Here is a 57,671-nt window from a genome sequence, read left to right on the forward strand (position 1 = left end):
GCGAGCTGGGTTCAGAACGTCGTGAGACAGTTCGGTCTCTATCTACTGTGGGCGCAAGAAATTTGAGTGGATCTGATTCTAGTACGAGAGGACCGAATTGGACAAACCTCTAGTGTATCTGTTGTCACGCCAGTGGCACCGCAGAGTAGCTACGTTTGGAAGGGATAAGCGCTGAAAGCATATAAGCGCGAAACCCACCACAAGATGAGATTTCTTTTAAGGATCGTGGGAGATGACCACGTTGATAGGCTATAGATGTAAAGGCAGTAATGTCATAGTCGAGTAGTACTAATAATCCGTAAGCTTATGTACACCTTTTCCTCCGGGGTAACCCGGAGGAAGAAACTTTCTAAATAAATACTTTTTTCTTTATCTCAGTATGTTAAGATATTGTGTAATGTTGATCCATAAATAATGGATTACCCATTGCAAAACGACCTTAAGGTGGTTATTGCGGCGGGGCTCACCTCTTCCCATCCCGAACAGAGAAGTTAAGCCCGCCTGCGCAGATGGTACTGCAGTTATGTGGGAGAGTATGTCGTCGCCTTTCTTTAGAAAAGCCTGTCTGAAAAGACAGGCTTTTTTGTTTTTATAGCATCGAAGTGTTTGTCTAAGGGCTCGGTTCGACGTATTTGTTTAATCTGGACCTGTTTTAGATTCTGTAAAACCCTCTATCCAATCGGATAGAGGGTTTTTTTGATTGGAATCATTAAATCTGAAGCTTATTCTGATGTTTTCAAGCAAGTAGGTTTGAAGTTTAATTTGTATTTTTACGACCTATATAAAGTATATTATGAAAAAATTAATTTTATTTTTTGCATTTATTAGTATTGCAAATGTTTATGCGCAAGAGCGCCCTAAATTAGTCATCGGAATTGTTGTGGATCAAATGAAAATGGAATATTTATATCGTTTTTCGGATGATTTTACCAGCAATGGGTTTAAGCGATTGATGAACAACGGCTATACCTTTCAAAATATGCATTATAATTATATGCCTACTTATACTGCGCCGGGACATGCTTCTATTTATACAGGAGCAACTCCTTCGATACATGGAATTGTTGGTAACGAATGGTTCAGCAGGACTTTAGGAAAAGAAGTATATTGTACGGATGACGCTTCGGTAAAAACCATCGGAAACGGAACTAAAGAGGAAGGGGAAATGTCTCCTAAAAATTTACAGAGTACTACAATTACCGATGAATTGCGTTTGGCTACCAATTTTAAAGGAAAAGTTATCGGATTGAGCATTAAGGACCGTGGTGCTATATTGCCGGCAGGACATTTTGCCAATTGGGCTTTTTGGTATAGCAAAACAGGAGATTTTGTTTCCAGTACTTTCTACGGCGAAAAGTTGCCTGATTGGGTTACAAAATTCAATTCTGAAAAGAGATACATGCCTTATATTAATAAAGGGTGGGACTTATATAAATCGAAGGACACTTATAATGAGAGTTTAGCGGATGATAATCCTTATGAAGGCAAATTATACAATAGTGCTGCTCCAGTTTTTCCATATAATTTAAAAGAAATGTATGCTAAAAATGATGCAGGTGTATTGAGATCAACTCCTTTTGGGAATGATCTTGTGGCTGAATTTGCAATGAAAGCTATTGAAATGGAAGAATTAGGTAAAGATAATGTTACAGATTTTTTAGCTGTTAGTTTTTCTTCTACAGATTATATTGGGCACTTATTAGGACCGCGTTCTATGGAATTGCAGGATACTTATTTGAGGCTGGATCAAACCATAGCAGATTTCTTAGTTTATCTTGATAAAAAAGTAGGCAAGGATAATTACCTGCTTTTCCTTACTGCTGATCATGCTGGAGCTGAAAACGTTAATTTTCTAAAAGATAATAAGTATGGTGTGAGAAGTGTGAGTCCAAGAGATATTAGAACAAATTTAAAAGATTTCTCAGTGAAGACTTTTGGAGCTGACTTAATTTTGAATTATTCAAGTTTCAATTTGTTCTTTAATAAAGAGACAATCAAAAATAAGAATCTTGATTTGAGTACTGTTAAAGCGGCTTTTAAAAGCTATTTAATGTCTCAAGATTATGTAAAGAAAGTATATACCGAAGAAGAGATTTTGAATTCTACCGGTAATGATTATTTTTTAAATTTTGTTGTAAAAGGATATGATGTTACTCAAAACGGAGATCTTGTTATTTTAGACAAACCGGGTTATATTGAGTATTCAGGTACGGGAACTTCTCATGGCACACCTTACAGCTATGATACGCATGTGCCTGCTATTTTCTATGGCTGGCATATTAAAAAAGGAGAGTCTTACCATAAAAAGAATATCACAGAAATAGCACCTACACTTGCTCAGAAATTGAAAATCACATTCCCTAATGGAACTGAAGCCAACGTTTTGGAAGAAGTTTTGAAGGACTAAAACATACTAATTTTGATAAAAAAAATCCCGTAAATAATTTTACGGGATTTTTTTGTGTTAGACTGTTGCAGCTGCAATAGGTAATGGAATTTGATTTTTTAATAAATCTTCAAAATTTTCTTGTTTGCGTATCAAGTGACCTTCTCCATTTATCCACAATACTTCTGCGGGTTTGTAACGAGAATTATAATTGGATGCCATAGAAAAACAGTAAGCACCAGCATTTCTAAAGCACAATATATCGCCTTCTTTTATTTCAGAAATTCTTCTGTTATTTGCAAAAGTATCTGTTTCACAAATATATCCTACAACAGAATAAAAACGTTCTTTACCTTTCGGGTGTGAGATGTTTTCAATATGATGTTGGGAACCGTAAAACATTGGTCTGATTAGGTGATTAAATCCACTATCTATACCTGCAAATACTGTTGAAGTAGTTTGTTTTACCACATTTACTTTAGCCAAAAAGAATCCGGCTTCGCTTACCAAGAATTTTCCAGGTTCGAAGATTAATGTTAGATCTTTTCCATATTCAGTACAAAAAGCATTGAATCTTTTGGATAGTTTTTTCCCTAGTTCTTCAATATCAGTTTCGATATCATCTTTTTTATAAGGCACTTTAAATCCGCTTCCGAAGTCTAAAAACTCTAAGTTTTTGAATTTTTTTGCTACATCAAATAAGATTTCGGCTGCATATAAAAATACTTCGATATCCAAAATGTCGGAACCCGTGTGCATGTGGATTCCCACAATATTCATTTTTGTATTTTCGACAATACGAAGTAAATGAGGTAATTGATGTATTGAAATACCAAATTTACTATCAATATGCCCAACAGAAATGTTAGTGTTTCCACCAGCCATCACGTGTGGGTTTATACGGATACAAACGGGAACGGTTGGATGTTTTGTACCAAATTGTTCTAATATAGATAAGTTGTCAATATTGATTTGAACTCCCATGGCATTTACCTCTTCTATTTCTTCTAGGGAAACTCCGTTTGGAGTATAGAATATTTTGTCCGGAGCATAGCCAGCATGAAGTCCTAATAATACTTCCTGAATTGATACCGTGTCAAGACCAGCTCCCATTTCTTTTATTAATTGAAGTATGGCAACATTTGAAAGGGCCTTCATTGCATAATTGATGCGTAACTTATCTACTTTTGAAAAAGCCTTAGTTAATCTATTGTATTGAGATTGTATTTTTTCGGCATCGTAAACATATAAGGGGTTGCCAAATTGTTCTGCTAATTGTAGTAAGTCTTTTGCTTGCATTTTTATTAATTTTTAGCAAATTTATTATTCTTTATTGATTCTGCAATGGAGTTTTTTGAATTCTAACAAATTCTAACAAAGTGTTATAATTTAAACAATTTGTATTTTTGTGCTTAAGTTTCAATTTCTTAAAATGTAGAGAGGCTGTCTAATATATTTATAGACAGCCTCTTTTTGAATTTGAATTCAATGTTATAAACTTGGTAGATCACCATTTCCTTTTGTTGGCAAGTTTGTAGATCCCATTAAAAATAAATCGACTTCTCTTGCAGCTTCGCGACCTTCTGAAATTGCCCAAACAATTAAAGATTGTCCACGACGCATATCACCAGCAGTGAAAATATGAGGGACATTTGTTTGATAATTTGTTGCTTTATAATTGCTTCTAAAATCTACTTCCAATCCCAATTGATCGCTTAACGTTTTTTCAGGACCAGTAAAACCTAAAGCCAGTAAAGCTAAATCGCAAGGCCAAATTTTTTCTGAACCTTCTTTTTCTATCAATTCAGGTCTTTGTCCCGGTGTCATTTTCCAAGCTACTTCAACGGTTTTTAAGCCGACAAGTTTCCCTTTTTCATTAGCAATGAATTCTTTGGTGTTAATTAACCAGTTTCTATTACAGCCTTCTTCATGTGATGAAGATGTTTTTAGTTGCAAAGGCCAAAATGGCCAAGGAGTAGTTTCACTTCTTCCAACGGGTGGTTTTGGTAAAATTTCAAAATTGGTAACTGATTTTGCACCCTGTCTGTTAGAAGTTCCAATACAATCAGAACCAGTATCTCCACCTCCAATAACAATTACATCTTTGCCGGTTGCCATTATTTGATTCTCAATTTTCTCGCCGTATAAGACTTTTGTTTGTTGCGTCAAGAAATCCATCGCCTGAACAACACCTTTGCTTTCAATTCCTGTTGTAGGTAAGCTTCTTCTTTCTGTAGCACCACCACATAAAACTATAGAATCAAATGCATTCAGTTCTTCAATGTTATAATTTACTCCGACATTTACATTCGTTTTAAAAACAATTCCTTCAGCCTCTAAAATAGCTACACGTCTATCGATAATTCCTTTTTCAAGTTTAAAATTCGGAATCCCATAACGCAATAATCCACCAATAGCATTGTCTCTTTCAAAAACTGTAACTGTATGTCCGGCACGGTTTAATTGTTGGGCAGCTGCTAAACCTGCAGGACCAGAACCAATAACTGCAATTGTTTTTCCGGTTTTTTTTACCGGAGGTTGTGGTTTAATCCAACCTTCTGCAAAGCCTCTTTCGATGATATTTTTTTCAATATTCTCGATGGCTACAGGCTCTTTAATAATTCCTAATACGCACGATTTTTCACAAGGTGCAGGACATAAACGACCCGTGAATTCGGGGAAGTTGTTTGTGGATTGCAAAATTTCTAATGCACTTTCCCACTCTTCCTGATGTACCATGTCATTAAAATCAGGAATCAAATTTCCCAATGGACAAGCACTATGGCAGAAAGGAATTCCACAATCCATGCATCTTGAACCTTGTTCTTTAATCTTATTTTTTGCTAATGGAATTGTAAATTCATTGTAGTTTGAAACACGTTCTTTAACTTCTAGATTACTTTCGTCAGTTCTATTATATTCTTTAAATCCACCTATCTTTCCCATGACTATGCTATTAGTTCTTCAATTTGTTTTTCTTCTGTTATTCTTTGCAATGCTTTTTTGTAATCTGTAGGCATTACTTTGATGAAATACCGTTGTTCGTTTTCCCAATTTTCTAAAATACGTTTTGCTAATGGGCTACTTGTATATAAGCTGTGGTTTTTAATCAAACGCCTCAACTTAATAAAATCATCCTCTTCCATTGGGTCAAATGCAATCATTTCCATGTTGCAAGAATTAGAATCGAATTTTTTATCCTTATCGTATATGTAAGCAACGCCACCGCTCATACCCGCTGCGAAGTTTCTTCCGGTTTTTCCTAGGATAACGACAGTTCCGCCAGTCATGTATTCGCAACCATGATCTCCAATTCCTTCAACAACAGCCGTTGCGCCAGAATTTCTTACACAGAAACGCTCACCAGCCATCCCATTAATATAAGCTTCCCCAGTTATGGCTCCATAAAGGGCGACGTTACCAATAATAATATTTTCTTCAGGTTTGAATGTTGCTGTTGGAGGAACTTTGATAATTAATTTTCCTCCAGAAAGCCCTTTTCCTAAGTAATCATTACAGTTACCGTGGATTTTAAAGGACAATCCATTAGTAGCAAATGCGCCGAAACTTTGACCTGCTGAGCCTTCAAAATCAACAAGAATAGTGTCGTCAGGTAATCCTTGTGCGCCATAAATCTTAGAGATTTCATTACTCAAAATAGCACCAACAGAACGGTCTGTATTTTTAATTTTAAAGAAAACTCTTGTTTTTTCTTTTCTATAAATAGAAGGAATAGCTTCTTTGATGATTTCAAAATCAAGAACATTTTCTAGTGCATGGTCTTGAGTTGTTGTGTTGTAATTTGGGACAGTTTTAGCTTTTTCAGGTTTGTATAAAATAGTCGATAAATCTAATCCGTTTGCTTTATAATGTTTAATCGCTTTATTTACATTTAATTTTTGGGATTGTCCAACCATTTCTTTCAAGGTTCTAAATCCTAATTGAGCCATTATTTCTCTCAATTCTTCAGCAATAAAGTACATAAAGTTGATGATGTGCTCTGGAGTTCCTTTAAAATTTTTTCTTAATTCAGGATCTTGGGTAGCAATTCCCACAGGGCAAGTATTCAAATGACAAGCTCTCATCATAATGCATCCAGATGCCACTAAAGGAGCAGTTGCAAAACCAAATTCTTCGGCTCCAAGTAAGGCTGCGATGGCTACATCACGTCCTGTTTTTAACTGTCCGTCACATTCTAAAACCACTCGACTTCTTAAATCATTCAGGATTAATGTTTGTTGTGCTTCCGCCAATCCAAGTTCCCAAGGAATACCGGTGTGTTGTAAGGATGTTAACGGTGCAGCACCGGTTCCTCCATCGTATCCTGAAATCAAAATCACATCTGCTTTTGCTTTGGCAACACCGGCAGCAATTGTTCCAACACCAACTTCGGAAACTAATTTCACATTGATTCTTGCTTCACGGTTGGCATTTTTTAAATCAAATATCAGTTGAGATAAATCCTCAATCGAATAAATATCATGATGTGGAGGAGGAGATATTAGCCCAACATAAGGTGTTGAATTACGTGTTTTAGCTATCCAAGGCACTACTTTTTCAGCAGGTAATTGTCCGCCCTCTCCAGGTTTAGCACCTTGAGCCATTTTAATTTGGATTTCTTTGGCATTGGTCAAATAATTAATTGAAACGCCAAATCTTCCGGATGCAACTTGTTTAATAGCACTATTTCTAGAATCCCCGTTTAGGTCTTTTTGAAAACGCTGCGGATCTTCTCCTCCTTCTCCAGAGTTGCTTTTTCCGCCAATTCTATTCATTGCAATCGCCAAGTTTTCATGAGCTTCCTGGCTGATAGATCCATAAGACATGGCACCTGTTTTGAATTTTTTCACAATCTCTGTCCAAGGTTCTACTTCATCAATAGAAATTGGGTCTAAATTATTGAATTCAAATAATCCTCTGATAGTCATTAAATTTTCACTCTGCTCATTGACCATAGTTGAGTATTCTTTATAACTTTCCGGACTGTTTAGTCTAACAGCTTGTTGCAGTTTAGAAATAGTGGTTGGATTAAACATGTGTTTTTCCCCGTTTCTTCTCCATCTGTAAATACCTCCAATTTCTAATGGTAATAAGTTGGCGATTTTTGAATATGGAAAAGCTTTTTGATATCTTTCTTTAATTTCTTTCTCTAATTCTATCAAACCAATGCCTTCAATTCTGGAAGGAGTATAAGGGAAATATTTAGAAGTGAATTTTTTATTTAATCCTAGAATTTCAAAAATTTGAGCCGCTCTGTACGAGTGTAGGGTTGAAATACCAATTTTATTCATGATCTTCAGAATCCCTTTTGCAATTGCTTTATTGTAATTGACAATTGCATAATCGGCTTTTACGTTTGTAATATGACCTTGGGTTACCTGATTGTAAATAATTTCATTTACTAAATAAGGATTGATTGCGCTTGCACCATAGCCAAATAATAAGGCAAAATGGTGCGGTTCACGCGGCTCAGCAGATTCAATTATAATTCCGAATTTAGAACGTACTTTTAGAATGTTTAAAGAGTGGTGGATGTAAGAACAAGCTAACAACATTGGTATTGGAGCCATTTTTTCGCTCACGCCTCTGTCAGATAATATGATGATGTTGTGTCCTTCTGTAACTGCTTTAAAAGTGGCTTGAACGCATTTTTCTAAAGCTCTTTCCAATCCATTTACTCCTTTTTCTATTTTGTACAAAGTAGAAATAGTTGCTGTTTTAAAATCAGGGTGGTCAATGTTTTTAATTTTATCTAAATCCTCTTTTGAAATAACGGGATTCTGTATTTTTAATTTCTTGCATTGTTTTGATTCGATGTCAAAAATGTTAAAATCTCCACCAACAGCCAAACTGATATCTGTAATAATTTCTTCGCGGATACCATCCAAAGGCGGGTTTGTTACTTGGGCAAATAATTGCTTAAAATAGTTATACAACAATTGAGGTTGTTCAGAAAGCACTGCTAGTGGCGTATCATTCCCCATTGAGCTAATAGCTTCTGCGCCGCTGGAACCCATCGGATTGATGATAGTTTTTACATCTTCGATGGTGTAACCAAACAAGCGAAGTCTAGTTTCGAAATCAGCACTTTCAACAGGATTGGGGTTGTTTAGATAAGGTACTTTGGCTAATGGCAGTAAATTTTCATTTAGCCATTTTCTATAAGGACGTTTCGTTACAATTGCGTTTTTTATTTCATCATCTTCAATGATTCTGCCTTCATTCATATCAACAAGGAACATTTTTCCAGGCTCCAATCTTCCGTGTTGCACCACATCTTCCGGCTTGATGTCAAGTACGCCGATTTCTGATGACATGATTACAAAACCGCTTTTTGTGAGTGTATAACGTGAAGGACGCAATCCATTTCTGTCTAATAAAGCACCAATAACATTACCATCAGTAAAAGGAATTGAGGCCGGACCGTCCCAAGGTTCCATGATGCAAGAGTTGAATTCGTAGAAAGCTTTTTTCTCATCAGACATGGTTTGGTGTTTTTCCCAAGCTTCAGGAACAACCATCATCATTGCTTCGGGTAGCGTTCTTCCTGTCATTAGTAGCAGTTCAATGACCATATCCATAGAAGCTGAATCGGATTTTCCTTCTAATATTATAGGGAATAATTTTTTAATATCATCGCCAAAAATGTCGCTTTGCATTAGCTCTTCACGAGCACGCATTCTGCTTATATTCCCACGAAGTGTATTGATTTCCCCATTGTGACACATATAGCGGAAAGGTTGTGCTAATTCCCATGAAGGAAAGGTGTTTGTCGAGAAACGTTGGTGAACCAATGCAAGTCTTGTTACTAAATCATCATCAGATAAGTCTGTATAATAGCTGCTGATGTCTTCCGGCATCAACAAACCTTTATATATGATTGTTGTTGTTGAAAAACTTGAAAAATAGAACATGTGGCTTTCTGAAATTTTTGAATTTAGAATGGCATGTTCTGCTATTTTTCTGGCAGCAAATAATTTAGCGTTGAATTGTTGTTCGGTTAATTCCAAACCATTTTTACCAACAAACACTTGTTTTACGGTGGGTTCTTTTTCGGCTGCGATTTGTCCTAGATTTGAAACATCAACAGGGACATCTCTCCAGCCTATTATATTCAATTTTTGATCTCGGACGGCAGTTTCAAAAGTTGTTTTACAAAAATCAACCTGGTTTTTCTTTTTGGGTAAAAAAACCATCCCCACTGCATATTCTCTTGTTTCTGGAATTTCAAAATCACATACCTTTTTAAAAAAATCATGAGGAATGTCAAACAATATTCCTGCTCCATCTCCAGTCCTACCATCAGAACTCACAGCTCCTCGATGCTCCAGTTTTATTAAGATATCGAGTGCTTTATGAATAATATCATTAGACTTAATTCCATTTAAATTACAAATAAATCCTGCGCCACAGTTGTCGTGTTCAAATTCCGGCAAATAAAGGCCTTGTTCTTTAACTTTCATGCTTGGTTTTTTTATACAAAAATAAAGGTTTTGTTAAATATAATTTATTAAATATGTGTTTTGGATGTGTTTTTGTGTATGATTTAAAAAAACTGTTCAATAAATGATAATGTTGTTTTTTATGTGTGTCTGAATTGATAAATTAATAATGCTGTTTTTAGCTAAGAGGAAAAAATTGCGACAATCAATCAAATGTGATTAGTTATCCTCCGTAATCTCAAACGATATAGTGTTTTAGAGATGCTTTTAAGTTATTGAAATCACTTAAAAAGAGGGTGGTCGCTAAGGCTTAAAACGGGTTCGTTTTAAGGCTTATATCTAAAGCATTTTAAAATAGCAAAAAGATTTCTCTGTTTAGATGAATTTTGCTATTTTTGCAGCACTTATATTCTGAAATAAATTCAGGATTCAGACAAATTCTATATTATGAACATACACGAATATCAAGGAAAAGAAATTTTAGCTAGCTACGGAGTTCGCATTCAACGCGGAATTGTGGCTAATAGTCCAGTAGAAGCGGTTGCTGCTGCAAAACAATTAACTGCCGAAACGGGAACGAGTTGGTATGTTGTAAAAGCTCAAGTTCATGCAGGTGGACGTGGAAAAGGTGGTGGAGTTAAACTTGCCAAAGGAATCGACAAAGTAGAAGGAATTGCAAGCGAAATCATCGGAATGCAATTGGTAACACCTCAAACTTCAGCCGAAGGTAAAAAAGTTCACAAAGTATTAATTGCTGAAGATGTTTATTATCCTGGCGAAAGCGAAACTTCTGAGTTTTATGTTTCTGTTTTATTGAACAGAGCTACAGGTCGCAATATGATTATGTATTCTACTGAAGGTGGAATGGATATTGAAGAAGTTGCTGAGCACACTCCACATTTAATCTTTACTGAGGAAGTTGATCCTGCTGTTGGATTACAAGGTTTCCAAGCAAGAAGAATTGCTTTTAACTTAGGCCTTTCTGGAAATGCTTTCAAAGAAATGGTTAAATTTATTGGTTCTTTATACAATGCTTACATTGGATCTGATGCTTCAATGTTTGAAATTAACCCTGTTTTAAAAACATCTGATGATAAAATTTTAGCTGTTGATGCTAAAGTTAATATCGATGATAATGCATTATACAGACAAAAAGCGTATGCTGAGATGCGTGATGTTCTTGAAGAAAATCCAATCGAAGTAGAAGCAAAAGAAGTAGGATTGAACTATGTAGATCTTGATGGTTCTGTAGGATGTATGGTAAACGGAGCTGGATTAGCAATGGCAACTATGGATTTAATTAAGTATGCTGGTTTTGAGCCTGCAAACTTCCTTGACGTAGGTGGAACTGCTGATGCAAAACGTGTAGAAACTGCTTTCCGTATTATCTTGAAAGATCCAAACGTAAAAGCAATTTTGATCAACATTTTTGGAGGAATCGTTCGTTGTGACCGTGTTGCTCAAGGAGTTGTTGATGCTTACAAAAATATGGGAGATGCGATTAGAGTGCCAATCATTGTTCGTTTACAAGGAACGAATGCTGCAATTGCAAAAGAATTAATCGATAATTCAGGAATGCCAATTTTATCTGCTGTTGAATTCCAAGAAGCAGCTGATCAAGTAAAAGCGGCTTTATCTTAATGTAAAAATGATGAGACGCGCCGCAGTGCGTCTCTACGATATTATAAAAAAATCCTGTTTGCCGTGGCGAACAGGATTTTTTAGTTTTAAGAAAAATTATTTAATGCCAATTGCTTCGTAGCCTCTTAATAGAATCCTGTTTTTATTATCTAAATTTTTTTTCGTTTTTACCAAGATATTAATTATATCAAATTTGATGTCGCTTTTTCTTAAATTGTAAAAAACATCTGAGTTGGTAACTTCTACGTTTAAAATATAGTTGCGGTCTAATTTTAAAGTTTTAATATTGTCTTTTATAAACTCTCCATTTACCATATAAATGACATCGTTACTTTTGATTTTGGTAAATTCAGATTTTATTTGTTCCAAACTTATAAAATCGTATTTCTTAGGGTTTTTGGAGGTTATAAGAATCTGTCCATGATATAATTTGCCATTTATTATAATATTTTCTTTTTCAACATTTACGGATTCAATTTCTTCCGGATTAAAATAATTGATAGTGTTTTTAGTAACCAAGTTTGAATCTAGAAATATAGCTATTTCTTCAGTTTTATTACTTTGCCCAAAAAATAGTGTAGTGGTGAGTAACAGTGAGATGGTTAGTATTAATTTCATTTTTGGGAGATAAATTATTTTAAAGGAAATTAAATATACAAAAAAAATCCTAAGTCTAAACTTAGGATTTTTTATTCTTTCCGAAATTGTATTTCACTTTTTCAACCACTTGAACTTTTGAATTTCCTTTAGGATATTGTTTTTTCGAAGGTTTCTTAGCGGCTGGCTTCGATTTTGAAGGAGCTTCGTCACCTCTTGATTTTTCCTCGTCTCTTGGTTTTGCTTTAAATTCGGGTCTGTCTTTAGAACCTTCTTTTGCCGGTATTTGAGCCTTGTGTTTTGCCAAAACATCATTTGGATTTTTTGGATTTTCTTTGGTTCCACGTAAGTGAATCACCAATCCGTTCAGGAAGTTACGCAACACTTGGTCGCCGCATTCCATATAATTTTCATGTTTTTCATCACGGAAAAAAGCACCCAATTCTGATTTGGTGATTCTGAAATCTACCAATTCTAATATTTCAACTATTTGATCATCACGCAACATTAAAGCTACACGAAGTTTTTTAAAGATATCGTTGTTAGTCATTTTTATATTTTTTACAAAGGTACGTTTTTAAAGCAATTGGATCGGTATATTTTTTAAGCATCAAATTGGATTGTATCTTTTAGTTCAACTCCTGTGCCGTTGGTTTCAGAATAAATGATTTTTCCATCCACAATTGTTACGCCTGTGGCAATATCTTCTTTCAAGAGCAAGGCTCCGTCCATATCTACATAATCCAAAACCGGCAACAAATGTGCAATGGCTGAGATTCCTACGGATGATTCGGTCATGCAACCCACCATTGTTTTTAATCCTAATTTTTTCGCTTCTTTAATCATTCTCCTTCCGGGAGTGATTCCGCCACATTTCATCAATTTGATGTTTACACCATGAAAATGGCTGTAGCATTTAGCTACATCTTCTTCGATAATACAACTTTCGTCAGCTATGATTGGTAAAACAGAATGTTTAAAAACTTCCTTGTGCGCTTCCCAATCATCAGCTTTTATGGGTTGTTCCAGAAATTCTACGCCTAGTTTTTTTAATTCGATTGCATTATTAATGGTTTCATTAACTCCCCAACCACAATTGGCATCAACTCTAAAAATGGAATTAGAATGTTTGCGTAATTCTTTTACAATAGTAATATCTTCTGCTGTTCCTAGTTTTATTTTATAAATAGGCCAAGGCAGTTCTTTCATTTTTAAAACCATTTCCTCTATCGAGGCAATTCCGATAGTGTAATCAGTCAATGGATTTTTTTCGGTGGTATAGTTCCAAAGTTGGTATAGTTTTTTTTCTTTTTTTCGAGCATACAAATCGTTAAATGCAATGTCCAAAGCGCAAAGCGCAAACATATCGTGCTTTAAATAAGGATATATTTTTGTCCAAAAATCTTCGGGAGTTTCATTGTCTGAAGATTCAATCAAAACCCGAATTTTATCTAAATTCTGTACCATCATTGGTACAGTAATATTGTAATAAGGATTGGAGGTTGCTTCTCCGTATCCTGAGAATTCCCCACTTTTTAATTCTACAATTAATGATGGTTGTGTATCAATTGATTTTCTGGAGATTGTAAAAGTGTGTTTTAGTTTGAGGTCGTATGCTCTTATTATTAATTCCATATTTTATTGTAGGAGTGTGATTTTGGATAAATCAGTTGTGAAATCAGTTGATAAATATAATGAATAAGTTAATATCCTAACCAAAGAATGGCCTTTGTAAATCCATCACTCCATAATTTTTCATTGTGTTGGCCTCCTTTTATAATTTCCTTTTCGGTCAAGTTTAAGCATTTACAGCGCTTTGTGTTTATTAGATTTTCCATTTTATTCAAATCTGAAACCATATCTTCACTTTCATTGTCGCCACACAAGAAATAAATTTTGCTTTTTATACTTTTTGTGTTTTCTGCTAAATCGAATATTTTGTTAGAAAACCAAAAGGAAGGACTGAAAATTCCCGCTTTCCCGAACACTTCTGGGTATTTCAAAACTGCGTAATAGGAAACCAATCCACCAAGGGAACTCCCCATTATTAGAGTATTTTTCTTTTTGGTCTTGGTTCTATATGTACGGTCAATGTGTGGTTTTAAAGTTTTGACAATAAATTCAAGATAGGCATCGGCGTTTCCTCCTCCGTATTTTTCATTTTTGAAGGGTGTCAATTCTTCCATACGTTTATCGTTGCCATGTTCGATCCCAATAACGATTATTTGCGCATTAATACTGTCTAGTTTTTCGTCAACATGCCATTCGCCAGCATACGATGTTTTTGAGTCAAATAAATTCTGTGCGTCATGCATATACATAACAGAATATTTTTTCTTGGAGTTTTCGTAATTTTTTGGGAGATAAACCCATATTTTTTTTGAGGTTTTTAATTGTGGAGCCTCAATACTAAAGGTAGAAACTTGTTTTGAGGCAGTGCTTTCTTGGGCTATTGTATTTGTTAAGGTAAAAAATAATACAAGAAGGAGAAACAGTCGTTTATTCATTAGTAAGGATTTTTATAGAAGCATTTTTTTAGATAAAAATAGGAATTATTTTTATGATTTGATTGTAGGCTCTATTTGCTATTTATCAATACATGAATATTTTTCTTAAAGTTTTTTGTTGTAAGTTTTTGATTATGTGTGATTAAAGGTTTTGTGTTTGCTATTTTTTTTCATTGCATTAATTTTTATTGTTTTTAGAACAATTGATTGGCATAGTTATTGGCTTTGTTGTTATAGATATTAATTAAAATTTTGAAAAGATGAAAAATATAAAATTACTCGCAATACTAGGAATTGCTTTTTTTGCCTCAAATGCTATGAGCGCGCAAGTTTCATTAGGTATAGATATCAGACTGCCATCAGTAGTTGTATCGGGTCAATATGATACCGGATACGAGGTACAAAGGAGAAAAGTTGTATATCACGATGAGCCTGTCGTATATGTAGATCGCAGAGCGCGCGACTATGATAGATGGCATGAGGAAAGAAGATATGAAAGAAGAAAGTGTGAAGAAAAAAGACATTATCACGGGAAGGATTGTTATAAAAAATATAAAGAAAAAGATTATAAAAGATACAACAAAGGTAATAGATATGATGATTAACAGCTGTTACAGATAATTATAAGGAAAGGAGAACAAATTTTGGTTCTCCTTTTTTATTTAAGGGAGCAACATAATTAAGGCAATTGTTCCTGTAGCTTTTTAATCTCATCACGGAATTTTGCAGCTTGCATAAAGTCCAATTCTTTGGCTGCTTTTTCCATTGCTTTGCGTTTTTCCCGAATACGTTTTTCGATTTCCTCTTTCGATAAATATTCTGTCGTCGTTTCGGCAGCGGTATCTAAGCCGTAACCTAATTCATAATCCGCCAAAGGATTTTTGGTAAAAGCACTTTCAATTTTTTTATTCAGAGCTTGAGGCACCAGATTATTTGCGGTATTGTAATTGATTTGTTTGGTTCTGCGGTAATCGGTTTCATCTATCGTTTTTTGCATACTTGCTGTAATTTTATCAGCATACATAATGGCTTTCCCATTTAGGTTTCTCGCGGCTCTACCTATTGTTTGCGTAAGCGAACGATGGCTGCGCAAGAATCCTTCTTTATCGGCATCTAAAATAGCCACAAGCGATACTTCCGGTAAGTCTAATCCTTCACGTAATAGGTTTACTCCAATTAGTACATCAAATAATCCTTTTCTAAGGTCCTGCATGATTTCGATGCGCTCCAAGGTTTCTACGTCCGAATGAATATAACGACAACGGATTGAAACTTTTGTTAAGTATTTTGCCAATTCTTCGGCCATTCTTTTGGTCAAGGTAGTTACCAAAACACGTTCGTCTAGTTCACAACGTTGTTGAATTTCCTCGATTAAATCATCAATTTGGTTCAAACTTGGACGGATTTCTATTATTGGATCCAATAATCCCGTGGGGCGAATCACTTGCTCCACAACAACACCATCTGTTTTTTGCAGTTCATAATCTGCGGGCGTTGCCGAAACATAAATGACCTGATTTTGCATTGCTTCAAATTCTTCGAATTTTAAAGGTCGGTTGTCCATGGCTGCGGGAAGACGGAAACCATATTCTACCAAGTTCTCTTTTCGGCTGCGGTCGCCTCCATACATGGCATGTACCTGGGAAATCGTTACGTGACTTTCATCGACGACCATCAGGTAATCTTTTGGAAAATAATCCAATAAACAGAATGGTCTGGTTCCGGCTTGTCTGCCATCGAGATAACGAGAATAATTTTCGATTCCGGAACAATATCCTAATTCCCGAATCATTTCTAAATCGAAATTGGTTCTTTCTTCGAGACGTTTTGCTTCGAGATGTTTGCCGATTTCTTTGAAATAATCCACTTGTTTGACCAAATCTTGTTGAATTTCCCAAATGGCACCTTGTAATACATCCGGTGAAGTGACAAACATATTGGCGGGATAAATCGTCAATTGGTCAAATTTCTCAAGGACTTTAGAATCTTTGGTGTCGAAACTTTCAATTTCCTCGATTTCGTCACCAAAGAAATGAATTCTGTACGCTTCATCCGCATAACTGGGATATACATCTACGGTATCTCCTTTTATCCTGAAACTTCCGGGATTAAAATCGACTTCTGTTCTGGAATACAAACTTTGCACCAGTTGATGTAATAATTTTGTTCGGGAAATGATTTGCCCTTTCTCAATTGGAATTAAATTTTTCTGAAATTCTACCGGATTTCCAATACCGTACAAACAGGAAACCGATGCAACTACTAAAATATCTCTTCGTCCAGAAAGCAACGAGGCAGTTGTTGACATTCGCATCTTTTCCAGCTCTTCATTGATAGATAAATCTTTTTCAATGAATACGCCCGTAACTGGCATGAAGGCTTCCGGTTGGTAGTAGTCGTAATAGGAAACAAAATATTCTACAGCATTATTCGGGAAAAACTGTTTGAATTCCGAATACAATTGTGCTGCCAAGGTTTTGTTGTGTGCCAAAACCAAAGTAGGTCTTTGTACTTCCTGAATCACATTTGCAACCGTAAATGTTTTACCGGAACCGGTAACTCCTAATAATGTTTGGAATTTATCTCCGTCAATTATGCCTTGGGCTAATTTTTCAATGGCTTGGGGTTGGTCACCTTTCGGTTGGTAATCGGATACTACTTTGAAATTCATTTTATTAGGGCAAAAAATCTATATCGCAAAGGTACAAAGGAATTAACTAGAAAAAAGTATAGAAAAACTTAAAACTTCCATGCTTTTTGTTGCGTTTCGCTCAAAAATGTCCAGGCAACAATGCGGCTGTTTTTTTGTCCTTGAGACATTTCGATAGTTTTTACTTCAACAATATTGACTTTGTTTAATGTCTTATAAATGCTAGAAAGATGCGATTGTTTAGATACTAAAGTAGTGAACCATAAACACTGCATTGGATATTTGGCGCTTTCGTAAATCATTTGGGTAATGAATGCGAGTTCGCCTCCTTCGCACCATAATTCCGCATTATGGCCTCCGAAATTAAGGACTGGTACCGTAGATTTTTTATTCTCTAAATTATTGACTTTTCGCAATGATCCTTTTGTAGACTCTTCCATTGATTTATGAAATGGAGGATTACAAATGGTGAAGGTAAATTTATCTTCAGGTGTAATGATATTTTTAAAAATAAAGCGCGATTCGGTTTGTTGTTGCAAACTAATATTATCAATCAATTTAGGATTGGCTTTAATGATGGCACTGCAATTTTCAATTGCTTTTTCATCGATGTCGGTTCCAACAAAACTCCAGCCATAGGATGAGTTTCCTATTATTGGATAAATACAATTTGCTCCAACGCCAATGTCAAGACCTTGAACCGTGTTTCCTTCGGGAATGATACCGTTGTTGTTTTCCGCAAGTAAATCAGCAATATAATGAATGTAATCTGCTCTTCCCGGAATAGGCGGGCAAAGATAATTTGCAGGAATATCCCAGTTTTGTATGTTGTAATGTGAACGTAATAATGCCTTGTTTAAAGACTTTACGGCATCGGGATTGCTGAAATCTATGGTTTCAATGTGGTGTTCGTTGAATGAAACAAAAGCCTCTAATTCGGGAGAATCTTTGATTAATTGTTTAAAATCATATCCAAATCTATCAAGATTTCTCGGATGTAAATTAGTCTTTTCGGTAATTGTTTTCGGTTTCATTTTTTGAATTTCGATGCAAAGATAGTCAATCTCTTTCTGTAAAGTCCTAAAATAAAGCGCTAAGTGGAAGATTCTATAGATTTATCTTACGATATTAGTCCATGCATTCCATCATTAACAGATCGCCTTGGTCGTGCTCAATTGTGATAATTCCATCATTGGCAACGTGATTGCTACTTCCGGTTCGATATCCAATGGTAAGGCTGTCGTCTTTTAAAGGATAAAACAGATTTTCAGAATGTATGCCGCTTACATGTCCTATTGGTATTAAGGAAATAGGTGTGTTTGCCGGATACCATTTTTCGAATTTTTTTGGTAATAAAAAGACTTTTGAATGGTCATCCAATATGACAATTTTCAATTTCTCTCTATATCGTACAATATTGGTGAGGTTGGTAATGGTATGGTCGGCTCTTCTGCCGGTTGCCCAAACGACATTTACGGCAGGGATTTTTCGGTCTATAAGATAATCGAATGCTTTTTCCAGATCGGTTTTGTCTTGGTCTGGTGTGTGAACAATTTCCAACGGATATTGGGAAGTCTGATAAATTTCGGGATTAAAATCACGGTCAAAATCGCCCAAAAGAACATCTACTTTTATGTCTAATTGCATCACTCTTTCGATAGCCGAATCCAATACGATGACCAAAGGTGACCATTCTAAAAGCTGTCCCAATAATTCGGGATGGCAGGAGGCACCGTTAGCGATAATTAAAGCGGGTTCCTGGTCGTCGCGAACGATATGATGTGATGACATTTTGATTTGAGATTTAAGAATTTAAAATGCAGATTTCAGATGCAAAGATATAAAAAGATTTAGTCGCAGTTTTCAGTTTTGGTAGCTGAATGCTATTTGACGGTGTAGCTTCTTACATCGACTTCGCTCAACGAAAAATAGCCTAAAGGATAATTCGCAAAATCAGTAGTGTTAATAATATTTCCTCTTACGGTTGCCGGCGGAGACTGAAAAGGACCGCCACTATTACTTCCGGCAATGCTTACTAATACTTTCAAGTAATTATAATACGTTTTTGAAACCCCATAATGGGTTATTTCAATTAAATCGCCGCTTTTTATTTCGTCGTTTTGAGATTTACTAAAGAATTCGTTTCCTTGAAATAAAGCATCATCGGCAGCGTAATAATTTGATTTTAGTTGGTCAGAATAAGCATATTTGTAAAAGTAATAGTTCGATTCATTGGCTGGATCGTTAAAATAGGTTTTTATTTCGATGTCCTTTCCGGTAATGCCACCTGCATCGTTTTGCACTATTTTTGTGATAGGCGCAACTGATTTTAGAGTTTCGGTAGCGGTATAAGTATTGCCATTGTGTATAACTGTCAGCTTATAAGTTTCATTTAGCATCGGTAAAAAACTGGAACAAATGTATTCGCCTGTTTTTGGGATTTCTAAAAAAGTAAAGGTTTGGTTAGAGCTGTTTTTGATATAAATTATTGCTCCTGATACTTTTGGGATAATAGGGTTGTAAAAATCAGTTGTGGTTGTCAGTTTTATTTTCTGATTATTTCCTGTTGTTCCTTTTTTCCAATTTATCGAAGCTTCTATGACCAGTTTTGGCGGAGCTGTATCCAAATTTACTTGAACCACTTCTTCGCAGCTGTTCAATAAAAAGGCAATTAGGATTACAAAACAATATGCTATTTTTTTCATCGATTTAAAATTTAAAATTATAACTAACAGCAGGAACAATGCCGAAAATGGAAGTTTTTATCGCTTCATTGTATCCGGTTTCTAAATTTTGTTTGAAATTAATTGAAGCCGCATTTTTTCGACTGTACAGATTGTAAATGCTAAAAACCCATTCGCTTTTCCAGTTTCGCCCCTTGTTAGAGTGAGGCGTCAAAGTCGCCGCAATATCTAAATGATGGTAAGTAGGAAGTCGGTTTTGATTTCTTAGACCATAATTAGGTATGGTAATGCCAAGGTATTCGTACTGACCAACAGGATGGGTTATCGGTTGTCCGCTTTGTAAAGTGAAATTTCCACCAAATGACCATTTTTCGTTTAAATAATAGGAACTTGTTATAGCAATATTGTGTAATTTGTCATACACAGATTTGTACCATTGGCCATTGTTGATTCCTGTTTCGGTGGCAGATCTTCCGGGTGTTTGCTGCTCTGATTTTGATAAAGTATAGGAAATCCATCCATTGAATCGGCCTTCGTTTTTCTTGAACATCATTTCTAATCCATAGGCTCTCATTTGCCCGTTTAAGATTACTTGTTCGATGGCTTTATTGGCGATTAAATCGGCGCCATCTATATAATCTAGTCTATTTTGGATTTTTTTATAATAGGTTTCTACTTCAAGAGAATAGGCTCCGTCGTTGAAATTTTTAAAATAGCCCAAAGCCACTTGGTCAGCAATCTGAGGTTTTATGAAATTATCGCTTGGTGTCCAAACATCGAGCGGAGTAGGTGATGAGGTGTTCGAAATAAGCTGTAAATACTGTACCATTCGGTTGTAGTTGATTTTTACCGATTGGCTTTCATTGAGTTGGTAGGCAAAGGAAAATCGAGGCTCCAGATTGTTAAAGCTTTCGATGACTTTGTTTTTGGCGTAATATTGGGTTGTTATTGGTGTTGCTTTTTCATAAATCTGCATATCCGTATTGAATAATACCGGATTATTGTTTTCGTAAATATTAACCGTAGATGCTCCTAAACGATAAAACATGCTGTATCGAAGTCCGTAAGAAAGGGATATTTTATCGGTTAATTCCTGTTCGGCGTTGATGTAAATTGCTGGTTCAAATGCTGTTTTTTTGTCTAATTGGTCCGCATTGATTCCGGAATTAGGATTGGATGGCTTTATGGTTCCGGGGTTAAAGTTGTAATAAATGGCATTTGTCCCATAATTTAGCTTGAATTTGTCCGAAATATAATTCTTGAAATCGTATCTGATATTGTAATTTTTGATACCGGAATCCCATTTGAAACCTACTAAATCCAAATTTAACCCGTAATAGTAATCGCTGTAAATAAGGGATAAATTAGAAAATAGTTTGTCGGAAAAAAGATGATTCCAACGTAAATTTAAAGTTGAATTGCCGTAGATGTTGGTGAAGCTTTTGCTTAAGCTGAATACATCGCGTCCAAAATAGCCTGACAGATACACACTGTTGTTTGGGTTGAGTTTGTAGCTTAGTTTTGTGTTTAAATCATAGAAGTAAGCGGAATTATCTTTTTGTTCTTCGGATAGTTTCAAGAATAAATGAGCATAGGAACTCCTGCCGCCAATCAAAAAGGAGCCTTTGTCTTTTACTATGGGACCTTCGGCTAAAATCCTACTGGAAATTAATCCAATTCCGCCATTTACATGAAAATCTTTACTGTTTCCATCTTTTTGATAAATATCTAGAACAGAAGAAGCTCTTCCTCCAAAACGGGCTGGAATTCCTCCTTTGTATAGTTTTAAATCTTTGATAGCGTCAGGATTAAAAACAGAGAAAAAGCCAAATACATGCGAAGAATTAAAAATTGTAGCTTCGTCTAATAAGATTAAATTCTGGTCAGCGCCACCTCCGCGAACATTAAATCCCGAAGCACCCTCACCGGCATTGGTAACGCCGGGCAGCAATAAAATAGATTTTAGTATATCTACTTCTCCAAGAACAACTGGCATTTTTTTTATGTTAGAAATAGAGAGTTTGTTGACGCTCATTTCCGGAGTTTTAAGGTCAATTGTCTTTTTATTATTGCTGATTATAACTTCTTGCAAGATGGTTTCGTTCCCCGAAAGTGCAACGTTGTATTTTGTGTTTTGATTTAGATCAATTGTTTTTTCTACGCTAGTATAGCCTAGATATTGGATTTTAATTCTGTAATTTTCTTTAGGCAAAGTAATAGAATAGAATCCGTATTCATTTGTTGTTGCACCTGTTTTTAATTCAGGGATAATGATATTTACACCAATTAAAGTTTCATTGCTTTTTGCATCGGTAATGGTGCCGCTTAGTGTGAATTTTTCCTGAGAAAAAACATTCAGACCAGTTAATAATAGAATAAGTAAAAAACGAATTTTCTTAGTAAGCATTTTTAGGATTTAAATTACAAATTTGACCAAATTACAAATAAACGGCTATAGAACAAGCGTTAAAATAACGTTAATAAAAAAAGACAACCTATTATGGTTGTCTTTTTTTTGCAAAATATAAAATACAGTTATGCTATTTTAGCTAAAATGCTATTGAAAGTTTCGCTAGGGCGCATTGCTTTGCTGGTTAGCTCTGGATTTGGTTGGAAGTAACCACCAATTTCTTGTGCTTTACCTTGTGCTGAAATTAATTCAGTATTGATTTTTGCTTCATTTTCTTTAAGCTCTTTTGCAATAGGAGTGAAGATTGCTTTAAGTTCAGCGTCTTTATCTTGAGCTGCAAGCGCTTCGGCCCAGTACATTGCTAAATAGAAATGAGAACCACGGTTATCAATTCCTCCTATTTTTCTTGCAGGAGATTTGTCATTTTTTAAGAATGCATCATTTGCTTGATCTAATGTTTCAGATAAAACAATTGCTTTTTCATTATTCAATGATTGTCCTAAATGCTCTAAAGAAGCTCCTAATGCTAAAAACTCTCCAAGAGAATCCCAACGTAAGTATCCTTCTTGAGTAAATTGCTCTACGTGTTTTGGAGCTGATCCACCGGCACCGGTTTCAAACAAGCCACCGCCATTCATTAAAGGAACTATAGATAACATTTTTGCAGAAGTTCCAACTTCAAGAATAGGAAATAAATCAGTTAAATAGTCACGTAATACGTTTCCTGTTACTGAGATAGTGTCTAAACCTTTGATGATTCTTTCTAATGTAAATTCGGTTGCAGCAATTGGATTAAGGATGCGAATGTCTAAAGCAGTTGTATCGTAATCTTTTAAGTATTTTTGAACTTTAACGATTAATTCTCTATCGTGTGCTCTGTTTTCGTCCAACCAGAATACGGCAGGAGTATTAGATAAACGAGCTCTGTTTACAGCCAATTTAACCCAGTCTTGAATTGGAGCATCTTTAGCTTGACACATCCTGAAAATGTCATTAGCTTCAACCGCTTGTTCCATCAATACAGTTCCGTTTTGGTCTAGTACGCGAACAACTCCGTCAGCTTTTATTTGGAATGTTTTGTCGTGAGAACCATATTCTTCTGCTTTTTGAGCCATCAAACCTACGTTTGGTACGCTTCCCATTGTTGTTGGGTCAAAAGCACCGTGTTTTTTGCAAAAATCGATAGTTGCAGTATATATTCCAGCATAACAACGGTCTGGAATAACAGCGATAGTGTCTTGTTGTTTTCCTTCTTTGTTGTACATCTGACCCGAAGTACGGATCATAGCCGGCATAGAAGCATCAACAATTACATCAGATGGTACGTGTAGGTTGGTAATTCCTTTATCAGAATTTACCATAGCCAAAGCAGGTCCGTTTTCGATAGCTTGTGTCAAGGCAACTTCTACTTCTGCTTGTTCAGGTTGTCCAGCTATTTTAGCATATACATCTCCTAAACCATTACGAGTATCGACATTTAATTTTTTGAATAAGTCAGCATATTTTGCAAAAACATCTTTGAAAAATACTTCAACGATAGCACCAAAGATGATTGGGTCAGAAACCTTCATCATAGTTGCTTTTAAATGAACTGAAAGTAGAAGATTTTCTTTTTTAGCTTCAGCTATAGTTTCAGTAATGAAACTTTTCAAAGCAGCAATGTTCATTACAGAACTGTCAATGATTTCTCCTGCTTTCAAAGGTGTACTTGCTTTCAAAACAGTAACTGTACCGTCTTTAGCAATGAATTCAATTTTAGCATCATTGGCTTCAGCAACTGTAACTGATTTTTCACTTCCGTAAAAATCCCCATTTGACATTGAAGCTACTTTGGTTTTAGAAGCACTAGACCAAGCCCCCATAGAGTGTGGGTTTGCTTTAGCGAAATTTTTAACTGCTCTTGGAGCTCTACGGTCAGAGTTTCCTTCGCGTAAAACTGGGTTTACGGCAGAGCCTAAAATTTTAGAGTATTTTGCTTTAATTTCCTTCTCGGCATCGTTTTGAGGATCTTCCGGGAAATTTGGGATTTTATAACCATGAGCCTGTAATTCGGCAATTGCTCCCTTTAACTGAGGAACTGATGCTGAAATGTTTGGTAATTTAATGATGTTTGCTTCTGGAGAAGTTGCTAATTTACCAAGTTCAGCTAATGAATCTTTTACTTTTTGGTCAGTGTCCAAAAATTCAGGGAAGTTTGCTAAAATTCTTGCTGCTAACGAGATGTCTTCGGTTTCTATCTCAATTCCTGCAGTTGCGGTAAATGCTTGTACAATTGGTAAAAAAGAATAAGTCGCTAACAAAGGCGCCTCATCAGTCAAGGTGTAAACAATCTTTGATTTTTGTGTCATTTTTTTTATTTTATAATCGTATCCCTAATAATTAGGATGTGAAATGTATGTTTTGCCAAAAATTAGGCGTAGCAAATATATGAAAATCAGACTGAAATTAACTTGGGTTTTGCATAGAAATATAGGAATTATGGGATTGCTACGTTGGTAGTTGTAAATTGTTGATTTCTTCGTTTATTTTAGATAAAATAAGTTGTTTATGGTTTTATTTTAAAAAAAGGCAAAAAAAAATCCCGATCCTGATGATTCGGGATGGGATTTTTATGATAAAGAGATCGTTGACTATCTTCTTTTGTCTTTGATTTTTGCTTTTTTACCAGTAAGTTCTCTGAAGTAGAAAATTCTAGCTCTACGAACTGCACCTTTTTTGTTGATTTCAACTTTTTGTAAAGCTGGCAAGTTTACAGGGAAGATACGCTCAACACCTATTGCACCTGACATTTTACGAATAGTAAAAGTTTCAGTACTTCCTGTACCTCTTCTTTGGATAACTACTCCTTTGAAAAACTGTGTTCTAGTTTTTTCACCCTCTTTAATTTCGTAGTAAACTGTGATTGTATCACCAGCTCCGAATACAGGGAAATCTTTTCTTGTAACAAATTCGCTATTAACGAAATCTACTAAATTTGCCATTTTAAATGCTAATTATGGTTTAAAATCGGATCAACATTCACGGGTATCGCCAGAGGTTAATCAAATGTGGGTGCAAAAATAGTTATAATTTATGAATTTATGAATTATAAATCATGTTTTTTTGTACTGTTTAATACGACTGAACACCGCTAGCTTAACGCTAAACTATTCTTCCAGTAAATCCGGCCTTCTGTTCTTAGTGTGTTCATAAGCCATGTCTTCTCGCCATTTGTCAATTTTGGCAAAATTACCACTGGTTAACACCTCGGGAACTTTCCATCCTTTATAGTCAGCAGGTCTGGTGTATATAGGTGGAGATAATAAATTATCTTGAAAACTATCTGTCAGTGCCGAGGTTTCATCACTCAGAACACCGGGTATCAACCGAATCAAAGCGTCGGATAAAACTAAGGCTCCTAATTCTCCTCCGGATAAAACATAATCACCAATAGATATTTCTTTGGTGATAAAATGGTCGCGTGCTCTTTGATCCACTCCTTTATAGTGCCCACACAAGATGATAATATTCTCATACATAGACATGGTATTGGCCATTTTTTGGTTTAAAGTCTCTCCATCTGGCGACATATAAATGATTTCGTCGTAGTCTCTTTCGTTTTTCAAATGCGTGATACAAGCATCAATAGGCTGAACCGTCATAACCATTCCGGCGCCACCACCATATGGATAGTCATCTACGCTTTTTTGTCTGTTAGTGGTGTAATCCCTTAAATTGTGAAAATGAACTTCTACCAATCCTTTATCGATAGCCCGTTTCATAATCGAAGCCTCAAACGGGCTTCTTAACAATTCAGGTAAAACGGTAACTATATCAATGCGCATAATTTTATTTCTAAGTTTTGAAAGTGCAAATGTACAAAGATTTTTTTCAGGAGTTGACCTTGCTATTGAGTCCTGTTTTTCAGAAGTATGTTCTTTGTTTATGTTTAATAAATGAAAAAGTCCTGCAAGGTTTTACCGAGCAGGACTTTATTTCAAGCATTGATTTTTTTTAAAAATTAGTAATTCGAAAAGATTGCTTTAAGGATTACATTAATTTGCTAAAGAAAATAGCGTTCCAAAGCAATTTCTCTGTACCTAACCAGAATGCTCTGAAATTAGTATTATCAGTAAAAACAATGATTTTTCCTTCGCCTTTTTTTATGGATTGAAAAGGCACGGTTCCTTTTAATAACTCCAAATTTTGTTTCGAAATATAACCACTAATCAATGGGTTTTTTGTGTATTGAATAGGGTTGTTGTAGCTGTTTTTGTTGGGTTCTATAATGATGGATGTGTTTCTGAAAATAGGCATCGTATTTCTAGGCATACCAAAATTGATAGGATGCGATAGATCTAATTTGGTTTCAAATATAGCTCCTGAGATTAATTGTGCGCCCTTGTAATCATCGGCTTGTTCAAAGGAAACTTCTTTTGCTTCGCTTTTTATAGTTTTAAAAGTTAAATCTATGAACTTGGAATCATTTAGCCATTTTATAGCATCTTGGTAAGCAATAAGGGTTCCTCCATTTTGTATCCATTGCTCTATTTTTGTAATTGCTTTCGTTGAAAAACCGGAATAATTTCCATTGGCTAATAGTAAGGTGCTATACCTGCTTAAATCTACGTTTTGTAACTGTTCTATGTTTATTTTGGTCAAAGGCATGGCTGCTTTTTGATCAAATAGATGCCATATTTCTCCTGCATCAGAGGCGTCTACTCCTTGTCCTACCACCATGGCAACTTTTGGTTGTGTTAGGGTTATAAAGTTTGGGTTTCCTAAGTTGATGCCTTCTGTAAATCCGGTTTCGACTCCTGTAATTTCAATAGCATACTGTGAAATTATTTTATTTAAGTAATTAAATATTTCATCGGAATCCATTTCCTGGTTTTGAACAGGGAGGAAAAGACTGCCATAGGAAAAGGTTTTTCCATTGTGTGTGAATGGCTGTTTAGTCGTTCTAATGCGTAAATTTTTGGAAAGAATTTGGTTTAAAAGTTTTGGCGACTCATAGTCGGTCCATTCAATTAAATAGCCAATATTACTTTTTTTGGACACAAAGCCCATTTTTGCGCTAGCTTCGTATTTCGTTCCTGCCTGAGAAAGGGAATTCATTCCTTCAAAATTTAGATTGAAGGCCAAGTCAAAACTCCAAGTGGAAATGTCATAAAACAAACTGTCTTTGAATTTGGTTTGTCTGTCGAAAATTGCATTGATAAGTTTTGTGTTTTGTTGCTCTACAGGGATGATATAGCTCAGGTTCTTGTCGAATTTCTTTTTGTTGATTGTAATATCCTCTTTTAACTTGAACATTTCAATTTTATGTTGGTTTAATATTTTTGCCAATTCATTTACCCTTGTTGCATCTTTTTCATCGCCAAAAACATAGGCTTTAGTCTTGCTTTTTTTGCTGTCATTTTTAGCTTTAATGTAAAAATCTCTTTGATACTCCAGAAGTTCTTTTCGCATTTCGTAAGCTGCTTGCAAGGATGATAAACTGGTAGTGAATTGATTTCTGATGGTAAACGGAAAAGTTAAGATTCCGTTAGTACTTTCTTGTGCATGGCCTCTAGAACTACCTTGCTCAAACAAAATTCCTATTGATCCATTAATGTCTGGATAAGAAGAGCCTTTGCCGTAATAAAAATCATCATAATTCTTTTCTATAAAATAAGAGCTACCTATTTTATCTAAAGCTTTAGCGTGATAACCCGCAATTTTGCGAGTTAGAATTTGATTTAGTTCCGGAGTCAGCGGATTAGTACGGCTAGGTTCTCCAGGCTGGAAAAAATAAGTAGCATTGGTTCCCATTTCGTGAAAATCACATAATAAGTTGGGTAACCATTTTCGGTATGTTCTTATTCTGGCTTGACTTTCTGGAAGTTGTGCCGGAAGCCAATCTCTGTTCATGTCAAACCAGTAGTGATTGAAGCGTCCTTTAGGCCACATTTCATTAAATTCACGGTCATTGGGATCTGTCACTAAATGAGTGCTTTTACTACTGTTTACCCAAGTAGAAAAACGTTGCAATCCATCAGGATTAAAACATGGATCCAATAGAATAATAGTTTTCTCTAATGTTTTTTCGAGTTCTGGACTTTCGGCAGCGGCTAGATAATAGGCCAAAGCAATTGCTGCACCTGTGCCGCTAGACTCATTCCCATGAATTGAATAGCCTAAATAAACGATGATGGGTAAATCAGAAAGGTCACTATTGTCAGCTCCAGGATCTGTTACCGCTTGATGTCTTTTAAGGATGGCATCGATGTTAGCAAGGTTCTTTGGACTCGAAATAGTAAGTAATTGTAGGGGTTTGTTTTCAAAAGTATAACCTGTGGTTTCAATCGAAATTCTGTCGGATGCTTTTGCTACTTCATTCATATAAAGTGCTACTTGTGTATGATCGGTGTGCATTTCTCCCAATTCAAAATGGAATATGCTTTTGGGAGTAGGAATGTTTTTGTTGTAAGTGCTGTTTTGTGGAAGATAATAATCTAATGTAGGCTGTTGCTGGGCATTGGCTAAGCAGCAAAATAAAAGGAAGGTAAAGAAGAATTGTTTCATGAAAGCTTGGTTTGTTAGTTTTTAGATATTGCTGTTATTGTCCAAATTGTTTTAAATGATGATCCAGATGCATGTATTGAAGTCGGTCCCAATCTTCAAAGGACATCTCTCCAAAAAAGGGATGTTTGTTTGATTTTATGGCTTTCTCACCAAGTTCTGAAAACTGCGTGATTTTGAAGATAAGCTCTTTTTTAGATTGCTCAAAGTCTATCGTCTCTTTTCTTATAAATTGAGGAGCTGTAGGGCTGCTTTTTTTGAATTCTCCGGCGCCTAAAATTTTATTTTTAAATAGTTTTCCCAATAGCGCAATTAGAAAGTTAGGTTTCAGTTTTAAATCTCCAAAAGCGACATCTATTGGTCCTTGACAATGAGATAGCATTTGTGCTGCATTCATTTTTCCCCATTGTGCTTGACTTTCAGGTTTTAATTTGTTGATTCTATCAATTAGTTCTAGGTTGTGGGTTTTGTTGTATATACTTTTCATTGCTGAGGTTGTTGCGATTTTTATAGTTTTGGTTTAGCCCTGATGGCAGTGAAAATCCTTTGCTTTTTATAAAAGCAAAAGATTGAAACGAACAGCAGGAAAGATGTTTTTTATGGAATTCTAATAGCTGTGCTCCTAAAAAACAGTCTCAAATTTATTATTTATTTCGTAAATTTGCATCACAATTTAAATATATCAAAATGGAAAATGGAATATATGCTAAATTCAACACCACACAAGGGTCGATTTTAGTAAAATTAGCTCATGATTTGACGCCAGGAACTGTTGGGAATTTCGTGGCATTGGCAGAAGGGAATTTAGAAAATAAAGTAAAACCACAAGGGACAAAATATTATGATGGATTGAAATTTCACAGAGTAATTCCTGATTTTATGATTCAAGGTGGTTGTCCACAAGGAACCGGAACTGGAGATCCAGGCTATAAATTTGACGATGAATTTCACCCAAGTTTGAAGCATGACAGACCAGGAGTTTTGGCTATGGCCAATTCAGGACCTGGAACTAACGGTTCTCAGTTTTACATTACTCACGTGCCAACTTCTTGGTTAGATGGGAAGCATACTGTTTTTGGACATGTTGTTGAAGGACAAGATGTTGTTGATGCTGTGGCTCAAGGAGATGTTTTGGAAACTTTAGAAATCGTAAGAGTTGGTGAAGAGGCTGAGAAATGGAATGCTATTGAGGCTTTTATCACTTTCAAAGGAGCTCGTAACAAACGCGATAATGCTATGAAAGCAGAAGCAGAAGCGGCAATGGAAAAATTAGCTGCTGGTTTTGAAAAAACAGAAAGCGGTTTGCGTTACCAATTCATCCAAAGAGGTGAAGGTAAAAAAGCAGAAAATGGAAAAACAGTTTCTGTTCACTATACAGGACAACTTCCTGACGGAAAGGTTTTTGATAGCTCTTACCCAAGAAAAAAACCAATCGAATTCCCATTAGGAGAAGGAAATGTTATTGAAGGTTGGGATGAAGGTATTGCTTTATTGCGTGTAGGTGATAAAGCTCGTTTCGTGATTCCATCTCATTTAGGTTACGGATCTCGTGGTGCTGGAGGTGTAATTCCACCAAACGCTACTTTGATTTTTGACGTTGAATTAATGGACGTTAAATAATAAGCAGTTATTAGTCAGTTTTCAGGCTGCTAAATGATAAACAGAAAATCCCAAAGTGAAAGCTTTGGGATTTTTTATTTTGGTAGTTTTCGATTCACTAAATTTTCCATTTAATATTACAGCCCATACTCGGTTTTTGATCTGGGTTGATAGTTCGGTTGTAAATTACGCCATCAATTGCACCGCGTAAATCATTTCCGCTTAGAGGAATTCCATTTCCAGGTCGGCTGTCGTCCAATTGTCCTCGATAGACTAATTTATCTTGGTTGTCAAATAAGTAAAAATCGGGAGTACAGGCTGCGTCATACGCTTTGGCAACTTCTTGCTTCTCATCATAAAGATAAGGAAACTCAAAATTATTTTCGAAAGCAAATTCGGTCATGAACTCAGGTGCGTCCTGAGGGTAATTTGCCACGTCATTACTTGAAATAGCAATTACACCTAGTCCTTGCACTCTGTAATCATTGGCGATCATAACAATCTCATTGATTATATGATGCACAAACGGACAATGGTTGCAGATGAATAGTACTAGTGTTCCTTTTTCGCCTTTTAAATCTGCAAAAGAAAAGGATTCGACGGAGTTGGTATCTTTCAAATAAAATTCGGGTGCAGTAGTTCCTAGCGGGATCATTTTTGAAGCAGTTTTTGACATTGAAGTTTTTCTGGTTTAAAGATTCAGCTAAAGTTAAGAAAAAAGGATTGGGTTTTAAATTTAAAAGCTAATTTTTGTCAGAAAAATATTTGATTTGCAATTTTAAACAAAAAAGATAAAAGCTGGATTTTGTTTTGAGAAATTGAATACCATTTATGTTTTCTATTTAGTCAAAATAAAATAAGGTAAAAAAAAACACCTTCATAAAATGAGGTGTTTAAAAGAGTTTGTAATTAGCTGTTTGTAGCGTTGTTTACAGAAATTATTTTTAGGTTTTTGATTCCGGCAGGCAATTGCCATTCCACCTCGTCATTTTCTTTAAAACCAATTATTGCAACGCATAAAGGTGCCAAGATGGAAACTTTTCCTTCTTTGAGATTAGATTGTGAGGGCATCACAATCTGAACATTCATTTGTTTTTTAGTGTTGACATCTTCAATTGTCACGTGAGAATTTATGCGAACGATGCTCTGATCGACAACATCGTCTTTGTTTATGATTGCGCGATCTAACTCTTGCGTAAGCAAAGCGATCTCTCTGATATTAGTACTGTCTTTTGCTTTTTTTGTCAATTCCCGAAGAATGTTGTAATCGGTACTTGTTAAAATAGGTGTTGGCTTCATGTTGATTTAGTTTAAGTTTACTTTTTCAGATTTAGTTATTTTTTCAAAATCGTTAAAAAACAATGTAGCAAAACTCTCGTTGGTTTTGTGATCAATTCTTCTGTAAAATACATTTGGAGTTATCGCTTTTGGACTGTCAAAACCACAAGCTCCTATGAATTCTGCGAAAGCTTTTAGCGTATTGTTGTGGAAATGAGCTACACGAACGCTTTTGTCTGTAATGTCTAATCCTTTATATAATGTTTTATCTTGAGTAGCAATTCCTACTGGACATTTTCCGCTGTCACATTGCAATGCTTGAATACAACCCAATGCAAACATCATTCCTCTTGCACTATAACATGCATCAGCTCCAAGTGACATTGCTTTTGCAATATCAAAACCAGTAATGATTTTTCCAGAAGCCATAATCTTTATTTGGTCTCTAAGGCCGTATTCTTTTAACACTTTGCTAGCAAATATAACTCCATCTGCCATTGCCATTCCCATATAATCAATAAATTCTAGTGGAGCAGCTCCAGTTCCTCCTTCAGCACCATCAATGGTAATAAAGTCAGGAACAATTCCTGTATCCTTCATTGCTTTAATAATATCAATGAACTCATCTTGTCGACCAATACAAATTTTAAATCCAACTGGTTTTCCATTAGAGAGTTTTCTCATCTTTTGCAAAAATTGCAATAATCCAACGCTATTTGAAAACGCTGTATGTCCCGCAGGAGAGTGCACTGCAATATGGGGCTTTATATTTCTAATTTTAGCTATTTCAGGAGTATTTTTTTCTCCTGGCAATAATCCACCGTGTCCGGGTTTAGCTCCTTGCGATAGTTTTAATTCAATCATTTTTACTTGTGGATAATTTGCTTTAACAGCGTATAATTCTTCTGAGAAAGAACCATCGTCGTTTCTACATCCAAAATACCCTGTTCCAATTTGCCAAATTAAATCACCACCTTCTAAGTGGAAATCACTAATTCCACCTTCACCTGTATTGTGTGCAAATCCTCCTATTTGAGCTCCTTTGTTTAAAGAAGAAATGGCAGTTTTACTCAATGCTCCATAACTCATGGCGCTAATGTTATAAATACTTGCGCTATAGGGTTGAAGACATTGTTCATTTCCAACTGTAGTTCTAAAAAACTGTTTGTCCGCTCTTTTTGGGTAAATAGAGTGTGCTGCCCATTCATACCCAATACGGTTAGGATCATCCTGCATACCGAATGAAATAGTTTGTTTTACGTTTTTAGCTCTCTGATATACAATAGAACGTTGTCTGCGATTGAAGGGTTTTCCATCTAATTCGCCTTCAAAAAAATACTGACGCATTTCTGGACGAAAAGATTCCAAGAAATACCTGAATCTACCTACAATAGGATAGTTCTTTTTAATACTATGGCTAGTTTGGAATGTATCCTGAACTAGTAAAATTATTAAAAATAATGGAATTATTAAAAATAAGTAATGGAGATTTCCTTCGTAAACTAATACACAACTGATTACTAAAAATGAAACGATAGCTAACCAAATAATTTGGTGTACTGCTAATTTTTTTAAAAACATATTTTTAAGTTTTTTAAATTAGATTTAGGCTTTAAAAAAGATGTTTTTAAAACCGCAGATTAAATGAATGATGTTAAGTAAAACCTTCGTCTCGAAGTAGTTTGTTTTTATATAGACGAAGGTCTAATTGACAAAGGCTTTTGAATGTGAAAATTTAGCGACAAGCACAAAATCCTCTTCAGAAAAAGAGGTACATGTTGGCGACATATTAGGAAAGGTTTTCATAAAGATTAAATTTCACAATGCAAAAATACACTCATTTTTTCATTTTCAATGGCTTTTTTTCTATTTATGTTAAATTTAGGATTATTTATCAGTCGAATCTTGCCTTTTTGATAAAAATAACTCCTTACATATTTTTTTCGGTTTTGGAATGTGTAGTTTTATACTTCAGAAAAAAATAAAGTAAAATGGAATTGACTTGGCAAGATTTTGAAAAAGTAGCCATGCATGTTGGAACAATCATTAATGTTAATGATTTTTCGGATGCCAGAAAACCCGCTTACCAACTTAGTATCGATTTTGGAGAAGTAATTGGAATTAGAAAAAGCTCTGCGCAAATTACCAAACGATACACTAAAGAAGATTTAATCAATAGACAAATTGTTGCGGTGATTAATTTTCCAAAGAAACAAATTGGCGGATTTATGAGTGAGTGTCTCGTGCTTGGGGCAGTAGGCGAAGAGGGCGATGTTGTTTTGTTAGCACCTGATTTTAAAATAGAAAATGGGCTTAGGATTGGCTAACAACAAGCTTTTGCTTTCTCATTTTTCAATAGGTAAATCTTGTTCTTGTCCCCATTCTGTCCAGGAACCGTCATAGACCGCTTTTGAGTTGTCGGAAATAAGTTCATAGGCAATCAAATCAATACAAGCCGTTACGCCCGAACCACAAGTAAACAGCAGATTTTTGTCCTGTTGAGGTAATATCTTTTTTAGTTCTTCTTTGGGTAAAAATTTACCATCCCTTAAAAGCTGGGTATAGGGAATGTTTATCGATCCGGGAATGTGCCCGCTTCTCAAGCCAACTCTTGGTTCTTCGGTTTCACCATGGAAACGGTCTGTGGAACGAGCATCTATAAGCAAGGCTTCTTTAGATTGGATGTTTTCTAAAATCTGTTCTTTTGTTTTAACTAATTGAGGATGGAAATGAGCCTCAAAATTTCCTTCCTTATAAGATTGTTTCTGTCTTTTTTCGGTAGGATAGGCTTTATTTGTCCAAGCAGGCAGTCCGCCATCAAGAACCCACACCTTTTTATGCCCCATAATTTTAAATAACCACCATGCTCTCGGACTAGAATAAATGCCCTTGGTGTCATAAACCACAATTTTGCTATTGTTGTTGATGCCCAGTTTTCGACAGGCCGATGCAAAGGCTTCAGGGCTTGGTAATGTATTGGGCAAGGGATTATTGGTGTCGCTAAATTTGTTTTTGATGTCAAAAAGTCGAGCATTTTTGATTTGGATATCCTGAGTAGGATTTTCCAAAATGGCATCGAGTATAATTAATTCAGGATCTTCAAGATGTTCGTGGAGCCATTCTACGGATACAATTGGGCTTTTCATGGTTTTTTATTTTAGTTGTGTTTTATTATTTCGTTTATTCCATTTCCAGATTTCAATCCAAAGTACAGAAATTGCACTGATAACCACACAAAATACAATTTGATGAAGTTGTAAAGGAAGTACAGTAAAGAAACGAGCAATAGGATCGATGTATAATATTAAGGCTAAGAAAAGGAATGTTAACGAATTAGCAAATACCATTATGTTGTTTTTGTTTTTCAGCGAAGAAAAAACCGAATAATAGAAGGAACGGTTTACAAGCGATAAAATAATATTCGAAAAAACTAAAGTAGTAAATACCATGGTTCTTGTCAGTTGTTCGTTAGCTCCATTTTGCACCGACCATTGGTAAACAAATAAAACTCCAATTGTGATTGCGATTCCTTGTATAATACTTATTCCCATTTCTTTTAACGATAAGAAAGTGCTGCTTAGCGGTCGGGGTGGTTGTTTCATGCTGTTTTTTTCGGCAGGTTCATTTTCATAAACGATGGAACACATGGGACCCATAACCAATTCTAGGAAAATTATGTGTACCGGAGTGAATATATCGGGGTAAATCCAACCAAAAAATAAGGGTAGAGAAACTGTCAGAATTATAGGGATATGGATGGAAACAATATATTGTACCGCTTTTTTAAGATTGGCATAAATACGCCTTCCGGCGGCTACTGCAACTATCATTTTGGATAAATCGTCATCAATCAGAATCAGATCGGCGGCATTTTTTGCAATTTCGGTGCCTTTTTTTCCCATCGCAACACCAATATTTGATGCTTTCAATGCTGGGCCATCATTTACACCATCACCTACCATTGCCACTACTTGACTGTCTTTTTTAAGGGCATTCACTACTGCGAGTTTGGCTTCGGGGAACATGCGAGTCAAAAGAGTGGTGTCGTGGATGGATTTTAACATTTTAATTTCGTCTAGTTTCATGATTTGGGCACCTTCCATTAGGGAATCAACATTTTTAATTCCCGCTTTTTCGGCAATGGCTTTGGTGGTAAGAGAGTTGTCTCCGGTTATGACTTTGACTTGGATTCCGGCTTCATAAAATTGTTGAATTACATCTTTGATATTCGATTTTGGAGGATCATAAAAAGTCACTAATCCTACAAAATGAAAAGAAATTTCCTGTTGGGTTTTTGGAAAATTGGCGCCTTCAAAATCAGAATAGCCAACGCCAAGAATTCGGTAACCTTGAGTTGATAAAGAATCAATCGTTTTAGATATTTCCTTTTTTTCTTCTGGTTTGAGGTTGCACACTTTTAGAATGGCTTCTGGACCGCCTTTGGCTGCAATAATCCTTTTACCATCTTTATTTTGGAAGATATGAGTCATCATGGGCGGTTTCCCATCGAGCGGATATTCATGAATCATAGAAAACTGCTCTCTGGTGTCGTTACTCACCGTTTTCTTGTATTCGTGATGCAGGGTTTTTTCCATCGGATCAAAAGGTACAGGTTCACTCGCCCACATGGCAGTTTCAATTACTTTTTTGGCTTCGGAATCATTCCAGTTTTCTTTTTCGTACAATTGCTTGGTGCTGAAAGCATAAACCGATTGGAGGCTCATCTTGTTTTTGGTAAGCGTTCCGGTTTTGTCGGTGCAAATTATCGTGGCTCCTCCCAAGGTTTCTACCGTTCTGATTTTTTTTACGATAACGCCTTCTTTCATCAAACGCCAAGATCCTAAAGCCATAAAGGTAGTAAACGCCACAGGGATTTCTTCGGGAAGTATGGACATGGCAAGAGTTAATCCTTTCAATAAACTAAGGAGTATGTCTTGTGTTTTCCAGAAATAAACAGCCCAGACTAATAGAAAAATAGTAATTCCAACGACAGCCATTCCTTTTACGAACTTTTTAATTTGAGTTTGTAAAGGTGTTGGTGTTTCTTTGATGTCTAGTAATGAGCTTCCTAATTTTCCAATTTCGGTATGGTGTCCAATTTTAGTAACCCGATAAATTGCCAGACCCGAAGCTACCAAGGTGCCACTGTATACTGTTTTGATATCTGTTTTCTCTGATTTGAAAACGGCATAGGCTTCACCGGTGAGAGAGGCTTCGTTCACCGAAAAATCATTGCTGTGTACAATTTCGCCATCAGCGTTGATGGTGTTGCCTTCTTCGGCAATGACAAGATCATTGATGACAATATCTTTCGTAGGAATACTTTCTGTTACTCCATTTCGTAAAACGGTACTTAGTGGTTCGTTTAGTTTCTCTAAGGTTTCGAGTGCTATTCGGCTTCTATTGTCTTGGTAAAAGGAAATTCCGGAAACGACAACTAATGCGGCCAACATAAAGTAGGCTTCATTGTTTTGTCCCATTATAAAATAAATAATCGCCACGGCAATCAATAATAACAGCATGGGGTCTTTGAATAAATCGAGAAGGGTCAGCCACCACTTGTATTTTTGCTTATGTATTTGTTCATTGGATCCAAACTGATCTCTTGAAGTTTGTACTTCAGCGTCATTCAGACCGATGATATTTTCGGGAATATTGATTTTTTTGGTCATTTTGATGCGATTGAAAGCTGTTACTCAAATATAAGATTTTTGATTTATTAAATGAATAACGATCTGTTTTGTAATGCTTAACTTCCTTGTTTTCTTTTTTTGGTCATTAAAATGAAATACAGCATAACTAAAAAGCTAGCAACTCCCGTTACTATAAAAGTAGCTTTGGCTCCAAATTGATACCAAATAATACCTGCTAGCGAACTGGCTAACATCGTAAAAATACTTTGAAAGGTAGAATAGGTGCCAATGGCTGTTGCAATGTCTTCCTTGTCAGAAATGTTACTGATCCAGGCTTTAGAAATTCCTTCTGTTGCTGCGGCATAAATTCCATAAAGAGAAAATAGGCCAATAAAAATAGGAATGCTGTGATTGAATCCCATTCCGAAATAGACAATAGAAAAAATCCCGATTCCTAAAATTAACATTTTTTTCAATCCGATTTTGTCGGCCAATATTCCAAGCGGGAAAGCAAATAAAGCATAAATGAGATTGTAAAAAATATAAATGCCAATAACTGCCGTATCGCTTAGTCCGGATTCTTTTGCCTTGAGTAATAGGAAAACATCAGAACTGTTGAAGAGCGTAAATGCCAAAAGTCCGATAACGACTTTGCGATACATAAGAGGGCTAGATTTCCAATAGTTTAAGAAAGAGAAAAAGGAGGTTTTATCTTTTTTTATTGCAATGGTTTTTCTTTTGTCTTTTAGAAGAAACGAAGCACCAACGGCTAAAAGACCGGGAATAAAAGCAATATAGAACAATGTTTTGTAGTCTTGCGGGTAGTAGTAAAGGTAGCTCAAAGCCAACGATGGTCCCAATACAGCTCCCAAGGTATCCATTGATCGATGAAAACCAAATATTTTTCCTTTGGTTTGTGGTGTTGCCTCTTCAGAAAGTATGGCGTCTCTCGCACCGGTTCGGATTCCTTTTCCCATACGGTCAATTGTTCGTGCAAAGAAAATCCAAAGCGGATAAATGAAAAAAGCCATCATGGGTTTGGAAATTGCGCTCAGCGAATAACCAATTTGCACAAAAGGAACTCTTTTTCCGGTTGCATCCGACTGTTTTCCAAAATAACCTTTGCTTAGTCCTGCCGTGGCCTCGGCAAGACCTTCAAGAATGCCAATAAGCACAATAGAAAAACCAATGGATTCTAAATAGATGGGCATTATAGGATACAGCATTTCGCTAGCCGTGTCCGTAAACAAGCTGACTAATGACAAAATCCAGACGGTGCGGCTTATGTTTTTCAAAATGGGTAGTATTGAAAGTTATGCCTTATAAATATAAATAAAAAGTCTGAAAGTTTATGATTTTAAGTGTTTTGTATGTTAAGGATGAGGTTTATTGCCTCAGTGAAACATTCTATTGTTTTGTACTTATAAAAAAAGTCCAAAAACCGAACGGTTTTTGGACTTTTTTGTTTTGTAAGTAAGTTTAATCTAAATGTTGATTAAATATCATCAAAATTAATATCTGTAAAACTTGATGTTTGTGGTAATATATCGTCTGCCATTACTTTTTCAGTGGCATATTCTTTTTTGAAATCTTTTTGGTGTCTTTCTGAGATTACTTCTTCTCCTTTATGGTTTAAAACATAAGAGGTCATGTCGTTAAGAATTTCTGCGAAAGCGGCAAAATCTTCTTTATATAAGTAGATTTTGTGTTTTTTGAAGTGAAACGATCCGTCTTCTTCAGTGAATTTTTTACTTTCAGTAATTGTAATGTAATAATCATCTGCTTTTGTAGCTCTCACATCAAAGAAGTAAGTTCTTCTTCCGGCACGTAAAACTTTAGAAAAAATTTCTTCTTTTTCTAACATGTCATTTTCTCTCATAATCCGTTCTCTCAATTAATGGTTGTTAAGTAGTAACCAAAAATCTTAAAAATATATGTATTACGCAACAATTATAGCATTTCTTTTTCTGAAAGTTGTTTTAAATACAGCGATGAATAATAGCCTTCTTGATTTATTAACTGATTATGAGAACCTTGTTGAATTATTTTTCCATCCTCTAAGATGATTATTTTGTCTGCGTTTTTTGCAGATGAAACTCTGTGGCTTACAATAATTGTAGTTTTATCTTTGCAAATGGCATTCAGGTTGTTTAAAATGGCTTCTTCGGTTTCTGTGTCAACAGCAGATAGGCAATCGTCAAAAAGTAAAATAGGTGGGTTTTTGATAATAGCTCTTGCGATCGAAACTCTTTGTTTTTGTCCGCCTGATAATGTAATCCCTCTCTCACCTAGAACAGTGTCGTATTGTTTGTTGAATCCGATAATATTATCGTGTATCACTGCACTTTTTGCCGCTGATTTTACTTCTTCGTCAGTTGCATTTTCTTTACCAAACTTGATGTTGTTTTTTATCGAATCTGAAAACAAGAAGGCATCCTGTGGAACAATTCCGATACTGTTTCGTAAATCGTAAAGATTTAAAGTACTGATTTCGTTTTTATCGATCTCTATTTTTCCATCTGTTACATCGTATAAACGGGAAATCAAGGATAATAGGGTCGATTTTCCAGAACCTGTTTTGCCTAGAATAGCCAGTGTTTCTCCTTTTTTGACCGTGAATGAGAGGTTTTGAATTGCTTTAATATTCGTGTCTTCATAGGTGTAACTTACATTTTCAAATACAATGGAGCCTTCAATAATAGACTGATTTGTGTTTTTATTTTTGATTTCCGGTTCAATTTTAAGGAATTCATTAAGGCGTTTTTGGGATGCTTCGGCCTCTTGAACCATAGAAGAAACCCAGCCCAATGAGGCAACAGGCCAAGTAAGCATGTTTACGTAAAGGATAAATTCGGCGATTGTTCCAATACTTTTAATCGTTCCGTCAATATATAATAAGCCTCCAAAATAAATAACGACCAAGTTGCTTATTCCTATAAGTGCCAACATTAAAGGACCGAATAACGATTGTACTTTTGCTAAATCCAAGCTTTTACTTTTGCTTTCATTGGCTAAGTCCGCCATGTTTTTCTGATGCTGATCTTCTAAAGAATAGGCTTTGATGACACGAACTCCGGAGAATATTTCCTGTGAAAAACTCGATACTTTGGATAAATATTGTTGAAAAACGGTACTCCTTTTATTGATTTCGGTACTCAATTTAAAGATTCCATAGGAAAGTAAAGGCAGGGGCAGGAGGGTGTATAGGGTCAATCGTGGCGATACATTATACATATATACAATCACAATTATAAATCGAATAACGGTGTTTATGCTGTACATCACGGCGGGCCCCACATACATTCTCACTTTTGATACATCTTCGCTGATTCGATTCATCAAATCGCCGGTGCGGTTTTTTTTGTAGAAATTCTGAGATAAATTTTCATATTGCCTGAAAACCTCATTCTTTAAATCAAATTCAATGTGGCGCGACATTACAATCAGGGTTTGTCTCATCAAAAAAGTAAGAAAACCGGCGACTATGGTGGTGGCTATGATTAATAATATATTGTAAATTAGTTCGTTTTGGATTACCGATGAAGCAATGGTTTTGTCTTTTGAAAAAGATTCAATTGCCTTAAACGATTGACTAATTAATTTAGGAGTGAAAAGGGAAAATATTTGTGCGATTATAGTGAATAAAATACCGAGTAAAAAATGGTATTTGTATTTGATGAAATATTTGTTTAGATAAAGTAATTCTCTCATGTTTTTAAGGTATTCTGTATTGAAATGCTGTTTCTTTTAGTCTGTTGTCGTTTTTTATACTGTTTTTAAAAACAAATATTTTGCTTCTAATTTGCCGAATAAGCGATTTTTTTTATCAAAAATAAAATATATGCTTTTTTTGCGTATTTTTGATTTGTCTTTTTGACAAATTCGTAAAACACTACTTTAAAAAAATACACTATGGATGCAACTTTCACAACAGGAAAGGAACTTCAAAAAATGGATCCCGTTTTTGGACAGTTATCATTTGACGATCACGAACAAGTTGTTTTTTGTAACGACAAAGATACAGGTTTAAAAGCAATTATTGGTATTCATAATTCGGTAATGGGACCAGCTTTAGGCGGAACCCGTATGTTTAATTATGCAACAGAATGGGATGCGCTAAATGACGTTTTGCGACTTTCTCGTGGAATGACTTATAAAGCAGCCATTACAGGCTTGGATATTGGAGGCGGAAAAGCCGTGATTTTAGGAGATGCAAAAACACAGAAAACTCCTGAATTGATGCGTAAATTTGGTGAATTTGTTCATTCTTTGAGCGGAAGATATATTACTGCTGAGGATGTGGGAATGGAAACCAGTGATATGGATATCGTAAGAGATGTAACGCCTTATGTAACCGGAATTTCGGAATCAAGAGGAGGATCAGGGAACCCATCACCTGTGACTGCTTATGGTGTTTATATGGGAATGAAGGCTTCCGCGAAACAGCAATTTGGCTCTGATATTCTATCGGGGAAAAAAGTATTGGTGCAAGGAATTGGTCACGTTGGAGAAACTTTAGTTGATTACTTAACAAAAGAAGGTGCCATTGTAACCATTGCTGATATAAACCAAGAGAAACTAAACGAAGTAAGCTCTAAATATAATGCACAAATATTTACCGGTACCGATTTGTATACTGCTGATGTAGATATTTATGCGCCATGTGCTATGGGAGCAACAATAAATGATGATACCGTTTATAAAATAAAGGCTAAAGTTATTGCGGGAGCTGCTAATAATCAATTGGCAAACGAAAATATTCACGGTGCTATCTTGCAAGAACGCGGCATTCTTTATGCTCCTGATTTCTTGATTAATGCCGGTGGGATTATCAATGTGTATGCTGAGATTGCTCATTATGACAAAGCAGAAATTATGCGTAGAACGGAGAATATCTACAATACAACTTTAGAAATTTTTGATTATGCCATTGCAAATGGAATGACTACGCATAAAGCGGCGCTTACCATTGCTCAGAATCGTATCGATCAAAGAAAAATAGAGAATAGTAAAAAATAGTTGGTTTTTTAATTCAAAATCAAAGTCACAGATTTCAGATACCACTGGAAACTGTGACTTTTTTATTATAAAATAAAGTAAATTAATGGCAAAACCTTTATTTGAGATTTTAATTTTATTTTAAAAAAGGAAATGCTTATTTTTGCAGACTAATTTAATAAAAGTTCTTACAAGGTGGTAAATAGACGACACATACGCGTTAAAGTCATGCAATCCATTTATGCGATGCATCAAAATGGCTCTGATAATCTAGAAAAAGAAGAAAAATTCCTTTTTTATAGTATCGACAATATTCAAGATTTATACCTTACAATGATTTCTTCCTTGATGGAAATTTGTAAAAAAGAAACTATCTTTTTACATAAATCAAGTCTTAAGCATCTTGCAACTCCTGAGGAGCGCAAACCCAACGAAAAATTTATTAAAAACAGCATTTTTGAAATTCTTGCCGAGAATAATTCTCTAAGTATTGCTTTGGAAACACGCAAAATAGATACTTGGACATTAAATGACGATTATATTTTGTTGTTGCTTAATGCGGTTAAAGAAAGTAAAATCTATACGGATTACATGAGTAATCCAACGCGTTCTTTTGAAGAAGATAGACAGCTTATTGTAGATTTATTCATGGAAGTAATTGCGCCAAATGAAAAACTTTACGAATATTTAGAAGATGATAAACTAACTTGGATTGATGATATTCCATTGGTAAATACACACATCATCAAGCAATTGAAGGCTATGAAACCTATCATGGACGACAATTTTAAAGTGCCTAAAATTTACAAAGACAATGAGGATAAAGCTTTTGTGAAAGATTTGTTTAGAAAAACAGTTTTGAACGAGTCCGAATTAGCAAAAGAGTTTGTAGACAAAACGCCAAACTGGGATAGTGAAAGGATTGCTGAGGTAGATACTATTATACTTAAAATGGCTATTTGCGAATTTTTGAAATTCCCTTCAATCCCCGTAAAAGTTACTTTAAATGAATATTTAGAACTAGCTAAAGAGTATTCTACGCCAAAAAGTAGTATTTTTATCAACGGAATTTTGGATAATCTGGTTAAAGAACTGGAAACCAGTAAAAAATTAAATAAAACCGGTCGCGGTTTAATGTAATCAAGTAATAAATAAAAAAAGAATTTTAAATTATGGAACAATTAACTCAGTTTGCCCCTTTTTTATTAATGTTTGTAGTGATCTATTTCTTTATGATCAGACCACAACAAAAAAGAGCTAAAAACGAAAAAGAATTTGAAAATAGCTTAAAAGTAGGAGATAAAATCATTACTAAAAGCGGACTTCATGGTAAAGTTGCTGAGCTTGCAGATACTACAGTTGTAATTGAAACAATGGCAGGAAAATTGAAAATGGAGCGTTCTGCAATTTCTATGGAAATGAGTGCTGCTTTAGCAAAAAAATAATCCTAATTAGGATAGAAGATTGTAGCTTAAGCTAATAAAAAAGTCCCATGAAAATGGGACTTTTTTTATTTGTATTTTTCGTTCAAACTGATGTTTTTTAAAATCAAGGGTTTTATTTTTTCTATCCTCGAAAGTTTAGTTTCCTCTCTTTTGGCAGTTTCAATGTACTCTAAAAACTCCTGTTGTTTGTATGGTGTAAACTCTTGGAAGGCTTTAGCTAAAGTAAGATCTCGTTCAAATTCTTTATTTAAAAAACCAGAAACAATTGTTTCCTTCTTTTCTGGTTTGAATCGCTTTCCTTGTTTTTCATTTTCGATTGCTTCCAGAATGTAGTTCAAAACGTCTTTTTCATTGACTTCTTCTATTGATGAAAAACGCCATTGACGCAAAGATTTGGTGACACCTTCTTGCGCATTGACTAATACTTTTTTTTCGTCTTTTAAAAAAACGCCATTAAAAAACCAAACCGTAAAATAATTTTTAAAACCTCCTATGCCCAATACATTTTTACCGTTGAGGACATAAACAGTGCCGCCCCATTTTGTGGTTTCGACAAGTTCTGTTTTGTCAATAATTGATTTGAGGAATATTAATTCCTCAGACCAACTATTAACTTTGTCCCAAGTATGTGTATTGGTTTTTGGAGCTTCCAATTACTTTTTGTTTTTTGTTTTTTCTTTGTCTAGTCCAAAATCAGGCATTGTGGTCAATTCGGCAATTTTCACAATAACTTCAACCGCTTTTTGCATGCTTTCTACAGGAACATATTCGTATTTTCCGTGGAAATTATGTCCGCCGGCAAAAATATTTGGACAAGGTAAGCCTTTGTATGATAATTGACAACCATCTGTTCCGCCACGAATAGGTTTTATTAATGGTTTGATGTCAAGTTCTCTCATTGCCTTTTCGGCAATATCTACAATATGTTTTACAGGAGTTACCTTTTCTTTCATGTTGTAATATTGGTCTTTGATTTCGGCAATTGCAATATCTTCACCAAATTGTTTTGCAAATTTCTTATTGATTTTGCGAGTGATTTTTTCGATTAACTCTTTGCGTTTTTCGAATTTTTTCTTGCTGTGGTCTCTTATGATTAATTCTAAAACGGTTTCTTCGATGCTTCCGTTTAGGTGGTGAACGTGAAAAAATCCTTCATAACCTTTTGTTTCTTGTGGAGTTTCATCTTTTGGTAGGGCATTGATGAAATCATTAGCAATCAACATCGAATTGATCATTTTTCCTTTGGCGTAGCCGGGATGAACACTTTTTCCTTTGAATGTGATTTTGGCTCCAGCCGCATTAAAATTTTCATATTCTAATTCGCCTACTTGGCTTCCATCCATAGTATATGCCCAGTCAGCACCAAATTTATCTACATCAAAATGATGGGCTCCGCGACCAATTTCTTCATCGGGAGTGAAACCAACTCTGATTTTTCCGTGCTTGATCTCAGGATTGTTGATCAAGAATTCCATGGCTGTCATAATCTCAGTAATTCCGGCTTTGTCATCGGCGCCAAGCAAAGTTGTTCCGTCAGTAGTGATCAAAGTTTGTCCTTTGTAAAGCAATAGATCTTTGAAATAATTAGGAGACAAAACAATATTTTGATCTTTATTTAATACAATATCTTTTCCGTCGTAATTAGGAACGATTTGAGGTTTTACATTGGCACCTGTAAAATCAGGAGTGGTGTCAAAGTGAGAAATAAAACCAATGGTAGGTACTTCATGATCAACATTACTAGCTAAGGTAGCCATGATATAGGCCTTGTCATCAATGGTTACATCTTGCATACCAATAGCTTTTAACTCCTCAACTAATTTATTCGCTAAGTCCCATTGCTTTGCAGTACTTGGTGTTGTATTTGAATTTGGATCAGACTCTGTGTCAATCGTTACATAGCTGATGAAACGGTCTATAATATGTTGCATGTTTTTATTTTTTTTTACAAATATACTCAAATTTTCAGAAGCTATTTTTGGTAAACGATCAATATCATTATCAATATTTTTTTCTTAGCTAACGGTTTTATGTTTTGAGATTAGCTGGATGGAATGGAATACCCAAGAGCATTATTAGTTTTTATTCTTGAGCAGATTTTATTAAAAAGAAGCAAGCTATATTTCGATTTTTATTGTTAAATTTAATTTATGCCTAGTTTCATGGTTTTTGTAATAATCAAAAAGGTAAGGATATGTTTAATGAGATCAATTCATATCATCAAATAAGTTATCTAGGTGTTTTTCTTTGGTTTGTTTTTTTAGACCAATTAACTCCTATACCGGAAGAAGTAACTTTGCTGACCATTGGTTATATCGCGGAACGGCATTTGATAAATCCATATTATGCTGGTTTTTTAGCTTTTTTAGGTCTTACCATAATTGATAATATTTTTTATTGGTTAGCATTTTCTGGGAATAAAATAATTAATCGGCTTAAAAATGCAGTCAGTGAAAAACTGCAAATTAAGTATTCGAAAAAATTAGAGCAGAATCCGGTTAGAACCTTGTTAATATTAAGTTTTATTCCAAAAATAAGGTTTTTCAGTCCAATTTTTGCAGGTTTATTTCGAGTAAAGTGGAGCTTGTTTTTTTTAGTAAATGGACTAGGAACAATTGTTTTTGTAATAGTTTATATTGCAGTCGGAATGTTGTTTCATCATAGTTTAGAATATCTTTTAAAGGAACTTGAAATAATAAGACACTCCATTTTTGTAGGATTCATGATAGTTATAACCCTAATTGTTTTTTTTAGATTCAAGAATAAAGGGAAAGATTAGAGTTGGTATTTTATTAAATGAAGCAGCAATAAATAGAGCAATTTTAGTATTGAATGATTTTATTAAATGTTTCTTTTAAATTTTAAAAAAATAGATTCGTTTTTTTTGTAATTTTAGGTTTTAAAAATCTAAAAATCAAATCATTATGAAAAATTTATTTGTATTTGTAGTAGCTCTTATACTCTCTGTAGGAGTTGTGGCACAGGATAAAAAAATGGAAAAAAGCAAGATGCATGATTCTAAAATGGATCACATGAAAGAGCATTTAAAAATGAAAGACGGCAAAATGATGGTCATGAAAGATGGCAAAATGATGATGATGGAAAAAGAAATGACAATGAGTAATGGAACAATGGTTTATCCAGATGGTAAAGTGAAAATGAAAGATGGCAAAACGATGATGATGAAGAATGGTGACAAAATGGATATGAGCGGAATGATGCACGAAAACAAAATGAAGGATCATTTAAAAATGAAAGATGGCAAAATGATGGTCATGAAAGATGGTAAAATGATGATGATGGAAAAAGAAATGACAATGAGTAATGGGACAATGGTTTATCCAGATGGTAAGATGAAAATGAAAGATGGTAAAACGATGATGATGAAAAATGGTGATAAAATGGATATGAACGGAATGATGCACAAAAACAAGATGCACAAAGACAAAATGCATAAAGGAAAAGAGAAAATGGAGGGAATGGAAAAGAAATAAAATGAATTTAATGATAATAAAAAAAAGGGGTTTTAAAACCCCTTTTTTTTTGAAATTACCTTAATTTTCTTAAATTTTGTTCCGCTTTATCAAGTTGGGTTTGCAACTTATTGATTTTGATTTGTTGCTTGCTGATTCTAATATTTTCTTGTTCAATTTGAATTGGACTAAGCTTTTCTTTTGAGGTTTTTTGCTCAAGCCTTTTTTGTAGTTTAATTAAATCTTTCTCTTCATTTGAAATTTTTGTTTTTATCTTTCTAATTGATTCTTCACTTGAAAGAATTTTTTGCTGACGTTTGTCAAAAGCCTTTTTCTCTTTTTCAAAATCTTTTTTCTCCTTTTCTATTTTCTTAGCTTCTTTTAATGCCTTTTTCTCAGCATTTGCCTTGTCTTTGAGGATTTTGGCTTCTTTTTTTAATGCTTCTTTATCTGCAATCGGGGCTACAACTGGAGCCATTTTTATAGTGTCTTTAAATGCTATAGCTGCCTTTAAGGTATCATTTTTAACGTTTTGCGCAAAAAAGAGTTGAAAACTTGAAAGTAATATTATTGTAGAGAATAATTTTATGTTCATGATAGTTTGCTTTAAGTTTGGTAAAAGTTTTATTTTACTACAATATAAGAAGAATCCTTTTTATTTATGTGGTTAAAATTAAGTATTTTGAATATTTTGGAAGTTTCATCTTTAATAGCATATTCAAAATCAAAAAATCAAACTATAATAGTAGCATATTGTCACTGATTTTTTCTTTAGTATATTCATAGAAATGGGATTTTATATAACTATTTCTTTTATCCTATGATCAAAACAAATGCAGATGCGTAATTTTTTTTCTAAATATATAATTATCGTCTAGATAGTTTTACTTTTGCAGCACCAACACAACAACTATGTATAAATTAATAATTCGTCCGATACTTTTTTGTTTTGATCCAGAAAAAGTTCACTATTTCACTTTCTCATTAATCCGATTTACATCTAAAATTCCTGGATTTACATCTATTTTTAAATCACTTTATTTAGTTGACGACAAGCGATTGGAAACCGAAGTTTTTGGGTTAAAATTCAAAAACCCTGTAGGTATTGCCGCAGGTTTTGATAAAGATGCCAAACTGTATAAAGAATTATCCAATTTTGGTTTTGGCTTTATCGAAATAGGAACCTTGACACCAAAAGGGCAGGAGGGAAATCCAAAGAAACGTTTGTTTCGTCTGAAGGAAGATTCTGCTATCATTAATAGAATGGGTTTTAATAATGGTGGCGTTCTCGAAGCTGTGGAGCGATTAAAATCAAATAATGGCGTTTTAATAGGAGGGAATATCGGTAAAAATAAACTGACTCCAAACGAAGAAGCGACTTCGGATTATGAAATTTGTTTTGATGCTTTGTATGATTATGTTGATTATTTTGTGGTGAATGTGAGTTCTCCAAACACGCCTAATCTACGTGCTTTGCAAGACAAAGAACCATTGACACAATTGTTGCAAACGCTTCAAAATAAGAACTTAACTAAGCCTAAACAAAAGCCAATCTTGTTGAAAATTGCACCTGATTTGACTGACGAGCAATTGTTGGATATTATTGATATTGTGAAAGAAACTCAAATCGCGGGAGTAATTGCTACTAATACTACGATTTCTAGAGAAGGCTTACAATCTGAAAACAGAGCAGAAATGGGAGGTTTGTCAGGAAAACCGCTCACAAAACGGTCTACGGAAGTTATTCGTTTCCTATCTCAAAAAAGTAATAAAGCTTTCCCTATTATTGGAGTGGGAGGGATTCATTCAGCCGATGATGCTATCGAAAAACTAGAAGCAGGCGCAAGCTTGATTCAGTTGTATACCGGTTTTATTTATGAAGGGCCAGCCTTGGTGAAAGCCATTAACAAAAAGATTTTAAGTCGTTTGTAGGCTAATATTTTTGCAATTATAAAAAAGCGCAATTCTTTATCGAGGATTGCGCTTTTTCATTTCTTGTTAAAGTTTGTTTGTAAGAACCTTTGCCACTTTGCAACTTTTAGTATCTTTGAAAATCTATGGAGCCAATAAAAATTATAGAATGTCCGCGTGATGCCATGCAAGGTATTAAACCCTTTATTCCTACGGAAAGGAAGGTGTCTTATATACAGTCTTTGTTGCGAGTAGGATTTGATTCCATTGATTTTGGAAGCTTTGTTTCTCCAAAAGCGATTCCGCAAATGCAGGACACTGCAGCGGTTTTAGCACAACTAGATTTGTCGCAAACTAAGAGTAAATTACTAGCTATTATTGCCAATACGAAAGGAGCCGAAATTGCTTCTGAACATTCCGAAATTCAATATTTAGGTTTTCCGTTTTCTATTTCTGAGAATTTTCAGATGCGAAATACCCATAAAACCATAGCGGAATCCTTAATTACTTTAGAGGAAATTCTTGAAATTGCCGATAAGAGCAATAAGGAAGTAGTGGCTTATTTGTCTATGGGTTTCGGCAATCCGTATGGAGATCCTTGGAGTGTTGAGATTGTAGGAGATTGGACTGAAAAATTATCTAATATGGGAGTTAAAATACTCTCGCTCTCCGATACTGTTGGGAGTTCTACTCCGGACGTGATCCATTATTTATTTTCGAATTTAATTCCAAAATACCCCGGAATCGAGTTTGGTGCTCATTTGCACAGCACACCCGATAAGTGGTTTGAAAAAATTGATGCCGCTTATAAAGCTGGATGCCGACGCTATGACGGCGCCATTCAAGGATTTGGAGGTTGTCCCATGGCAAAAGATGATTTAACTGGAAATATGCCCACCGAAAAATTATTGTCTTATTTCACGGCCAATAAAGAAAATATTGGATTGAATCCATTAAGTTTTGAAAGTGCTTACAATGAGGCTTCTAAGTTGTTTGGCGAATTTCATTAAAAAACCAAATAGTATAAATTGGCAAAAAGCAGTTGAAAAGTATAATAATAAATTAATACTCCAAGCATTGTCAAAAGTATCAAATGTGTACTTTTAGCAATTATAATAGTTAAATGAAACGATACCAAATAAATAGAGTTTTAGGAATCTTATTGCTAGTCATAAGTTCTTTTTCCTGTAGCAGTGATTTGAATTTTGATCAGGTCAATGACTTAAAATTAAAACCTGTTGTTGTTGCAAACCTGAGTTATTTTGACGTTCCTGCCAATGCTTTTGTTGAGAATGGTATAGAGTATAATATGGCATTTGATGCTTTGGATTTTGATCTTTTTAGAGATAAATATTTTAGAAGTTATTTGCAAAGGGCCGATTTGTCTTTTGAAGTTAGCAATACCATAAATAGATCTTTTCAGATGGGTATCGTTTTAATGGATGAAAATGCCCAACCTATTTACACTATTCCATTTGATATTCCCACTTATTCAGGAAATGCGGTTGTTGTAAAGAAAACTGATGTTTTTCAAGGCTTAAAATTGGACTTATTAAAGAGTGCTAAAAAAATGGGATTTGTCATTGCTATGAATCCTGGTCCTGTTTTGAGTGAGAATAGTTTAGGGAATTTAAAATTGCGTTCTAGCGCTACCGTATATTTGACAATAGAATGAGAAAAGTGTATTTTTTTTTGCTTCTATTGGTATCGATTAGTTCCTTAGCCCAGAATAAACAGCTTTTGTATAATTTCACTTCTGTGCCTCAGTCTTTATTGACTAATCCGGGTGCCGATTTTAAGTATGAATATTATTTTGGAGTTCCATTACTTTCAGGGATTTCTGCAAATATGGGTTCGACCGGATTTTCTGCCTATAGTTTATTTGCCAATGATGGAGTTGATTTTAATACAAAATTACGTGATGTTGTTTTTTCGACTACAAGAAAAGATCATCTGGCACTAAATGAACAAGTCGAAATTTTTAACGGTGGTTTTAAATTAGGCGATTGGTTCGAAAACAAAGGATATATTTCCTTTGGCTTGTATCATGAGTTTGATTTCTTGAGCTATATGCCTAAAGATTTGGCGATACTTGCCTTAGATGGAAACAGAGATTATGTAGGGAAGGTATTTAATTTGGGGGATTTGAATGTAAAATCAGAGATGGTTTCTGTTTTGCATGTAGGTTATCATAAAAATGTATCCGAAAAACTGATCCTAGGTGCGAGAGCCAAGATTTACTCGAGTGCTTTTAATGCTACATCTACTAAGAATTCCGGTTATATTTATACCATTCCAGGTACAACAACTGCTTATGAACAAGTTATTTATTCCCGTTTAAAACTCAATACTTCCGGTATTTCCAAATACACGGCTGAGGATTATGATGGGGATGTGGTTAGTGATATCAGGAAAAAGGCTCTTTTTGGTGGCGATTTGGGACTTGGTTTCGATTTAGGATTCACTTATTATCCTCAAAAAAACGTACAGTTGACCGCCAGTATTATTGATGTTGGATTTATTAAACACAGCAAGGACGTAGAAAGCTATACTTATGAAGGAGTTTATAAATATGAAGGGATAAATCCTAATTTTATCAGTGGAGGCACCACAGCAAATATTTATGATGAATTTAAGGATGCCATTCCTTTGGATACTTTATTTACTAAATATACAACTTGGAGACCTACAAAATTGAATGCATCGTATCAGTATTCCTTTGGAACATCAAGTGACGAAGATTGTGTGTGTACCGGACAGGAAAAAGATTATAAAAATGCTGTAGGTGCACAGTTTTTTGCAATGAGTACACCTAGAACTCCAATCACTGCATTGACAGCTTATTACAGAAGAAGCCTTTTTAGTACGCTGCAAATGAAAGCGACTTATACCTTAGATAATTATTCTTCTAAAAATATTGGTTTGGGATTATCGGCTAATTTAGGAAAGTTCAATATGTATTTTATGGCGGACAACCTTTTGGAATATAAGGATGTTTCTAAAGCCAATAGTCTGTCCTTCCAATTTGGATTTAATTTTATTTTCAAGGATAATAATGAGCCTAATTAATACAAGTTTTTTTATTAGATGTTGATTTATATGCCTTTTTGAGTAGTTGTACATTCGTACGAAATAGTTTTCAAAATCAATAAAAGACTCTTTTTAAGCCCCTTATTTTGTGTCAATGCTTTTCTTGCGTTTTTTTAAATAAAAATAATTTGTTATATTTGCACGCAATTCAACTAGAAATTGCAACATGATAGCACACAGCTCAAAGATTATCGGCGAAGGTTTAACTTACGATGATGTATTATTAGTTCCTAACTACTCCAATGTGCTTCCTCGCGAAGTTAGCATTCAATCTAAATTTTCAAGAAATATAACGCTTAATGTTCCTATCGTAGCCGCTGCTATGGATACCGTTACCGAAAGTGCTATGGCAATTGCTATGGCTCAAGAAGGTGGAATAGGGGTTTTGCATAAGAATATGACTATCGAGCAACAAGCTGCCAAAGTACGTAAAGTAAAACGCGCCGAGTCAGGGATGATTATCGATCCAGTTACTTTACCGCTTACTTCTACTGTAGCTGATGCCAAAAATGCGATGAAAGAATTCGGAATTGGCGGAATTCCTATCGTTGATGAAAGTCAAATCTTGAAAGGAATTGTTACCAATCGTGATTTGCGTTTCGAAAAAAACAGTGCCAGACCTATTGTAGAGGTAATGACCAAAGAAAATTTGGTTACCGTTGCCGAAGGAACTTCTTTGGAACAAGCAGAAGTAGTTCTGCAAGGTCACAAAATTGAAAAACTTCCAGTGGTAAACAAAGACTATAAATTAGTAGGTTTGATCACTTTTAGAGATATCACTAAATTAACCCAAAAACCAATTGCCAACAAAGATGTTTTCGGACGTTTGCGTGTCGCGGCAGCTATTGGTGTTACTGGAGATGCGGTACAAAGAGCAGAAGCTTTAGTGAATGCTGGAGTCGACGCTATTATAATTGATACGGCTCACGGACATACCCAAGGTGTGGTGAATGTGTTGAAAGAAGTAAAAAGTAAATTTCCTCAAATCGATGTTATCGTAGGAAATATTGCTACTCCAGAAGCCGCTAAATTCTTAGTAGAAAATGGTGCCGACGGTGTAAAAGTAGGAATAGGACCAGGTTCTATTTGTACTACCCGTATCGTTGCAGGTGTTGGTTTTCCTCAGTTTTCTGCCGTTCTTGAAGTGGCAGCAGCAATCAAAGGAACGGGAGTTCCGGTAATCGCTGACGGTGGAATTCGTTACACAGGAGATATTCCTAAAGCAATTGCTGCAGGAGCTGATTGTGTGATGCTGGGATCGCTTTTGGCAGGAACCAAAGAATCTCCAGGAGAAACTATTATTTTCGAAGGAAGAAAATTCAAATCTTATAGAGGAATGGGTTCTGTTGAAGCCATGCAAGGTGGATCAAAAGACCGTTATTTCCAAGATGTAGAAGATGATGTGAAAAAACTGGTTCCGGAAGGAATTGTAGGTCGCGTGCCTTATAAAGGAGAATTGAACGAAAGTATGTTGCAGTTCATTGGCGGACTTCGTGCCGGAATGGGTTACTGTGGAGCTAAAGATATTCCTACTTTGCAGGAAACAGGACGTTTTGTTCGTATCACGGCAAGCGGTATCAACGAAAGTCACCCGCATAACGTTACTATTACTAAAGAAGCGCCAAATTATTCTAGATAATTTATCGTTTTAATTCATATAAAAAGGCTGTCTGAAGTATTGAAACTTTAGACAGCCTTTTTTGTTTGATAATCTTGATTCTTATTCTCTCAAAGTTAAAAACTTTGAATTATAGTTATGGGCACGGAATGCGATGCCGCTCTATCAGGAGGATTAAGAAGCTGTTTTTATCTGATAGATATCACTTTTAGTTACCTCTATAAGTCGAGTAACCGTAGGCCGAAAGTGTTATAGGAACGTGATAATGATTTCCGTCTTTTATTTGAAATACAACTTCAATAAAAGGGTAAAAACTATCGGTGTTATTTTTTTTAAAATAATCGCTAGTAAAATAAGTCAGTTTGTAAATTCCTAAATTCGGTTTTTCTGAAGGTAGAAAATCTGTAATTCGACCATTATTATCTGTAATTTTTTCATCAACAAAAGACCAAATTTTTGTCTGTTCATTGTATTTTTCTAATTTAATGCTAACTCCACTAGCGGGCATTCCTTTGGATACGTCCAAGATATGACTTGAAAGTTGGTAGGTTTTTTTTTGTGCAAATGTTACCGTTGAGAACAATGCAATAAGGATAATCAAGATTGATTTTTTCATTTTTCTATTTTTTTTAATTTAATTATTTTGTTGTTGTAATTCCAAGTTCAGGTATAGTGGCCGATTTTGCGATTAAATCATCATTTTCAGGACTTCCGCCTCCCGATACGCCAATACTACCAATGATATTTCCCTTAAACCAAATAGGAACTCCACCACTAAGTAGCAGTAATTCAGGAAGGCTATTTAAATTTTTTGTGTCTGGATTAGCATCTGCATTTCGCAACAATAGTAGAGTAGGGGTTTTGGTAGATAAAGCAGTAAAAGCTTTCCTTCTGGAAGCTTCGGTATTGTGCGGGCCAACTTGGTCACCGCGCGTTATCAAAATAGTAGTTCCAGAAGCATCTAGAATCGCTATGGAGATGTTTTTGTTTAAGGAGTTTGCCGTTTGATTAACACGTTTTGTTATTTCTAAGGCAGCTTCTAAAGTTAAATTATCAACAGACTTTACATAACTGTCAATTGAAAGTTGCGGTTTTTTTGTTTCAACCTTATTTTGGCCATAACTAATAGTTGAAATAGTCATTATAAGTAAGAATATAGTTTTCATGTTAAATTATTTTCAACAAAGTTAGCCTATTCAAAGCTCAAAAGCGTTGACATAGGTCAACGTTTTTGAGCTTTGATTCTATTCGGCTTAGCGTTAAAAGGAGATATTCCTAAAGTAATTGCTGCAGGAGCTGATTGTGTGTTGCTAGGATTACTTTTGGCAGGAACCAAAGAATCTCCACAGCAGAGACTTTTATTTTCGAAGGAAGAAAATTCAAATCTTATAGTGGAATGAGGTCTGTTGAAGCGATGCAAGGCGGATCAAAAGACCGTTATTTCCAAGATGTAGAAGAGGATGTGAAAAAACGGGTTCCGGAAGAAATTTAGGCCGTGTACCTTACAAAGGAGAATTGAACGAAAGTATGCTAGAGTTCATTGGCGGACTTCGTGCCAGAATGGGTTTGTGGTTCTAAAGAAGCGCCAAATTATTCTAGATAATTTATCGTTTTGATTCATATAAAAAAGCTGTCTGAAGTGTTCGAACTTTAGACAGCTTTTTTTGTTTGATAATCTTTATTTTTTTTCTTTTAAAGTTAAAACTTTAAATATACTTATGGGCACGGAATGTAATTCCGTGCTATCGGTTTTTTCCTGTTTCAGTACTCTATAGCTTATTTTTTTCAAAAGAAAACTCAACCTCAGAAATTGATTCGATTGATTTGATTTCTCCTTTTTTATCAAGAAATATTTTTCCGTATTTTGGTAGTGTTTTTGATGATTTCGCAATTGAAGGGTCAACTAATGGAGTAGCCTCGATTACAATTCTTTGTTGTCCGTAGATATAAGGAATCCACCAAAATTTAGAATAAACTACTCCGTCTAAAAGTGCAACACAGCCAGGGATTCCATCGATTGTATTGTTAATGGCTTGATCAATTTTGATTTTCCTTGTCGGTATGAAAATAATAATACTTGTTTTATCTTCTCCTTTAGTTCTTTCTGAAGCTTTTTCTAATGAACTTAATTTTTCAAGCTCAATATTCTTCGTAGATACGAGTGTGAAATTGAATAGGTTTTGAGAGCAACTTGTTAAAATTATACTTGTTAATATAACAATGGATAGTTTTTTCATATTTATTATTTTTGATTTATTTTACGTTTAAGTTACACATACACACACAACGTTCTAGTTGCATAATGTAATTCCGCGTAATCGGTAAACTTTAGACAGCTTTTTTTTGTTTGTAATACAATAATTTGAATTTAATCTCAATTTTATATTTTAAAAGAATTTTATTTTTTGTTAACCAGTGTTTCAATATCTAGATTTAAAGTTAAATATGCGCCGATGAATTGGTTGTTGACATTATTCGATTTTGAAAATGGTTGAAATTCATAATCTAACTTGGTTTCGATATCTATAATTTGGAAAATGCGTTGACCAAAGCCTAATTGTAATCCAGTTGTTGAATTTTCAAATATTTCTTTTGAATCAATTCCATTACTATTTTTAGCTTTCGTTAGAAATGCTATTTTTGGACCTAAAAGCATATAGAACCCTTTCCTATATTCGTTTCCAAAATCGTATTTTAAATTAGGACTAATTTCTAAATAATTTAATTTGAAATTTTCTAATGAAGAATAATATCCAGTTTGTTTTTCAGTTTGTTTTTTAGTTAATGTTAGTCCCGTTTTTATTCCAAGATTATTGTTAAAGTTATATTCAATATATCCTCCCATTGTTGGATTAATTATTTGTTTAGAATCTGAAAATTGATTTAAGCCGCTAGTACTCCATACTCCCGAAATATTTGTTCCTAATATTATTCCGTAAGAGAGCTCTTGACAAAATGATTGTAAACTAATTAAAAGTAATATAGTAATAAGATGTTTTTGTTTCATTTTTTAATTGATTAGTTTTCTGTAAAAATATAAAAAATATACTACAATTTATTCATGATTTTATTTTTTAGGATAATATGGGTTTGTTGGTATATTATTTGTTTTTTAGTTCTTTAGAAAAAAAGTTTTTGTCTACTTGAGGGATAGTAACGACATCTTCTTTCAAATTAGAAAAACTTGGATTCGATCCTAGATTTGCTGATAGTAAGTGGGTTATGCCTAATTTAATGAAAACAAAAAAGTGAATCAGATTTCAGAAATCCGATTCACTTTTCATCAAAGTCATTTTGCGAAATTTATTCTTGGAATAAGTTTGCCATTAATTTCTTGTCGCCTACCACCCAAAGAATGTCGTTTTTCTCTAAGATTAAATTCGATTCGGGATTCAGTATTCGTTTTCCACTGCGTTCAATCCCTACGACCATTCCATTGGTTTTTTCTCTTAACTGAGATTGGCGGATGCTCTTACCAATGAACTCATTTTCTTTATTTAGTTCCAGTTGTTGTAAGATGATTTGCTCTTCTTTTACGGTATCGGGAACTTCTATTTCGTTTTGGTGTAAGTAGTTTTTAAATTCTTCAACCTGAGCATCAGTTCCGATGACACAAATCTCGTCGCCTGGAAACAAACGCTCTTTTCCATTTGGGATTTTTACCATGATTTCCCCTCTTTTGATAAAGGCAATATTGATTCCCATTTGTTCTCTAATGCGCAATTTCTCTAGGGTTTTACCGGCGATATTAGATTCTTTGGCAACC

General features: G+C 34.9%; 48 protein-coding genes, 2 rRNA genes and 1 pseudogene (2 of these 51 running past the window's edge). 18 read left to right on the top strand and 33 right to left on the bottom strand.

Annotated features, from left to right (window positions below):
• The 3 genes from ACMDB5_RS07275 to pafA form a co-directional block, all read left to right on the top strand.
• Window positions 1-312: ribosomal RNA gene (locus tag ACMDB5_RS07275) — 23S ribosomal RNA — on the top strand; it begins 2,572 nt to the left of the window's first position.
• 128 nt (window positions 313-440) lie between these two features.
• Window positions 441-550 (top strand): 5S ribosomal RNA (rrf, locus tag ACMDB5_RS07280).
• A 243-nt stretch (window positions 551-793) separates the two neighbouring features.
• Complete coding sequence (gene pafA, locus ACMDB5_RS07285; protein WP_414000335.1) at window positions 794-2,407, top strand: alkaline phosphatase PafA; 1,614 nt, start codon at window positions 794-796, stop codon at window positions 2,405-2,407.
• A 57-nt stretch (window positions 2,408-2,464) separates the two neighbouring features.
• On the opposite strand, the gene lysA is transcribed toward pafA, so the two are convergent.
• The 3 genes from lysA to gltB form a co-directional block, all read right to left on the bottom strand.
• Window positions 2,465-3,685: a diaminopimelate decarboxylase gene (lysA, locus tag ACMDB5_RS07290; protein WP_414000336.1), complete on the bottom strand. Its 1,221-nt coding sequence runs from the start codon at window positions 3,683-3,685 to the stop codon at window positions 2,465-2,467.
• 192 nt (window positions 3,686-3,877) lie between these two features.
• Window positions 3,878-5,332 carry a glutamate synthase subunit beta gene (locus ACMDB5_RS07295; RefSeq protein ID WP_414000337.1) on the bottom strand — a complete coding sequence of 485 codons (1,455 nt, stop codon included), beginning with the start codon at window positions 5,330-5,332 and terminating at the stop codon, window positions 3,878-3,880.
• 2 nt (window positions 5,333-5,334) lie between these two features.
• Entirely contained in the window at window positions 5,335-9,849 is a 4,515-nt protein-coding gene (gene gltB, locus ACMDB5_RS07300) for a glutamate synthase large subunit (protein WP_414000338.1), read from the bottom strand.
• A 426-nt stretch (window positions 9,850-10,275) separates the two neighbouring features.
• Here gltB and sucC point away from each other — a divergent pair, with 426 nt between their 5' ends.
• The gene (sucC, locus tag ACMDB5_RS07305) at window positions 10,276-11,469 is read left to right on the top strand and encodes an ADP-forming succinate--CoA ligase subunit beta (RefSeq protein WP_414000339.1); all 1,194 of its coding nucleotides are present in this window, start codon (window positions 10,276-10,278) and stop codon (window positions 11,467-11,469) included.
• A gap of 96 nt (window positions 11,470-11,565) precedes the next feature.
• On the opposite strand, the gene ACMDB5_RS07310 is transcribed toward sucC, so the two are convergent.
• From ACMDB5_RS07310 to ACMDB5_RS07325, 4 genes are all read right to left on the bottom strand, one after another.
• On the bottom strand, window positions 11,566-12,087 hold the full coding sequence (locus tag ACMDB5_RS07310) for a hypothetical protein (RefSeq protein ID WP_414000340.1): 522 nt from the start codon (window positions 12,085-12,087) through the stop codon (window positions 11,566-11,568).
• Window positions 12,088-12,148: 61 nt separating this feature from the next.
• Window positions 12,149-12,616 (bottom strand): DUF1456 family protein, encoded by a 468-nt coding sequence (locus ACMDB5_RS07315; protein ID WP_414000341.1) that lies wholly within the window; start codon window positions 12,614-12,616, stop codon window positions 12,149-12,151.
• A 53-nt stretch (window positions 12,617-12,669) separates the two neighbouring features.
• Window positions 12,670-13,701, bottom strand: a complete 1,032-nt coding sequence (locus ACMDB5_RS07320) for a dipeptide epimerase (protein ID WP_414000342.1) — start codon at window positions 13,699-13,701, stop codon at window positions 12,670-12,672.
• Between the two features lie 68 nt (window positions 13,702-13,769).
• A complete protein-coding gene (locus tag ACMDB5_RS07325) occupies window positions 13,770-14,573 on the bottom strand; it encodes an alpha/beta hydrolase (protein ID WP_414000343.1) in 804 nt (267 codons plus the stop codon).
• Window positions 14,574-14,833: 260 nt separating this feature from the next.
• Between ACMDB5_RS07325 and ACMDB5_RS07330 the strand changes: the two genes are divergently transcribed.
• Window positions 14,834-15,178, top strand: coding sequence for a hypothetical protein (locus ACMDB5_RS07330; protein WP_414000344.1), 345 nt, complete (start codon window positions 14,834-14,836; stop codon window positions 15,176-15,178).
• 74 nt (window positions 15,179-15,252) lie between these two features.
• Here the strand turns inward: ACMDB5_RS07330 and uvrB are convergent, their stop codons facing one another.
• From uvrB to ACMDB5_RS07380, 10 genes are all read right to left on the bottom strand, one after another.
• On the bottom strand, window positions 15,253-17,244 hold the full coding sequence (uvrB, locus tag ACMDB5_RS07335; RefSeq protein WP_414000345.1) for an excinuclease ABC subunit UvrB: 1,992 nt from the start codon (window positions 17,242-17,244) through the stop codon (window positions 15,253-15,255).
• 68 nt (window positions 17,245-17,312) lie between these two features.
• Window positions 17,313-18,257, bottom strand: coding sequence for a 23S rRNA (adenine(1618)-N(6))-methyltransferase RlmF (gene rlmF / locus ACMDB5_RS07340; RefSeq protein ID WP_414000346.1), 945 nt, complete (start codon window positions 18,255-18,257; stop codon window positions 17,313-17,315).
• Between the two features lie 94 nt (window positions 18,258-18,351).
• Entirely contained in the window at window positions 18,352-19,014 is a 663-nt protein-coding gene (locus tag ACMDB5_RS07345; protein WP_413997616.1) for a thiamine diphosphokinase, read from the bottom strand.
• Between the two features lie 92 nt (window positions 19,015-19,106).
• On the bottom strand, window positions 19,107-19,928 hold the full coding sequence (locus ACMDB5_RS07350; RefSeq protein ID WP_413997617.1) for a DUF4249 family protein: 822 nt from the start codon (window positions 19,926-19,928) through the stop codon (window positions 19,107-19,109).
• A gap of 4 nt (window positions 19,929-19,932) precedes the next feature.
• Window positions 19,933-22,314 carry a TonB-dependent receptor gene (locus ACMDB5_RS07355; RefSeq protein ID WP_413997618.1) on the bottom strand — a complete coding sequence of 794 codons (2,382 nt, stop codon included), beginning with the start codon at window positions 22,312-22,314 and terminating at the stop codon, window positions 19,933-19,935.
• A 128-nt stretch (window positions 22,315-22,442) separates the two neighbouring features.
• Window positions 22,443-24,665 carry an NADP-dependent isocitrate dehydrogenase gene (locus ACMDB5_RS07360; RefSeq protein ID WP_413997619.1) on the bottom strand — a complete coding sequence of 741 codons (2,223 nt, stop codon included), beginning with the start codon at window positions 24,663-24,665 and terminating at the stop codon, window positions 22,443-22,445.
• A 282-nt stretch (window positions 24,666-24,947) separates the two neighbouring features.
• On the bottom strand, window positions 24,948-25,298 hold the full coding sequence (gene rplS, locus ACMDB5_RS07365; RefSeq protein WP_413997620.1) for a 50S ribosomal protein L19: 351 nt from the start codon (window positions 25,296-25,298) through the stop codon (window positions 24,948-24,950).
• Between the two features lie 165 nt (window positions 25,299-25,463).
• Window positions 25,464-26,141 (bottom strand): tRNA (guanosine(37)-N1)-methyltransferase TrmD, encoded by a 678-nt coding sequence (gene trmD / locus ACMDB5_RS07370; RefSeq protein WP_413997621.1) that lies wholly within the window; start codon window positions 26,139-26,141, stop codon window positions 25,464-25,466.
• A 205-nt stretch (window positions 26,142-26,346) separates the two neighbouring features.
• A complete protein-coding gene (locus ACMDB5_RS07375) occupies window positions 26,347-28,863 on the bottom strand; it encodes a M14 family zinc carboxypeptidase (protein WP_413997622.1) in 2,517 nt (838 codons plus the stop codon).
• Between the two features lie 34 nt (window positions 28,864-28,897).
• A complete protein-coding gene (locus ACMDB5_RS07380; RefSeq protein ID WP_413997623.1) occupies window positions 28,898-29,347 on the bottom strand; it encodes a DUF1569 domain-containing protein in 450 nt (149 codons plus the stop codon).
• Window positions 29,348-29,547: 200 nt separating this feature from the next.
• Between ACMDB5_RS07380 and ACMDB5_RS07385 the strand changes: the two genes are divergently transcribed.
• On the top strand, window positions 29,548-30,480 hold the full coding sequence (locus tag ACMDB5_RS07385; protein ID WP_413997624.1) for a peptidylprolyl isomerase: 933 nt from the start codon (window positions 29,548-29,550) through the stop codon (window positions 30,478-30,480).
• Window positions 30,481-30,577: 97 nt separating this feature from the next.
• On the opposite strand, the gene ACMDB5_RS07390 is transcribed toward ACMDB5_RS07385, so the two are convergent.
• The 3 genes from ACMDB5_RS07390 to ACMDB5_RS07400 all read right to left on the bottom strand — a co-directional run bounded on the left by ACMDB5_RS07390 (window position 30,578) and on the right by ACMDB5_RS07400 (window position 33,318).
• Window positions 30,578-31,135: a thioredoxin family protein gene (locus tag ACMDB5_RS07390; protein WP_413997625.1), complete on the bottom strand. Its 558-nt coding sequence runs from the start codon at window positions 31,133-31,135 to the stop codon at window positions 30,578-30,580.
• A 233-nt stretch (window positions 31,136-31,368) separates the two neighbouring features.
• Window positions 31,369-31,758 carry a GreA/GreB family elongation factor gene (locus tag ACMDB5_RS07395; protein ID WP_413997626.1) on the bottom strand — a complete coding sequence of 130 codons (390 nt, stop codon included), beginning with the start codon at window positions 31,756-31,758 and terminating at the stop codon, window positions 31,369-31,371.
• Window positions 31,759-31,764: 6 nt separating this feature from the next.
• Window positions 31,765-33,318, bottom strand: coding sequence for an FMN-binding glutamate synthase family protein (locus ACMDB5_RS07400; RefSeq protein ID WP_413997627.1), 1,554 nt, complete (start codon window positions 33,316-33,318; stop codon window positions 31,765-31,767).
• 410 nt (window positions 33,319-33,728) lie between these two features.
• On the opposite strand from ACMDB5_RS07400, the gene ACMDB5_RS07405 reads away from it, so the two are divergent.
• On the top strand, window positions 33,729-34,064 hold the full coding sequence (locus ACMDB5_RS07405) for a tRNA-binding protein (RefSeq protein ID WP_413997628.1): 336 nt from the start codon (window positions 33,729-33,731) through the stop codon (window positions 34,062-34,064).
• An 18-nt stretch (window positions 34,065-34,082) separates the two neighbouring features.
• Here the strand turns inward: ACMDB5_RS07405 and ACMDB5_RS07410 are convergent, their stop codons facing one another.
• From ACMDB5_RS07410 to ACMDB5_RS07430, 5 genes are all read right to left on the bottom strand, one after another.
• Entirely contained in the window at window positions 34,083-34,883 is an 801-nt protein-coding gene (locus tag ACMDB5_RS07410) for a sulfurtransferase (protein ID WP_413997629.1), read from the bottom strand.
• A 6-nt stretch (window positions 34,884-34,889) separates the two neighbouring features.
• Entirely contained in the window at window positions 34,890-37,409 is a 2,520-nt protein-coding gene (locus tag ACMDB5_RS07415) for a cation-translocating P-type ATPase (protein ID WP_413997630.1), read from the bottom strand.
• Between the two features lie 77 nt (window positions 37,410-37,486).
• Window positions 37,487-38,665, bottom strand: coding sequence for an MFS transporter (locus tag ACMDB5_RS07420; protein ID WP_413997631.1), 1,179 nt, complete (start codon window positions 38,663-38,665; stop codon window positions 37,487-37,489).
• 200 nt (window positions 38,666-38,865) lie between these two features.
• A complete protein-coding gene (locus ACMDB5_RS07425) occupies window positions 38,866-39,249 on the bottom strand; it encodes a PUR family DNA/RNA-binding protein (RefSeq protein WP_414000370.1) in 384 nt (127 codons plus the stop codon).
• A 71-nt stretch (window positions 39,250-39,320) separates the two neighbouring features.
• Window positions 39,321-41,081, bottom strand: coding sequence for an ABC transporter ATP-binding protein (locus ACMDB5_RS07430; RefSeq protein WP_413997632.1), 1,761 nt, complete (start codon window positions 41,079-41,081; stop codon window positions 39,321-39,323).
• 201 nt (window positions 41,082-41,282) lie between these two features.
• Here ACMDB5_RS07430 and ACMDB5_RS07435 point away from each other — a divergent pair, with 201 nt between their 5' ends.
• From ACMDB5_RS07435 to yajC, 3 genes are all read left to right on the top strand, one after another.
• Window positions 41,283-42,389, top strand: a complete 1,107-nt coding sequence (locus tag ACMDB5_RS07435; protein ID WP_413997633.1) for a Glu/Leu/Phe/Val family dehydrogenase — start codon at window positions 41,283-41,285, stop codon at window positions 42,387-42,389.
• Window positions 42,390-42,596: 207 nt separating this feature from the next.
• A complete protein-coding gene (gene nusB, locus ACMDB5_RS07440; protein WP_413997634.1) occupies window positions 42,597-43,508 on the top strand; it encodes a transcription antitermination factor NusB in 912 nt (303 codons plus the stop codon).
• 32 nt (window positions 43,509-43,540) lie between these two features.
• Window positions 43,541-43,813: a preprotein translocase subunit YajC gene (yajC, locus tag ACMDB5_RS07445; protein WP_413997635.1), complete on the top strand. Its 273-nt coding sequence runs from the start codon at window positions 43,541-43,543 to the stop codon at window positions 43,811-43,813.
• A gap of 65 nt (window positions 43,814-43,878) precedes the next feature.
• Here the strand turns inward: yajC and ACMDB5_RS07450 are convergent, their stop codons facing one another.
• On the bottom strand, window positions 43,879-44,466 hold the full coding sequence (locus tag ACMDB5_RS07450) for a YdeI/OmpD-associated family protein (RefSeq protein WP_413997636.1): 588 nt from the start codon (window positions 44,464-44,466) through the stop codon (window positions 43,879-43,881).
• Complete coding sequence (gene pepT / locus ACMDB5_RS07455; RefSeq protein ID WP_413997637.1) at window positions 44,467-45,744, bottom strand: peptidase T; 1,278 nt, start codon at window positions 45,742-45,744, stop codon at window positions 44,467-44,469.
• Window positions 45,745-46,007: 263 nt separating this feature from the next.
• Between pepT and ACMDB5_RS07460 the strand changes: the two genes are divergently transcribed.
• On the top strand, window positions 46,008-46,592 hold the full coding sequence (locus tag ACMDB5_RS07460; protein ID WP_413997638.1) for a DedA family protein: 585 nt from the start codon (window positions 46,008-46,010) through the stop codon (window positions 46,590-46,592).
• Between the two features lie 145 nt (window positions 46,593-46,737).
• Window positions 46,738-47,307: a DUF6799 domain-containing protein gene (locus ACMDB5_RS07465; RefSeq protein ID WP_413997639.1), complete on the top strand. Its 570-nt coding sequence runs from the start codon at window positions 46,738-46,740 to the stop codon at window positions 47,305-47,307.
• A gap of 55 nt (window positions 47,308-47,362) precedes the next feature.
• On the opposite strand, the gene ACMDB5_RS07470 is transcribed toward ACMDB5_RS07465, so the two are convergent.
• Window positions 47,363-47,881, bottom strand: coding sequence for a hypothetical protein (locus tag ACMDB5_RS07470; RefSeq protein ID WP_413997640.1), 519 nt, complete (start codon window positions 47,879-47,881; stop codon window positions 47,363-47,365).
• A gap of 317 nt (window positions 47,882-48,198) precedes the next feature.
• Between ACMDB5_RS07470 and ACMDB5_RS07475 the strand changes: the two genes are divergently transcribed.
• From ACMDB5_RS07475 to guaB, 5 genes are all read left to right on the top strand, one after another.
• Window positions 48,199-49,218 carry a quinone-dependent dihydroorotate dehydrogenase gene (locus tag ACMDB5_RS07475; RefSeq protein WP_413997641.1) on the top strand — a complete coding sequence of 340 codons (1,020 nt, stop codon included), beginning with the start codon at window positions 48,199-48,201 and terminating at the stop codon, window positions 49,216-49,218.
• Between the two features lie 125 nt (window positions 49,219-49,343).
• Window positions 49,344-50,207, top strand: a complete 864-nt coding sequence (locus ACMDB5_RS07480; RefSeq protein ID WP_413997642.1) for a hydroxymethylglutaryl-CoA lyase — start codon at window positions 49,344-49,346, stop codon at window positions 50,205-50,207.
• Between the two features lie 113 nt (window positions 50,208-50,320).
• On the top strand, window positions 50,321-50,872 hold the full coding sequence (locus ACMDB5_RS07485; RefSeq protein ID WP_413997643.1) for a hypothetical protein: 552 nt from the start codon (window positions 50,321-50,323) through the stop codon (window positions 50,870-50,872).
• Window positions 50,873-50,937: 65 nt separating this feature from the next.
• A complete protein-coding gene (locus ACMDB5_RS07490; protein ID WP_413997644.1) occupies window positions 50,938-52,266 on the top strand; it encodes a DUF5723 family protein in 1,329 nt (442 codons plus the stop codon).
• 187 nt (window positions 52,267-52,453) lie between these two features.
• Window positions 52,454-53,926 carry an IMP dehydrogenase gene (gene guaB / locus ACMDB5_RS07495; RefSeq protein ID WP_413997645.1) on the top strand — a complete coding sequence of 491 codons (1,473 nt, stop codon included), beginning with the start codon at window positions 52,454-52,456 and terminating at the stop codon, window positions 53,924-53,926.
• A 187-nt stretch (window positions 53,927-54,113) separates the two neighbouring features.
• Here the strand turns inward: guaB and uraH are convergent, their stop codons facing one another.
• Complete coding sequence (gene uraH / locus ACMDB5_RS07500; RefSeq protein WP_413997646.1) at window positions 54,114-54,521, bottom strand: hydroxyisourate hydrolase; 408 nt, start codon at window positions 54,519-54,521, stop codon at window positions 54,114-54,116.
• A 22-nt stretch (window positions 54,522-54,543) separates the two neighbouring features.
• Window positions 54,544-55,071 carry a heme-binding protein gene (locus ACMDB5_RS07505; RefSeq protein ID WP_413997647.1) on the bottom strand — a complete coding sequence of 176 codons (528 nt, stop codon included), beginning with the start codon at window positions 55,069-55,071 and terminating at the stop codon, window positions 54,544-54,546.
• Window positions 55,072-55,155: 84 nt separating this feature from the next.
• Here ACMDB5_RS07505 and ACMDB5_RS07510 point away from each other — a divergent pair.
• A pseudogene (locus tag ACMDB5_RS07510) lies at window positions 55,156-55,471 on the top strand (IMP dehydrogenase); the annotation flags it as partial.
• Between the two features lie 203 nt (window positions 55,472-55,674).
• Here the strand turns inward: ACMDB5_RS07510 and ACMDB5_RS07515 are convergent.
• The 3 genes from ACMDB5_RS07515 to ACMDB5_RS07525 all read right to left on the bottom strand — a co-directional run.
• Window positions 55,675-56,142: a hypothetical protein gene (locus ACMDB5_RS07515; protein ID WP_413997648.1), complete on the bottom strand. Its 468-nt coding sequence runs from the start codon at window positions 56,140-56,142 to the stop codon at window positions 55,675-55,677.
• A 161-nt stretch (window positions 56,143-56,303) separates the two neighbouring features.
• Window positions 56,304-56,912 carry a porin family protein gene (locus ACMDB5_RS07520; protein WP_413997649.1) on the bottom strand — a complete coding sequence of 203 codons (609 nt, stop codon included), beginning with the start codon at window positions 56,910-56,912 and terminating at the stop codon, window positions 56,304-56,306.
• Between the two features lie 296 nt (window positions 56,913-57,208).
• On the bottom strand, window positions 57,209-57,671 hold the 3' portion of the coding sequence (locus ACMDB5_RS07525) for a cation:proton antiporter (RefSeq protein WP_413997650.1). It continues 1,781 nt past the right edge of the window; only the last 463 of its 2,244 coding nucleotides appear in the window; its start codon lies beyond the right edge, outside the window — the gene reads right to left on this strand; its stop codon occupies window positions 57,209-57,211.

The organism is Flavobacterium sp. W1B, assembly GCF_047344965.1.
Lineage (GTDB): Bacteria > Bacteroidota > Bacteroidia > Flavobacteriales > Flavobacteriaceae > Flavobacterium.

Excerpts from the sequence above, each read along its gene's own strand:
- ACMDB5_RS07345 (WP_413997616.1), bottom strand. The coding sequence starts at position 19,014 with ATGTCATCACATCATATCGTTCGCGACGACCAGGAACCCGCTTTAATT.
- ACMDB5_RS07325 (WP_414000343.1), bottom strand. The coding sequence starts at position 14,573 with ATGAATAAACGACTGTTTCTCCTTCTTGTATTATTTTTTACCTTAACA.
- ACMDB5_RS07350 (WP_413997617.1), bottom strand. The coding sequence starts at position 19,928 with ATGAAAAAAATAGCATATTGTTTTGTAATCCTAATTGCCTTTTTATTG.
- ACMDB5_RS07475 (WP_413997641.1), top strand. The coding sequence starts at position 48,199 with ATGTATAAATTAATAATTCGTCCGATACTTTTTTGTTTTGATCCAGAA.
- ACMDB5_RS07355 (WP_413997618.1), bottom strand. The coding sequence starts at position 22,314 with ATGCTTACTAAGAAAATTCGTTTTTTACTTATTCTATTATTAACTGGT.
- pafA (WP_414000335.1), top strand. The coding sequence starts at position 794 with ATGAAAAAATTAATTTTATTTTTTGCATTTATTAGTATTGCAAATGTT.
- sucC (WP_414000339.1), top strand. The coding sequence starts at position 10,276 with ATGAACATACACGAATATCAAGGAAAAGAAATTTTAGCTAGCTACGGA.
- ACMDB5_RS07480 (WP_413997642.1), top strand. The coding sequence starts at position 49,344 with ATGGAGCCAATAAAAATTATAGAATGTCCGCGTGATGCCATGCAAGGT.
- ACMDB5_RS07430 (WP_413997632.1), bottom strand. The coding sequence starts at position 41,081 with ATGAGAGAATTACTTTATCTAAACAAATATTTCATCAAATACAAATAC.
- ACMDB5_RS07465 (WP_413997639.1), top strand. The coding sequence starts at position 46,738 with ATGAAAAATTTATTTGTATTTGTAGTAGCTCTTATACTCTCTGTAGGA.
- ACMDB5_RS07315 (WP_414000341.1), bottom strand. The coding sequence starts at position 12,616 with ATGACTAACAACGATATCTTTAAAAAACTTCGTGTAGCTTTAATGTTG.
- ACMDB5_RS07410 (WP_413997629.1), bottom strand. The coding sequence starts at position 34,883 with ATGAAAAGCCCAATTGTATCCGTAGAATGGCTCCACGAACATCTTGAA.
- pepT (WP_413997637.1), bottom strand. The coding sequence starts at position 45,744 with ATGCAACATATTATAGACCGTTTCATCAGCTATGTAACGATTGACACA.
- ACMDB5_RS07505 (WP_413997647.1), bottom strand. The coding sequence starts at position 55,071 with ATGAAAACTATATTCTTACTTATAATGACTATTTCAACTATTAGTTAT.
- ACMDB5_RS07415 (WP_413997630.1), bottom strand. The coding sequence starts at position 37,409 with ATGACCAAAAAAATCAATATTCCCGAAAATATCATCGGTCTGAATGAC.
- ACMDB5_RS07375 (WP_413997622.1), bottom strand. The coding sequence starts at position 28,863 with ATGAAACAATTCTTCTTTACCTTCCTTTTATTTTGCTGCTTAGCCAAT.
- nusB (WP_413997634.1), top strand. The coding sequence starts at position 42,597 with ATGCAATCCATTTATGCGATGCATCAAAATGGCTCTGATAATCTAGAA.
- ACMDB5_RS07385 (WP_413997624.1), top strand. The coding sequence starts at position 29,548 with ATGGAAAATGGAATATATGCTAAATTCAACACCACACAAGGGTCGATT.
- gltB (WP_414000338.1), bottom strand. The coding sequence starts at position 9,849 with ATGAAAGTTAAAGAACAAGGCCTTTATTTGCCGGAATTTGAACACGAC.
- ACMDB5_RS07295 (WP_414000337.1), bottom strand. The coding sequence starts at position 5,332 with ATGGGAAAGATAGGTGGATTTAAAGAATATAATAGAACTGACGAAAGT.
- ACMDB5_RS07390 (WP_413997625.1), bottom strand. The coding sequence starts at position 31,135 with ATGTCAAAAACTGCTTCAAAAATGATCCCGCTAGGAACTACTGCACCC.
- ACMDB5_RS07320 (WP_414000342.1), bottom strand. The coding sequence starts at position 13,701 with ATGGAATTAATAATAAGAGCATACGACCTCAAACTAAAACACACTTTT.
- ACMDB5_RS07520 (WP_413997649.1), bottom strand. The coding sequence starts at position 56,912 with ATGAAACAAAAACATCTTATTACTATATTACTTTTAATTAGTTTACAA.
- yajC (WP_413997635.1), top strand. The coding sequence starts at position 43,541 with ATGGAACAATTAACTCAGTTTGCCCCTTTTTTATTAATGTTTGTAGTG.
- lysA (WP_414000336.1), bottom strand. The coding sequence starts at position 3,685 with ATGCAAGCAAAAGACTTACTACAATTAGCAGAACAATTTGGCAACCCC.
- ACMDB5_RS07360 (WP_413997619.1), bottom strand. The coding sequence starts at position 24,665 with ATGACACAAAAATCAAAGATTGTTTACACCTTGACTGATGAGGCGCCT.
- ACMDB5_RS07425 (WP_414000370.1), bottom strand. The coding sequence starts at position 39,249 with ATGAGAGAAAATGACATGTTAGAAAAAGAAGAAATTTTTTCTAAAGTT.
- ACMDB5_RS07400 (WP_413997627.1), bottom strand. The coding sequence starts at position 33,318 with ATGTTTTTAAAAAAATTAGCAGTACACCAAATTATTTGGTTAGCTATC.
- uraH (WP_413997646.1), bottom strand. The coding sequence starts at position 54,521 with ATGAAAAAATCAATCTTGATTATCCTTATTGCATTGTTCTCAACGGTA.
- ACMDB5_RS07330 (WP_414000344.1), top strand. The coding sequence starts at position 14,834 with ATGAAAAATATAAAATTACTCGCAATACTAGGAATTGCTTTTTTTGCC.
- ACMDB5_RS07405 (WP_413997628.1), top strand. The coding sequence starts at position 33,729 with ATGGAATTGACTTGGCAAGATTTTGAAAAAGTAGCCATGCATGTTGGA.
- ACMDB5_RS07435 (WP_413997633.1), top strand. The coding sequence starts at position 41,283 with ATGGATGCAACTTTCACAACAGGAAAGGAACTTCAAAAAATGGATCCC.
- rplS (WP_413997620.1), bottom strand. The coding sequence starts at position 25,298 with ATGGCAAATTTAGTAGATTTCGTTAATAGCGAATTTGTTACAAGAAAA.
- ACMDB5_RS07380 (WP_413997623.1), bottom strand. The coding sequence starts at position 29,347 with ATGAAAAGTATATACAACAAAACCCACAACCTAGAACTAATTGATAGA.
- ACMDB5_RS07485 (WP_413997643.1), top strand. The coding sequence starts at position 50,321 with ATGAAACGATACCAAATAAATAGAGTTTTAGGAATCTTATTGCTAGTC.
- ACMDB5_RS07460 (WP_413997638.1), top strand. The coding sequence starts at position 46,008 with ATGTTTAATGAGATCAATTCATATCATCAAATAAGTTATCTAGGTGTT.
- guaB (WP_413997645.1), top strand. The coding sequence starts at position 52,454 with ATGATAGCACACAGCTCAAAGATTATCGGCGAAGGTTTAACTTACGAT.
- ACMDB5_RS07470 (WP_413997640.1), bottom strand. The coding sequence starts at position 47,881 with ATGAACATAAAATTATTCTCTACAATAATATTACTTTCAAGTTTTCAA.
- trmD (WP_413997621.1), bottom strand. The coding sequence starts at position 26,141 with ATGCGCATTGATATAGTTACCGTTTTACCTGAATTGTTAAGAAGCCCG.
- ACMDB5_RS07310 (WP_414000340.1), bottom strand. The coding sequence starts at position 12,087 with ATGAAATTAATACTAACCATCTCACTGTTACTCACCACTACACTATTT.
- uvrB (WP_414000345.1), bottom strand. The coding sequence starts at position 17,244 with ATGAATTTCAAAGTAGTATCCGATTACCAACCGAAAGGTGACCAACCC.
- rlmF (WP_414000346.1), bottom strand. The coding sequence starts at position 18,257 with ATGAAACCGAAAACAATTACCGAAAAGACTAATTTACATCCGAGAAAT.
- ACMDB5_RS07515 (WP_413997648.1), bottom strand. The coding sequence starts at position 56,142 with ATGAAAAAACTATCCATTGTTATATTAACAAGTATAATTTTAACAAGT.
- ACMDB5_RS07395 (WP_413997626.1), bottom strand. The coding sequence starts at position 31,758 with ATGAAGCCAACACCTATTTTAACAAGTACCGATTACAACATTCTTCGG.